Origin of the sequence: Thiobacillus sp. SCN 63-57, from assembly GCF_001725555.1 — a bacterium.
Lineage (GTDB): Bacteria > Pseudomonadota > Gammaproteobacteria > Burkholderiales > Thiobacillaceae > Thiobacillus.
Map to the genome: position 1 here is coordinate 1 of NZ_MEGP01000020.1, position 56,379 is coordinate 56,379.

A 56,379-nucleotide genomic window follows, 5' to 3' on the forward strand; every position below is an offset into this window, starting at 1 on the left:
CGAGTCCATGGTGACGGCCACCGCGCACAACATCCGCGCCCTGCTGGATGGCAAGGAACCTGCCGAGAAGGCTACTTGGAACGCAGTCTGCCTGGCCGATTTCGGCGACACCGGGATTGCGTTTGTTGCGCTGCCGCAGATTCCTCCGCGCAACGTCAACTGGTTCTCAGAAGGCAAGTGGGTGCATCTGGCCAAAATCGCGTTCGAGAAATATTTCCTGCGCAAGATCAAGAAGGGAAATGTCGGGCCCTTCTACGAAAACCTCACGTTGCGTGCGCTGGGAATATCGAAACTCAAGGAGTGAGACGAACGTCCGCACGCGATGCGCGTCAGCGTGACGCGTCGTCGGGAGGTTTCCTGTCCGTAGGCTGCAACGCGATCACGCTGGCAGGCGCATCTGGCTTTTGGCGCCCGGCGAGCAGCAGCAGGGCCTGATGGAACTCTCCCGGGAGGCGTTTCATGGTTTCCGCAGCCTGGGGCTGGTAATGCACCACCTCGAACGGCACGCGTTCGTCCAGCGATGCACGCGCCTGGGGATGGAAGTGCTGCCAGGCCAGTTCGACCCAGGCCTTGTTCTGGCCGTCGACGAAAATGAATTCCTCCGCATCCAGCACGGCCAGGTACTGCAGGCTGCGAATCGGCACGAACAGGCATTTTCCCGCCCGCGCCAGCAGCGTGTGTGCAAGGTTGTAGGTGGCGGCGGGAAGAAATGCCGGCAAGCGTGCGATTTCCTGTTCGCGATAGAAACGTTCTTCCATGGCGTTACGTTAGCAGTCCGGTACCCGGTTGGTTAAGCATTTTTTGCACACGTACCTGTGTACGGGCGAGGCATGAAGCATGTCTGTGGGAATCATGCGCCCTTGAGGCAAAATAGGGATCAGACATCCCGACCGCAATCACCATGAACGATCCCACTCCTGCCCACGGGCCGGGCCTGATTTTCGATACCCATCTGGAGCATTTCGATCACGACGTGATCGAAGCCTCGCATACGCTTCCCATCCTGGTCGATTTCTGGGCCGACTGGTGCCCGCCTTGCCGTGCGTTGACCCCCGTGCTCGAACGTGTCGTCGCGCACCATGCCGGCAAGATCCACATGGCCAAGGTCGAAGTCGACGAAGGCGACAACATGAAGCTTGCCGGACGCTACGCCTTGCGCGGTTTCCCCACCGTCCTGCTGTTCGTCAAGGGCGAGATCGTCGGGCGTTTCTCCAGTGCCCATCCCGAGCATTGGGTGCGTGAGTTCATCGCCGAGCACACCGATATTGAGTGACACACGCATCGTGCTCGACACCAATGTGGTGCTCGATCTGTTGCATTACGACGATGCGGTGGCGCGCCCCCTGCTGCATGCGCTGGAAGCGGGGCGCGTACGCTGCGTGGTGACGAGCGCCACGCTCGACGAGTGGCGGCGCGTACTGACGTATCCGGCGTTTGGGCTGGATTCGGCGCGTCAGGCAGCGCTGTATGCGCGCTATCAAGCCCTGGCCGTGTTGGAGCCGGCAACTGTCGTCGCAGACCTGCCGCGTTGTCGTGATCCAGACGACCAGAAATTCATCGAGTTGGCCACCACGGCCCGTGCGCAAGGGCTGGTCAGCAAGGATCGTGCGGTGCTCCGCTTGCGTCGCCACTGTGTGGCGCATTTTCGGATCATGCTCCCGGCGGAAGCGGTGTGCTGGTTGACGGATAGGCTTAATTGTCCTGCGGCCGGAACCGCTGTCGCGCCGCTTCGCTGACCGCCAGTACGGCTGGATGACTCAGCCGCCGTTCCACCGAAATGGCAAAAAAACGTTCGCGTATCTCCTGCGTCCGTCCTAGCTCGATTACCTCGTATTGCCGCATCACGTCCTGAACGGTGGTAATCGGTACCGGAAACACGCCGGCTCCGGCTTGGCCGAAGGCGCTCATCAGCGCGCTGTCGTCGAATTCGCCGACGACGGTGGGCTGGATATCCTTGCGTTCGAGCCAGCGCAACAACGGCACGCGCAGTGCGCTGTCTTCGCCCGGAATCAGGAACGGAACGCCATGCAGGTTGGCGGGGAAGGCCGCTTCCAGTGTGTCGGCGATCGCGCGCGCGGCCAGAAAGGCGATGCCGCATTCCCCCAGCGGATGGCTGTAGCCCTTGATGTCCATCGTGGAGGGGAGGGGGCGGTCGGCCAGCACCATGTCGAGCCGGTGGATGGACAGCTCGGCGGCGAGTTGTTCCAGCCGGTCTTCCCGGCACACCAGCTTGACTGGCTCGGCCAGTGCCAGCGCAGGGGCCAGCAACTGGTAGGCGATCGCCTTCGGCACGACGTCTGCGATGCCCACCCGGAACGGATGGGCACGAGGTGCGAGGCGGTTTTGCAGGGCGTTTTCCAGTTCGGCGCCGACCTGGAAAATGTCGTCGGCGTAGATCAGCGCGGTACGTCCGGCATCGGTCAGTTCCAGCCGTCGCCCACTGCGCCGGAACAACGCCACGCCCAGGCGTTCCTCGAAGGCGCTGATCTGTCCGGACAGCGTCTGAGGGGTCAGATGCAGCTTCTCGGCGGCGCGGTTGAGCGCGCCCGCCTTGGCAACGGTACGGAAGTAATACAAATGCTTGTAATTGAGCATGGTGTCGAAATGATTCGATAAAACGGAACAATAGCATTATAAAAATCGAATTTTATTGTTCTTCTTCCAGCTATATTCTCCACTTGTATGTCATGCAATGGCCCTCAGTCCGACCGGGCAGGGTTAAAGGAGAACATCATGAAACGTATTGTCTTGTTCCTCGCCACCAACCTGGCGATCGTGCTGGTGCTGTCGTTCACCATGCGCATCCTGGGCGTCGAGCCCTACCTTACCGAGAACGGGCTGAACCTGGGTTCGCTGTTGGTCTTTGCCGCCGTGATGGGCTTTGGCGGTTCGTTCATCTCGCTGGCGATTTCCAAGTGGATGGCAAAGAAATCGATGGGCGTGCGGGTGATCGAGACGCCGTCGAACTCGACCGAGTTCTGGCTCATGGAGACCATCCGCAAATACGCGGCGGACGCCGGGATCAAGATGCCGGAAGTCGGCATTTACGATGCGCCCGACGTCAACGCCTTCGCTACCGGCATGACCCGGAACAGCTCGCTGGTCGCCGTGTCCTCCGGCCTGCTGCGGCAGATGACGCGCGAGGAAGCGGAGGCCGTGCTGGGCCATGAAATCGCCCACGTCGCCAACGGTGACATGGTCACGCTGGCCCTGATCCAGGGCGTGGTGAACACCTTCGTGATGTTCCTGTCGCGCGTGATCGGCCATACCGTCGACCGTGTCGTGTTCAAGAACGAGGAGGGCCACGGTCCGGCGTTCTTCGTCACCATGATCGTGGCCGAACTGGTACTGGGCATCCTGGCATCGATTATCGTCATGTGGTTCTCGCGCCAGCGTGAATTCCGCGCCGACCGCGGCGGCGCCAGCCTGGCCGGGCGCGGTGCCATGATCGCGGCGCTGGAGCGCCTCAACAGCCTGCATCCGCACCCGCTGCCCGACAAGATGGCGGCCTTCGGCATCGCCGGCGGCAGCCCGCAGGGCTGGAAGCGCCTTTTCATGACGCACCCGCCGCTGGAAGAGCGCATCGCCGCCCTGCGCGCGGTGCAGTAAGCAGGCGGACCGAGGAAAAACATGGACGCTGTCCTGCATATTGGCGAACCCTGGATGTGGGTAGCCTTCGTCGGCTTTGTGTTGGCGATGCTGGCCGTCGACCTGTTCCTGGTCGGCGGCAACAAGGCGCATAAGGTCGGCTTCAGAGAGGCGGCAGCGTGGTCGGTCGTGTGGGTTTCGCTCGCGATGCTGTTCAACCTCGGCCTGTGGTGGTATCTCAAGGGCGTGCATGGCAGCGAGGTGGCCGACGCCAAGGCGATGGAGTTCCTGACTGGCTACCTGATCGAGAAATCGCTCGCGGTCGACAACATCTTCGTCTTCCTGATGATCTTCGGCTTCTTCGCCGTGCCGGCGGAGTTTCAGCGGCGCGTGCTGATCTACGGTGTGGTCGGCGCGATCGCGATGCGCGCCGTGATGATCCTGGCAGGCGCCTGGCTGGTGCAGGAGTTCCACTGGATTCTCTATGTGTTCGGTGCCTTCCTCGTCGTCACCGGCATCAAGATGCTGATGTTCGCCGAGGCCGAGCCGGACCTCGGCAAGAACCCGATGCTCAACTGGATCAAGCGGCACATGCGGCTGACGCCGGATTACCGCGGCGAGAAATTCTGGGTGCGGGAAAACGGCGTGCGGCTGTTCACCCCGCTGTTCCTGGTGCTGGTCATGATCGAGCTGTCGGACGTGATTTTCGCGGTCGATTCGATCCCGGCGATCTTCGCGATCACCACCGATCCTTTCATCGTGTTCACGTCCAATATCTTCGCTATCCTCGGATTGCGTGCGATGTATTTCATGCTGGCCGGCATGGCGGACCGCTTTCATCTGCTCAAATATGGTCTGGCCATGGTGCTGGTGTTCGTGGGAACCAAGATGCTGATCGTCGATGTCTATAAAATCCCGGTAGGCCTGTCGCTCGGCATCGTGGGCCTCATTATCGCCAGCTTCATGTTTGCCAGCCTGTGGGTGACGCGAAAACCGGCTACTCCAGGCTGAAACCGGGCGACGAACGCGCGAGAGGCTTCGCCGCCTGTTGTTGGACTCCGGCGCCGGCGCACAACTGAAGTACCCTTGCAGGGATCATGGCTGAAGGGCAATCATGCCGACTTATACCGATTCCCCCCTGGCCCGACGGATCGTGGGATTTGCGTTCCTGGTCTCGATATTCGGGCTGACCATCTGGGTGCTGTCGCCCTTTCTTGCGGCCCTGGCCTGGGCAGGGATCCTCGCGTACGTGACCTGGCCGCTCCATCAGTGGGTGTGCCGTCGAATGCCGGGACGCGACAATCTCGCCGCGCTGTTAATGACGCTGGGGGTGACGGCGACCCTGTTGCTGCCGCTGGTGTGGGTGATGTTCACGGTGGCGGCCGATGTGGTGGCGGCTTCGGCGACGCTCACGCAGTTTGCCGTTCATGGGCTTCCACCTTTGCCCGCCGGGATGCGCAACTGGCCGGGCGGAGCGTGGCTGGCCGAGCAGTACCAGCGTGTCCAGGCCGATCCGGCCTGGTTGCATGCGCAGTTCGATGCGCTGGGCCTGACGAATACGGTCGCGCTGAAATCGCTGGCGGGGGGCGTCGGGCGCAATGTGGCGAAATTCGGCCTCGCGGTGTTCGCGCTGTTCTTCCTGTATCGCCACGGCGTCAGCGTGCTGGCGCAGTTTCGCGGCGTGGCCACGCGCTGGCTGGGCGAAGCGGCGCGCGGCTACATCCAGGCGGTCGGCGTGACCGTGCGGGCCGTGGTGTTCGGTATCGTACTCACCGCGCTGGCACAGGGCACGCTTGCCGGGCTGGGTTACTGGGTGGCGGGACTTGCCGCGCCCGCTCTGTGGGGCGTGATTACCGCGCTGGTGTCGCTGATCCCCTTCGTCGGCCCGGTGGTGTGGATCGGGCTGTCCCTGACCCTCCTGGCGAATGGCGAGACCGGTGCCGCGCTGGGCCTGTTCCTGTGGGGTGCGCTGGTGGTGAGTTGGGTCGACAATCTGATCCGCCCGCTCGTCATCAGCGGGCCGACGCAGATCCCCTTCCTGCTGGTATTCCTGGGCGTGCTGGGCGGCCTGCATGCCTTCGGTCTGATCGGGCTGTTCCTGGGCCCTGTGTTGCTTGCGGTATCGGTCGGAATCTGGCGTGAATGGCTGGGACATGCACGTCCGGATTGAGGTTGAGGTATCCTTGCCAGTCACTTGACCGTAACGCCCATGAATCCCGCCAAAGACCGGTTATTCGCGCGACTGGCACTCAACGTGCTGGGTGTGTTCGAGGCCATCGGCCTCATCGTCATCACGCTTGCCACGCTGGTCGCCGGCGTGTTCGAAGTCAATGCCATGATTGCGGCCAGGACGGTGGCGCTGGGCGATCTGCTGCTGCTATTTCTGTATCTGGAAGTCCTTGCCATGGTGGGGGTGTACTTTCGGTCCGGACAGTTGCCGGTGCGCTTTCCCATCTATATCGCCATCGTGGCGTTGGCGCGTTATCTGGTGCTGGACATGAAAAGCCTCGATGCATGGCGCATGCTGGGCGTGACGGCGGCGATGCTGCTACTGGCCATTTCTGTGCTGGTGATCCGCTATGGTCATATCCGCTTCCCGTATGACGAACATCCAAAGGACAGAGATTCGCAACCATGAATACCAAAATGACCTATGCCGGTTTCTACAATGACAAGCACGGCGTCACCATGCTGGCGCGCGTCGTGCTCGATGGCTGGCTGTTCGGCTTCATCCCCGAGAGCGAGGATTGTGCCGGCTGGCAGCTCGGACAAATGCAGGCCTTGACGGAAAAAATCGAGGCCGAGTGGGATAAGTACGGCAACCTGCCGAGCCGTCTGCCGCCCGATCTGCGTGAGCGCCACACCGCCCTCTACAAGATGGCCACGGAACGCGCACGCGAAATGGGCTGGGATCCCGAGCTCGGCGAAGACGAATAAACCCCGGCGGGGATGCCCCTGCCGCCTGCCAACCTGCCTGCCGCCCCTGATGGAACTCACCCCGCCGTTGTTGCAACTTGCCACCCAGGCGCTCGATCTGGTGCTGGACTTCAATCGCCCAGCCGATGCCGTACTGTCGGCGTTTTTCCGCGAGCATAAGAAGCTTGGCTCGCACGACCGTGCATTCGTGGCCGAAGCCGTATTCGGCGTATTGCGGCGCTATCGCTATCTGTCGGTGGTGGTGCCGGCGGCCAATCCGCGCACGCTGATCATCGCCTGGCTGATCAAGGTGCGCGGCATGAGCGGAGCGACACTGGAGAAATTCGCCAAGCCCGAGCTGATCGATCACATCCGTAACGCCAAAACGGACGACCTGCCGCTGGCTGTGGCGGCGGAACTGCCCGACTGGGTGGTCGAGAAACTGCAGGCGTCGATGAACGATGCCGACATCCTTGCGCTCGGCCGGGCCCTGCAGCAGCCGGCGCCGCTCGACGTGCGGGTGAACGCGCACAAGGCGAGCCGCGACACCGTGCTGGCGCAGCTGCGCGAGGCAGGCTTCAAGGTCGAGGCGACGCCGTATTCGCCGTGGGGCATCCGCTTCAAGGACCATCCGGCGATCAACCGCCATCCGCTGTTTCTCGACGGCAGCCTCGAAGTGCAGGACGAGGGCAGCCAGCTGCTGGCCCTGCTGCTGGGGGCGCGGCGCGGCGAAATGGTGTGCGATTTCTGTGCCGGCGCCGGCGGCAAGACGCTCGCGATCGGCGCGATGATGGCATCGACCGGCCGCCTGTATGCCTTCGACGTGGCGGAAAAGCGCTTGGCCAACCTGAAGCCGCGGCTGGCGCGCTCGGGCCTGTCCAACGTGATGCCACAGCTGATTGCCTCCGAGAACGATACCCGGGTGAAGCGCCTGGCCGGCAAGCTCGATCGCGTGCTGGTCGACGCGCCGTGTTCCGGCCTCGGTACCCTGCGCCGCAACCCCGACCTGAAATTCCGCCAGTCGCCCGACAGCGTGACGGAACTGACCCGCAAACAGGCGGCCATCCTGCGCGCAGCAGCGAAGCTGCTGAAACCCGGGGGGCGGCTGGTCTATGCCACCTGCAGCCTGTTGCCGGAGGAAAACGAGGCCATTGTCGAGACGTTGCTGGCGGAAGGCGGATTTACCCTGTTGCCGGTCAACGAGCTGCTGGCGCAACACAAGATCGACCTCGATACGGGCAGCATGCTGAAATTGTCGCCTGCCTTGCACGGCACAGACGGTTTCTTCGCGGTCGTCCTGGTCAAAACCGCGGCTTGACCCATCCGGGCTTTGCAGTTATCAATGCGGCGTTTCCTCCGGCCGGTTCGATACCCTTGACATGGTAGCCACGCCCTTCCATCCCGATGTGCTCGGCACGCTGTGCGGCCTGTTCCGCGCGCGCGTCGACGCGACGCCGGATCAGGTGGCCTATCGTCAATTCGACGAGGCGAACGCGACCTGGGTGGGTTTCACCTGGTCGCAGGTGGCGGCCGAGGTGGCGCGCTGGCAGTCCGCGCTGGTGAAGGAGGGGCTGGCCCCAGGCGATCGCGTGGCGGTGATGCTGAAGAACAGCGTCGAGTGGGTGATTTTCGACCAGGCCGCGCTGGCGCTGGGTCTGGTCACGGTGCCCCTGTATCTCGACGATCGTCCGGAAAGTGCGGCCTATATCCTCAACCATTCCGGCGCCAGGCTGCTGCTGGTCGAAGGCAAGTTCCAACACAAGAAACTGGCCGAGATCGCAGGATCGGCGACGACGCTGCAACACATCGTCAGCCTCGTTCCACCTGAAAACGGACTGGTGAACTGGAGCACGCGCTTTGTCGTGGCAGCCGATTGGCTCGCAGCGGCGGCCGGCACGCCCGTGCCCGAACGCCATCTCACCTCCGATCTGCTCGCCAGCATCGTCTACACCTCGGGCACGACCGGGCGACCCAAGGGCGTGATGCTGACGCACGACAATTTGCTGTGGAATGCGTTCTATGCCTCGCAATGCACCGATTTCGACCCGCACGAGGTCTTTCTGTCGTTTCTGCCCATGTCGCACACGCTGGAGCGCACCGGCGGGTATTACCTGCCGATGCTGATCGGCGCCGAGGTCGCCTATGCACGTTCCATTGCCCAGCTGGCGCAGGATCTGCAGACCATTCGCCCGACCGTTCTGATTTCGGTGCCGCGCATCTACGAACGGATGTACGGACGCATCCAGGACAGCCTGGAAAAGAAGGGACTGCTCGCCAGACAGGTATTCAAACTTGCGGTACAGGTCGGCTGGCGGCGCTTCGAGCTCAGCCAGGGACGGGCACGATGGAGTCCGGAGCTGCTGCTGTGGCCCCGGCTCGAGAAGCGTGTGTCAAGCAACATCACGGAAAAACTGGGCGGCCGGCTGAAACTGGCGATTTCGGGCGGGGCGGCGCTCTCGCCGGAAATCGCACACATGTTCATCGGCCTGGGCGTGCCGATCATCCAAGGCTATGGACTGACCGAAACCAGCCCGGTGGTATGCGTCAACCGCCCGGAGTCCAACATCCCGTCCAGCATCGGCCCGCCGCTGCCTGGCATCGAGGTGAAGATCGGCGACGACGCCGAACTGCTTACGCGCAGCCGCTGCGTCATGCGCGGCTACTGGCAGGACGAGGCCGCCACCCGCGCCATGATCGACAGCGAGGGTTGGCTGCACAGCGGCGACCAGGCCACGGTGGATGCCTGGGGTCACTACCACATCACCGGGCGCCTCAAGGACATCATCGTGCTGAACAACGGCGAGAAGGTGCCGCCGACCGACATGGAATCTGCCATCCTGCTCGACCCGCTGTTCGAACAGGTGATGGTCGTCGGCGAAGGCAAACCCTATCTGGCCGCACTGACCGTACTCAACGAGGAACATTGGCAGGAATTTGCCGCGCATCTCAACGTCGATCCCAACCATCCCGGGGCTTTGCGCGATCCCAAGGTGATGAAGGCGCTGACCCACCGCGTGGCGCACCATCTCAAGCATTTTCCCGGCTATGCCCAGATCCGCCGACTGCATCCCGAGCTCAAGCCATGGACACTGGAGGACGGCCTCCTGACGCCCACCCTCAAGATCAAACGCAACCAGGTACTCGACCGCTACCGCGCGACGGTCGAGGCCATGTATGCTGATTTCGCACGCTGACCACATAAAACCGATTAGGGAGATACTTCATGCCTTCGTTTCCTCGTAAACAATTGATGCTCGGCCTGGCACTGGCCGGGTTCGCCGACCTGGGCCAAGCCGCCGGCTTTGCGTTGGTCGAACAGAACGCCAGCGGCCTGGGCAATGCCTATGCCGGCCAGGCCGCCAGTGCGCAGGATGCCAGCACGATATTTTTCAATCCGGCGGGAATGACGCTGCTGCCGGATGCGCAATTGGTCGTCGCGGGCCACCTGATCCAGCCCTCCGCCAAGTTCTCGGGGACGTTCAGCGCGCCAGTCGGCGGCGGGCAGGGCGGGGATGCCGGCGGGTTGGCGTTCGTGCCGAACCTGTATTTCGCGCTTCCCCTCACGTCGAGTGTCAGCCTAGGTGTAGGGATCAATGCGCCATTCGGCCTCAAGACCGATTATGACGCTGGCTGGGTCGGCCGCTTCCAGGCCCTCAAGTCCGACCTCAAGACGATCAACGTCAACCCGTCGATCGCCTGGAAACTCAATGATCGACTGTCGCTGGGGCTGGGGTTGGACGTCCAGCGTGTTGAAGCCACCTTGTCGAACAACATCTCGCCCCTCGCGCCAGGCTCCCTGATGACGGTCAAGGGGGACGACTATGGCTGGGGTTATAACCTGGGTGCGTTGTGGCAGGCTACCCAGGATACGCGTGTCGGCCTGGCGTATCGCTCCGAGGTGGATTACAAGTTGAAAGGAACGCTGTCATCAAATGTTACTTTGCCCTTACCGCCAAGCGGTGACGTGACTGCCGATGTCACCATGCCGGCTAGCGCTTCCCTGAGCGTTTTTCACAAGCTCTCGCCCAAGGTGGATCTGCTGGCCGATGTCACGTGGACTGGCTGGAGTGCATTCGATCGCCTTGCTGTTGTGTATACGTCAATTGCCTACCCGCTACCTGCAACCCAGGAAAACTGGCACGACAGCTGGCGTTACTCGATTGGCGCAACGTGGCACAGGGATGCCGCCTGGAGTTGGCGCGCGGGGGTGGCCTATGACGAAACACCGGTTCCGGACGCCTACCGTACTCCACGCATTCCTGACGAGAGCCGCACGTGGCTTGCGCTGGGTGGCCAATATCGCTTGGACAAGAAGAACATGGTCGATTTCGGATTTGCCCACCTGTTCGTCAAACAGGCAAGCATCCACAGTACGACGGCGACGGGCACGTTAAATGGGAAGTACGACAACTACGTCAACATCCTTTCGGCGCAGTTCACGCACAATTTCTGACCTTGGACCGCCCCATCCCCTTTGACAACCTTCTGACGCGCCTGATCGACGACAGTAAAAACGTCGATCTATTGTGGCAGATGGGCGTGTTGGCAGCGTGCGCCCTCGTGGCTTGGGGTGCGATGCGCCTGATCGCCCCCTTTCTTGCGAAGACCGATACCGTCTGGCACGCCGGCTTGCGCAGGGTGGGGTTTCCGCTCTTCATGCTGCTGGCGTTGCTGCTCGGGCGCGACCTGGCCCATCACTGGCTGGCCCATACGCACCTGCTGAACCTGGCTGTGCCGCTATTGCTGGCGCTGGCGGGTGTGCGGCTGGTGGTCTATGCGTTGCGTTACGCGCTCAAGCCGCGCGCATCACTCAAGCTGTGGGAACGCACGGCCGCCTGGCTGATCTGGGGGGCGTTTGCGCTGCACATCACCGGCCTGCTGCCGCGCATCCATGCAGCCATGGAGGCGCTCTCGTTCCAGTCGGGCGACCATCGCTTCTCGCTGTGGCTGCTGTTCCAGGCTGCGGCGGTCATCATAGCGGCGCTCATCATTGCCCTGACGCTGGCGCGCGTGGTCGAGAACCGCCTGATGGGCATCACGCAGATGAACCTGTCGCTACGCATGGCCTTGTCCAAAGCTGCGCGCACCGTACTGTTGATTTTGGCCGTGCTGGTGGCCTTGCCGGCAGTGGGGATCGATCTCACGGTGTTGTCGGTGTTCGGTGGGGCGCTCGGGGTGGGGATCGGCTTCGGCCTGCAAAAAGTCGCCAGCAACTACATTTCCGGATTCATCATCCTGCTCGACCGCTCGGTGCGCATCGGCGACCTGGTGACGGTCGACAACAAATATGGCCAGGTCAGCCAGATCAATACGCGCTACACGCTGCTGCGGGCACTCGACGGTACCGAAACCATCGTGCCGAACGAGACGCTGATCACCCAGACGGTTGTCAACCATTCGCTGTCCAAGCCCAACGTGAGGATCGCATTGCCGGTCCAGGTGTCCTACGATACGGACCTGGAGCAGGCCGAGGCCTTGATGCTGGAAGCGGCGAACAGTCATGTCCGGGTGGTGCATGATGAGCCGGACAGCCCGCCCAGGGTGTTTTTGAAGGAGTTTGCCGATAATGGCGTTCTTCTGGAGTTGGCTGTATGGATCCGCGACCCCAGCGAGGGACAGAACAATCTGCGTTCGGACATCAACTGGGCGATCTGGCGACGTTTCAAGGCTGCCGGCATCGAGATTCCCTTTCCGCAACGCGTCGTGCATATGGCGACCCCGTCTTCGATTGATAATAATCCTTGATTTTTATGGGGTTTATCCGTAGATTACCGGACGATATTGTCCTTTTTTGGAACTCTGAACCATGCAATTAGGCTTGTTGAATTTACCCTGGTGGGGATATGTGTTGGTCGCGCTCGGCCTGACGCACATCACCATCGCCGCTGTCACCATTTTTCTGCACCGTTCGCAGGCGCACCGCGCCGTCGATCTGCACCCCGTTATCAGCCATTTCTTCCGTTTCTGGCTGTGGATGACCACTGGCATGGTCACCAAGGAATGGGTCGCCATCCACCGCAAGCACCACGCCAAGTGCGAAACGCCCGAAGACCCGCACAGCCCGCAGACGCGTGGCATCAAGAAGGTCTTCTGGGAAGGCTCCGAGTTGTATCGCGCCGAGGCCAAAGTGACCGAAACGCTGGAAAAATACGGCCACGGCACGCCCGACGATTGGATGGAGCGTAATGTCTACAGCCGTCACTCGGCAGCGGGCATTTGGACGATGATGGCGATCAACCTCGCCCTGTTCGGTCCCCTCGGTCTGACCATCTGGGCCGTGCAGATGGCGTGGATCCCGGTCACCGCCGCCGGCATCATCAACGGCATCGGCCACTACTGGGGCTACCGCAATTTCGCCAGCGAGGATGCCAGCACCAACATCGTCCCGTGGGGCATCCTGATCGGCGGCGAGGAACTGCACAACAACCACCACGCCTACGGCACCTCGGCGCGGTTGTCGAACAAATGGTACGAGTTCGACATCGGCTGGCTCTATATCAAGCTGATGTCCTATGTGGGTCTCGCCACCATCCGCAAGGTCGCGCCGACGGTGAAATGGCAGCCCGCCAAGCCACTGTGCGACCTCGACACGCTGCAGGCCGTCATCACCCATCGCTACGACGTGATGACGCGCTTCGTGAAGAGCGTGCGCGCGGACAGCAAGGCCGAGATTGCCAAGCTGAAGGCCGGCGCGAACCTGCCGCAGAACTGGAACTTCGACAGCTTCCGCCGCTGGCTGCACAAGGAGCCGGCCGAGCTGGCCGCGTCCGACAAGGCCGAGCTCGACACGCTGCTGGGCAAGAGCGAGCGTCTGCAAACGGTCTATCGCATGCGCCAGGAACTCGCCGCCATCTGGGGACGTTCCACCGCCAGTCGGGAGCAATTGCTCGACCAATTGCAGGCTTGGTGCAAACGCGCCGAAGAAAGTGGCATCCAGTCGCTGAAGGATTTCTCGGTGCGCCTGCGCTGTTATGCCTGATGCCGAACGGGTGGCCTGCGGGCCATCCCGTCGAAGGCCAATAAAAAACCCGCCGATCGGCGGGTTGTACATCACATGCTTACGAGCCTTGGGATCGAACTTGCTGATCTCCATTTTCTCGGGCATGGTCTTCTTGTTCTTGGTGGTGGTGTAGAAGTGGCCGGTGCCCGCAGTGGACTCCAGCTTGATCTTTTCGCGTCCGCCTTTAGCCATGATTTTGCTCCTTAAACCGCTTCGCTAGATTAAATGGCTTCGCCGCGGGCACGCAGGTCGGCCAGAACGGACTCGATGCCGTTCTTGTCGATGGTGCGCAGGGCAGCATTGGACAAACGCAGACGAACCCAGCGGTTCTCGCTCTCGACCCAGAACCGGCGGTATTGCAGGTTGGGCAGAAAACGACGCTTGGTTTTATTGTTGGCGTGGGAAACGTTGTTTCCGACCATGGGCTTCTTGCCCGTAACGACACATACGCGAGCCATGACGCTGCTCCAGAATTGAGGGTTAACCGGTGGGGTTAACAATGAGGGTTAACCCGAGAACCGCGATTTATATCACAGCTTGCAAGCGCGAGGCAAGTTTGGCACACCCTCAAAGATGGCCGGATTCCATGAACGACAGGGAAGACGCGCCCGCCACGATGAAATGGTCGAGCACGCGCACGTCCACCAGAGCCAGCGCGTCCGCCAGTTTCCGGGTGAGGCTGCGGTCGGCGGGACTGGGTTCGGCCACGCCGCTGGGATGGTTGTGTGCCAGGATCAGCGCCGCGGCATTGTGTGAGAGCGCGCGCTTGATGATCTCGCGCGGATAGACGCTGGTTTGCGTCAGCGTGCCGCGAAACAGTTCTTCCACGGCGATCACCCGGTTCTGGGCGTCGAGAAATACGCAGCAGAAGACTTCATACTCCTTGCCGCGCAGGATCAGCCGCAGATAGTCGCGCACGGCGGTGGGCGAGGTCAGGGCGTCACCCGCCTGCATGTCCTCGGCCAGGGTGCGGCGTGCCATTTCCATCACCGCCTGCAGCAGCGCAAATTTGGCTTCGCCGACGCCGGGCGCTTCGCAGGCGGCTTTTCTGCCGGCGCGGCACAACCCGCCCAGACCGCCGAAGCGTTCGATCAGTTCGCGCCCGAGGTCGACCGCACTTTTGCCGACGACCCCCGTGCGCAGGAAAACCGCGACCAGTTCGGCATCGGTCAGCGCAGCGGCACCCTGCTTCAGCAGTTTCTCGCGCGGGCGCGCATCTTCCGGCCAGTCCCGAATCGCCATGATTCCTCCCCTCCCGTAGAATGTGCCATTTTCATGGAAAGCGGGCAGGGAATCGAGACCGTGACGCTGGCAGGCAAGAAAATCATTCTGGGGGTGACCGGCGGCATCGCGGCCTACAAGGCCGCCGAGTTGTGTCGCCTGCTGGTCAAGGCCGACGCCGAGGTGCAGGTGGCGATGACCGCTGCCGCGCAGAAGTTCGTCACGCCGCTCACCTTCCAAGCGCTGTCCGGCAAGCCGGTGCTGACCTCCTTGTGGGACGCCGCCAGCGGCGACGGCATGGCGCACATTCACCTGTCGCGCGACGCCGACCTGATTCTGGTGGCGCCGGCCTCGGCCGATTTCCTGGCGAAACTCGTTCACGGCCGGGCTGACGATCTCTTGACGACCTTGTGTCTGGCGCGCACCTGCAAACTGGCGGTGGCGCCGGCGATGAACCGCGAAATGTGGACGGCGGCTGCGACCCAGCGCAATCTTGCGCAATTGCGCGATGACAGCGTGCAGGTGCTGGGGCCGGCTGCAGGCGAACAGGCCTGCGGCGAAACCGGTCTTGGACGCATGCTGGAGCCGGCCGACATCGCAGTCGCGTTGCATGGCCTGTTGGGGAAGGGCGGGCTGGCAGGCAAGCGGGTCGTGATCACAGCCGGCCCCACCTTCGAAGCGATCGATCCGGTGCGCGGCCTGACCAACCTGAGTTCCGGCAAGATGGGCTACGCGGTTGCCCAGGCCTCGGCCGAGGCGGGCGCCGAGGTATGCCTGGTCTCGGGGCCGACCTGCCTTGCCATGCCGGCAGGCGTGCGTCGGGTCGATGTGCAAAGCGCAGCCGAAATGCGCGATGCCGTACTGCGCGAATTGCCGTGCGACGTATTCATCGCAGTGGCAGCGGTGGCCGATTACCGGGTGGAGGCGGCGGCATCGCAGAAGATCAAGAAAAGTGCTGCGGGGCTGACGCTGAATCTGGTTGCCAACCCCGACATCCTGGCCGAAGTGGCCGCCTTGCCCGACGCGCCTTTCTGCGTGGGCTTCGCCGCTGAGACCGAGCGGCTGGCCGAACATGCCGAGTCCAAACGCCTGAAGAAGAAGCTACCGCTGCTGGTCGGCAACCTGGCGCAGGACACGCTCGGCCAGGACAGCGCCGAGTTGGTGCTGCTCGACGATCAAGGCAGGCATCCGCTCTCGCGTGCCGACAAACTCACCCAGGCGCGCCATCTGGTCCGCCATCTCGCAACCCTGCTCAACTGACGAAATTCCGACGAAAATGAAGATGGATGTGAAGATTCTCGACGCCCGCCTGCGCGATCAGCTGCCACATTACGCCACACCGGGTGCCGCGGGGCTCGATCTGCGCGCCTGTATCGATGGTCCAATCGTACTGGCGCCAGGCGAAACCCGGCTGATTCCGACCGGCATGGCGATCCATCTGGCCGACCCGGGCTATGCCGCGCTGATCCTGCCGCGTTCCGGTTTGGGCCACAAGCATGGCATCGTGCTGGGCAACCTGGTGGGGCTGATCGACTCCGATTATCAAGGCCAGCTCATGGTGTCCGCCTGGAATCGCGGGCAGCAGGCGTTCGAACTGACACCGATGGAGCGGCTTGCCCAGCTCGTCATCGTCCCGGTCATGCAGGCCGAATTCAACGTGGTGGAAGCGTTTTCAAGCAGTGAGCGCGGCGAGGGTGGATTCGGCAGCACGGGCCGACAGTAGTGTCGGAAATTTTTACATATCGATAAAAGACGCACCCGGCAGGCGGGCCTGTCGGGTGCGTGCACATCAGGGCATGGAATTTGCTGCATCAAGACCATGTCGGCGGATTGCCTGGAGTCTGGGCGTCCGTCATTGCGGAGAACAAATACTAAGAGGTTGGAGCCGGCTGGCGCAGTCATGCCCCATACGTCGATATCACGGTTTGGCCTGATCCTAGCTGCAGCGTTGGTGCTGCTGGCCGGGCTCGTCACATCCGCGATTTTTCTGACGCGGCCACAGGCACAAACGGTGCCGGAAGAACTGGGCAAACCCGTGATGGCGGCGCAGATCGAGTTTCTTGCCGATGCCATGAAGCGCAGTGCCGCACGGATCGCGGCGCATCCGCAGACACTGGCGTGCTTTGCCAGCGCGTCGCCCGACGTGTGCCAGGCACAGGCAGCCAACCTGCAAGCGCTGAATCAAGACGCGACCGTGTTGTTCGTCACGGAAGGCCAGCGCCAGTTATTGCCCGGTTTCCTGCCGGGCGACACACGGAAGCTGTTGGCCAACGCCGGACGTGGCGGAAGCGGGGCGACCGCCACCGCTACCTTCAATCTCTCTCTCTCGCATCCGGTAACGGGGGCTGACGGCAAGCGTCTTGGCTATGTCATCGTCGAACAGAGCGTGCCGCAGCTGCAGGCGCTGTTCGATACCCTGCCGTTGCCGGACGCCGCCGCCTATGCCGAATTGCAGCAAAGTGGGAGCGGCGACTCCGCCATGGTGCTGATGCGGCGCGGCAACCAGGCGATCAAGCGGAACGTCCGTCCCACTCTCATCGCGTTGGCCGGCACGCCCTGGCAGATTGCTGTATGGCGGCCGGTGACGCCGGTGGTCGAGAGTATCGCGCCTTACCTGCTGGGCTGGCTGGTGGCCAGTCTGGTCATCGCCATCCTGGTGGCGGCCACCATTCTGGCGGTGCGCAACCGGGTTGCCGACAATCTGCGCATGCTGGTGAAATTCACCAACGACCTGCGCCAACAGCGGTTGCGTGCAGATTATCCGGTCAGCCTGGCGGAATTTCAGACGCCACTCGAGACCATGCTGAAACTGGGCAAGGTCATGCTGGGTAAACAGAAGGAAGTATCCTCGCAGGCCCGGATCGATCATTTGTCCAAGGTGAACAATCGGCGCAGCTTCGACGAAAAGCAAAAGGAGTTGTTTGGCACGCTGAAGGACGGCTGGACGCACAGTCTGCTGATTCTCGACATCGATAATTTCAAGCAGGTCAACGATACCTTCGGCCACGAGGCGGGCGATCAGCTCATCATCAAGTTCGGCAACGCGTTGAAAACCTGCCTGCGCAACAGCGATTTCATCGCCCGTTTGGGCGGCGATGAGTTCTGCGTGGTATTCCCCTACACGCCGCTCGATCGGGCGCAGGAACTGGCAGAGCGCCTGCGCGCCAAGATGCCGGAGAGCGTCGAGCTCATTCCGGGTGTGACGCAGAAGCTGTCGTGGAGCGGCGGCATGTCCGAGTTCAGCCGCGACGACCGTGAGGAAAACGAGGCGCTGGCACGCGCCGATGCCGCCTTGCTGGAAGCCAAGCGTGGTGGCCGCAATGCCACGCGGGTCAGGGCTGCCGCCTGAGGCGGCTGTTGCCGCATACGACTCCACATGGGCTTCAGCCCATAGTGGATCGGAGTCCTTCAGGGCTTTAGCGGCTGTACAGCCACGGCCCGCCCTTTATGCCCTTCAGGGTGCTCGCGGGTAGAGCGCGGCGGCCAGCAGGACGATCCCCAATATTCCCCATAGCACCAGCACCGGTGCATTGCCCCAGCGCACATACGGCGTGCTGCCGGCGTAGCCCTGGATTTCGCCGGCGAGGCTACCGGCAGTGAAGAGCGGCAGGCTGGCCAGCACCTGGCCTTTCGCGTCGATGATTGCGGTGAGGCCGGTGTTGGTCGCGCGCAGCATCATGCGTCCGGTTTCCAGCGCGCGCATCTGCGACATCTGCGCATGTTGCCAGGGCGCCAGCGAATCGCCGAACCACGCCAGGTTGCTGACGTTGACCAGCACGCTCGCTTCCGGCAGCTGGTGGATGATCTCCTCGCCGAACGCGTCCTCGTAGCAGATGTCGGCTGCCACCCGCTGGCCGCCGATGGCGAGCGGGCGCTGGTCGATGGCGCCGCGCGCGAAATCGGAGAGTGGGATGTGCAGGACCTCGATGACCCAGCCCCACACCTTCTTCAGCGGGATGTATTCGCCGAACGGCACCAGATGCACCTTGCTGTAACGCTGGCTGGGCGCGCTGCCGAAACTGACGACGCTATTGTAGTAGGCACCATCGAGCGAACCGGTCGGCAGCCCGGCCAGTACATCGCCGCCGTTGCGCTGGCCGAGGGCAACCAGGTCATCGCGATAGGCGGCCGGGAGTTCGGACTCGAACAGCGGCAGCGCTGTTTCCGGCAATACGATCAGGCGCGCGGGCGCGGCTGCGGCCATGCGCGCGTAGCTGTCCAGTGTGGCGCGGGTTTTGTCGGGTTGCCACTTCATGTCCTGCGGGATGTTGCCTTGCAGCAGCGCTACCGACGTCGGTGCGCCGTCAGGTGTGGTCCATTGAATGCCGTGCAAGGCCTGGTCGCCGAGCCCCAGCGCCACGATGGCCGTCGCCGCCCAGACGCGCGACGCCGGCGATGTGCGCGGCATCACGCCCCACGCCAGCAGGCCTGCGATCAGCGCCAGCAGAAACGAGATGCCGTACACGCCGACGAGTGGGGCATAACCGGCCAACGGGCCGTTGGGTACTTGCGAGTAACCCGCAACCAGCCAGGGAAAACCGGTGAAAATCCAGCCGCGCGTCCATTCCATCACGCTCCAGGCAAGCGGAAGCAGCAACATGGTCCTGAGCGCTGGTGTGTGACGCCACCCGGCCTGCAGTGCACCGACCGTCGCCGGAAACAGCGCGAGGAATGCGCAGAACAAGAAAGTGGCGAGTCCGGCCAGCCACATGGGCATGCCCCCGTATACCCACAGGCTGACAAATACCCAACTCACGCCGGCCAGGAAAAATCCCAGCCCCCAAACCAGGCCGGTCAGAAACCCGGCCCGCCTGGAGGGGGCGCGTGACAGCTGTGCGAACAGCACGACCAGGCTCAGTATGGGCAGGGGCCAGAGTTCAAACGGCGCGAATCCGGCGACGGCCACCGCGCCGGCTAGCAGGCTGAGAAGCAGCGGCAGGAGAGGAACGCGACGCATGGCGGAACGCTTATCCGCCATGCAGGTCACCGTGGCTAGCGGGGCGCTTCAAAGTCGATATGGCCGTCGATCACTGTGTAGCGTACCCGGCCTTGCATCGGATGATCGAGGAAAGGGGTATTGTCGCCCTGGCTGGTCAGGGTTTTGGACGTCACGACCCATTCGGCGGACTCGTCGAAGATGCAGAGGTCGGCATAACCGCCGACCGACAGGTTGCCGCCGGATACGCCGAGAATTTGTGACGGTTTCCAGGAAATCAGGTCGAGCGCGCGCATCAGCGGTACGCCCATCTCGCGCGCCCACTTCAACGTCAGCGGCAACAGCAGTTCCACGCCCGAGGCGCCTGGGGCCGATTCGCCGAAGGGCACTTGCTTCACGTCCTCGTCGACCGGGGTATGGTCGGAACACAGCGCGTCGACGGAGCCGTCGCGCAAGGCCTCGCGGATGGCGTCGCGGTCGCGCAGGCTTCTGAGCGGCGGCACCAAGTGCAGATGCGAATCGAAGCTGATGAGATCGTTTTCCGACAGGTGTACATGGGTACAGGCCACGTCGCAGGTCACGGCGAGCCCCTGTGCCTTGGCTGCGCGCACCATCGCAATGCCATCGCGCGTCGACAGGCGGGCAAGATGAATGCGTGCACCGGTCTCGCGCGCCAGTTGCAGAATGGTCGACAGCGCCACCGTCTCGGCCAGCGCCGGAATGCCCTGCAGCCCTAGCCGCGTGGCGACCGCCCCATCGTGCGCGACCCCGCCGCGTGACAGCGATACGTCCTGCGGCCGCAACCACAGGCTGAAACCGAAGGTGGCGGCGTATTCCATGGCGCGCAGCAAAACCAGGGTGTCGGTCAAAGGGGCATCGGCCTGAGTGAAGGCGCGGCAGCCGGCTTCGGTCAACTCGGCCATTTCGGTGAGCATCTGCCCTTCGAGCTTTTGCGTCATCGCACCGATCGGATACACGCGCGGTCCTGGCAGGTTCTTGGCACGGAATTTCAGCATTTCCACCAGGCCCGGCTCGTCCAGTGGCGGGTCGGTGTCGGGCGGGCAGGCGAGCGAGGTGATCCCGCCTGCGGCGGCGGCGAGCATTTCCGACTCAAGCGTGGCCTTGTACTCAAAGCCGGGCTCGCGCAGCCGCACCGACAGATCGACCAGGCCGGGGCAGACGATCAGGCCGCTGGCGTCGATCGTGCGGTTGGCGTGGAAGTCGGCCGGTCCCTGGCCGATGGCGACGATCTTGCCCGCCGCAATGAATATGTCGGCGACTTCGTCGCGTTCGCTCATCGGGTCGATCACGCGGCCGTTTTTGATATGGATCTTCATGCGTTCCCCGTCCCTGCCAGCATTGCCATCACCGCCATGCGCACCGCGATGCCGTAGGTCACCTGCGGCAGGATCACCGACTGCGGGCCGTCGGCGACTTCGGACGCGATTTCGACACCGCGATTCATCGGGCCGGGATGCATCACGATGGCATCCGGCTTGGCGAGTGCGAGTTTTTCCGGGGTCAAGCCGAAGAACTTGAAATACTCCTGCGCGCTGGGCAGCCGTGCACCTTTCATGCGTTCGTTCTGCAGGCGCAGCATGATGACCACGTCACAACCGCGCAAACCCGCTTCCATGTCGTGGAATACCTTGACGCCCATCTGTTCGACCCCGGTTGGCAGCAGAGTTTTCGGGCCGATGACACGGACTTCCGGCACGCCCAGGGTGGTCAGCGCGTGAATCTGCGACCGCGCCACGCGCGAATGCAGCACGTCGCCGACGATGGCCACGGTCAGATTGTGGAACTCGCCCTTGAAGCGACGGATGGTAAACATGTCGAGAAGGCCTTGCGTGGGATGTGCGTGGCGGCCATCACCCGCGTTCACCACCGAGATGTGCGGTGCAACGTGCTGTGCGATGAAATGTGCCGCACCCGATTGCGAGTGGCGCACGATGAACATATCGGCGTGCATGGCAGAGAGATTGTCGACAGTGTCGAGGATCGCTTCGCCCTTGGTCTGGCTGGAGGTCGCGATGTTGAGATTGACCACGTCGGCGGACAGGCGCTTGGCGGCGATTTCAAAGGTGGTGCGGGTGCGCGTCGAGGGCTCGAAGAACAGATTGAAGATCGATTTGCCGCGCAGCAGCGGGACTTTCTTCACCTCGCGCTCGCCCACGTCCATGAAGGATTCGGCGGTGTCGAGGATTTGCGTGATGATGGCGCGCGGCAGGCCGTCGAGGGTAAGCAGGTGGCGCAGCCTGCCGTCTTGGGTGAGTTGTCGGTTCATGCAAGGCTGAGGGTCAGATGGCCGTCGTCGAGGCGGGAAAGGTTGATGTTCTGGTGATCGGGCACGGTGATCGTCAGGCCGGCGAAATCGGGGCGGATTGGCAGTTCGTGGCCGCCGCGATCGACCAGGACGGCCAGCCGGATCGAGGCCGGCCGGCCGTAGTCGAACAGTTCGTTCATCGCCGCGCGCACCGTGCGTCCGGTGTGCAGCACGTCGTCGACCAGCAGGATGGCGCGGCCTTCGAGATCGAAGGGCAGGTTGGAAGGTTTGACCTGCGGGTGCAGACCGATGCGCGAAAAATCGTCGCGGTAGAACGAAATATCGAGCGTGCCGAGCGGTTGGGCGCACTGCAGCAATCCGTGCAGGCGTTCTGCCACCCATACGCCGCCGGTGTGGATGCCGACGATCAGCGTGTCGGGCGTGAGGGTGGGGGCGATGGCGTCGGCGAGCCGCGCGATCAGTGTGTTGGCGTCAGGCAGTGAGGCGTGCATCGAAAAACCCTTGCAGTATGAGTTGAGCGGCGACGGCGTCCGTCAGCGCCTTGTTTTTCTTGCCGTGGATGCCGCGTGCATGCAGCTCGGATTCGGCTGCCGTGCTGGTGTGGCGTTCGTCCACCAGAAAAACCGGGAGATTGAAGCGGGATTCTAATTTGCGCGCGAAGTTTCTGGCCACCCGTGTCATCTCGTGTTCGCTGCCGTCGGCGTGGGTGGGCAGACCCAACACCAGCAAAACCGGCTGCCATTCGGTCACGAGCTTGCCGATGGCGGTGACCCGGACATCGGTCGAATCGGCCTGAATGACGGTGAGAGGATGTGCGATCCCGATCGACAAATCGCCCGAAGCCACGCCGGTGCGCTTCAGACCCAAGTCGAAGGCCAGCACCGTGCCGTGGGTATGCTCCGGATTCAAGCGTGCCCGGCTTCTTCTGACAGGCTGGCGAAGTCGATGCCCAGCAGCTTCATCGCGGCAGGCAGGCGCTCTTCGGGGGCCAAGTCAAAGATCACCTGCGGGTCGGCGGCTACCGACAGCCACGCGTTCTGCTTGATCTCGTCTTCCAGCTGGCCGGCCGACCAGCCCGCATAGCCCAGCGACACCATGAACTTTTCCGGCCCTGCTCCCTGGCTCACCGCTTCCAGCACGTCCTTCGAGGTGGTGAGGCTGACCGCGTCGTTGACGGTGAGCGTGGAACTGAAGGTGAGCGGCGGCGTGTGCAGCACGAAGCCGCGTTCGGTCTGGACCGGGCCGCCAAAATACACGGTGTCGTGGTGCAGGCGTTCCGGCAGCGACAGACCGATCTGCTCGAACAGCGTCGACAGCTCCAGATCGATCGGTCGATTGACCACCACGCCGAGCGCGCCCTGGTCACTGTGGTCGCAGATATAGGTCAGCGTGCCGTTGAAATTGGGGTCGACCATGCCAGGCATGGCGATCAGGAAGTTGTGGGTGAGGTTGACGGTATCCATGATTGCGTTCCCATTGTAATCTGCCTCAAATCCGGCAAGCACCACTTTTTTCAACTTGCCTTTCCACTATAGCGATCATCTCGTCCCATGCCTGAATATGCCCGCGCCCTGGTGTGGTTTCGCCGCGACCTGAGGGATTTCGATCATGCTGCGCTTTATCACGCGCTCAAGTGCGCGCGGCAGGTGGTCTGCGTGTTCGTATTCGACCGCGCCATCCTGGATGCGCTTCCTGGTCCGGCCGACCGGCGAGTCGAGTTCATCCATGCCTGCGTCACCGAGTTGCAGCACGCCCTGCAGGCCCGGGGGGGCGGGCTTGTCGTGCGGCATGGCGTGGCCCGCGACGAGATCGTTCGACTGGCAGCCGAACTCGGGGTCGATGCCGTGTTCTTCAATCACGATGACGACCCGGTCGCCCTGGCGCGTGACGCGGCTGTCGAAACCGCCCTGCATGCACAGGGCAGGGCCGTCCACCACTATAAGGATGCAGTCATCTTCGAACGTGGGGACGTGCTTACAGCCAACGGCACCCCTTACAGCGTCTTTACTCCCTACAAGAATGCCTGGCTGAAAAAGCTGACGCCCTCTCATTTGCAAGCCTATCCGGTTGAAACGTATGCCGGACAGCTGTCAGCCTTGTCGACACCGGTTCCCACCTTGCGGGAAATGGGGTTCGTCGCCACCAATCTGCGCGAGCTCGGGTTCCCGACAGGTATGTCGGGCGGCACGCAGTTGTTCGGGGATTTCCTGCAGCGGATCGACCGTTATCAGGTCGCGCGCGATTTTCCCGCACGCAAGGGGCCATCGTATCTGTCGGCGCATCTGCGCTTCGGCACGGTGTCCATCCGCCAGCTTGCCGCTGCGGCCTGGCAGCAGGGTGGACAGGGGGCGCAGACCTGGCTGTCCGAGCTGATCTGGCGCGACTTCTACCACCAGATCCTCTGGCATCGTCCCGACGTCGCCGCGGGCCACACTTTCAAGCCGCAGTACGACGCGCTGCCGTGGCCGAATCCGCCTGGGCATTTCGAGGCCTGGTGCGAGGCGCGTACAGGCTATCCACTGATCGACGCGGCAATGCGCCAGCTCAATCAGACCGGCTACATGCATAACCGGCTACGCATGGTCGCGGCCTCGTTCCTGACCAAGGACCTGCTGGTCGATTGGCGGCTCGGCGAGCGCCACTTCGCCGACAGGCTGATCGATTACGATCTCGCCGCCAACAGCGGAGGCTGGCAGTGGGCGGCTTCGGTGGGCTGCGACGCCCAGCCCTGGTTCCGCATCTTCAATCCGCTGGCGCAATCCGAGAAATTCGACCCGCAAGGCATGTTCATCCGACGTTACGTGCCCGAACTTGCCCAGGTGCCGGAAAAATTCATCCATGCACCGTGGCGGCTGTCGGTCAGCGAGCAGAGGCGCCTTGGCGTGATCGTCGGGCAGACCTATCCTGCACCCATCGTTGAGCATGCGCGCCAGCGCGTACAGGCGTTGGCGCTGTTCAAGGCCATTCGGCCGGCGCGTCCAGACTAGCCGGCGTTCGGCCGGCAGATGGGCGGGTGCGTGGCCAGTCCGGCCAGATAGCAGTCGATCAGCGGTTCGGCACACACGGCGAGGTCATAGCTCTCGGGATCCAGCACCCATTCGTGCATCAGGCCGACCATGTAGGCGTGCAGGCCATGGGTCGCCAGAAAGGTGTCGGTGGTGGTCGGCAATTGGCCGCAGGCAACGGCCTGGTTGAAGAGTTGCTGCACCTGCGACAGACAGGCGGCGCGGTCGGCATCGTTTTTTGCCACCAGCGGCGCCAGTTCAGCCGTGAATTCACATTTGTGGAAGATCACGTCGAACATTGCCTGGGTGTCGGCATGCTGGGCCAATTGGGTGAGTGCCATCAGAGCAAGCTGGCGGACCATGGCCAGCGGGTCGCGCTGCGCATTCTGGCTGGCTTGGGCCAGGAGCGCTTCCACGGGCAGGGTGCCGCGCTCGCAGACGGCCTGGAACAATTCGGCCTTGTCCTTGAAGTGCCAGTAGATGGCTCCCCGTGTCACCCCGGCGCGCTCGGCGACGTCGGAGAGCCGTGTGCGCGTGACGCCGCGTTCGCGAAATACCTGGAGCGCGGCGGCAAGCAGGGCTTCACGGGTGGCAAGCGCTTCTACACGGGTTTTTTTGACCATGCGCAGAATTGTCCAACAAATGACCAGTACCCGCAATTTACATTCATGTATGTATGCTCTTATGATGCCAGGTACAAATAATTTCAGGGGGCACCATGCACCGATTTTCCGGGGTAGTGGTTGTGGGCTTGAGCGCTGCGCTCACAGCGTGCGGACAACATGAAACGGCACAACAGGGTAGCGGAGCCCCGCCTCCTGCGCAGGTGACGGTGGAAGCGGCGACGCCGCACGTGGTGCCGATCAACTTCGAATATGTCGGGCGACTGGAAGCTTCGCGGGAAGTGGAGATCCGACCGCGCGTCGCGGCAGTCATCGAGCATCGCTATTTTCAGGAAGGCGCACCGGTCAAGGCAGGTGCCCTGTTGTACAAACTCGACGCCGCCAGCTTTGCCGCGCAGGTTCGGGCGGCGAATGCCGAACTCGCCAACCGGCAGGCCTTGCTCGCGGAAGCCAAGCTGGAGCTGGACCGCAACCGCGCACTCGCGGCGCAAGGGTTCGTCAGCACGCGCGCGCTGGATGCCACACAGACTGCACTCGCAGTGGCCGAGGCGGGCGTGCGCACGGCCGAGGCGAATCTGGCCAATGCGCGTATCAGCCTCGGCTATACCGATATTCGCGCCCCGCTGACGGGCGTGATGGGCCGCGCGCTTCAGGTCGAAGGTGCGCTGGTGAGTCCCACGGGGCCCGCGCTCACCACGTTGGCGCAGATCGCCCCCATCTACGCGCGCTTCTCGATCGGCGAGGACGCGCGCCTGGCGCTGGAGAAACAGCGTGCCGAGGGAACACTGGAACAGGGCCGGCAACATGTTCGTCTGGTGCTTGCCGACGGTACGCGCATCGCAGCCACCGGTACGCTCAACTTCAGCGATTACAAGGCAAATACGCAAACCGGCGCATTCGACATGCGGGCCGAGTTTGCCAATGCCGACGGCGCCTTGAAACCCGGGCAATTCGTACGGGTAGTCGTCGAAGGCGGGCAGCTACCCGATGCGATTACCGTGCCTCAGCCCGCGGTGCAGGATGGTCCGACCGGCAAGTTCGTCTACGTGGCCACACCCGGCGAGAAGGGGATGACCGTCGCGTTGCCCCACCCAGTCGAAGTGGGCGCGTGGGTAGGCGGCGACGAGCCCAGCAAGGGGACTGGCCGCTGGGTGATCAAAAGCGGCCTGAAGTCAGGCGACAAGGTCGTGGTCGATGGCATGGCACGGATCTTCTTCCCGGGCATGCCCGTCGCGCCCTCTGAAGCCGGGGCCGAACCGAAGGCTGCGGCTGCGCCGCCCGCCGCCACGAAACCATAAGGAACGCTCATGTTCTCGCGCTTCTTCATCGACCGGCCGATCTTTTCGGTCGTGATCTCCATTCTGATCGTGCTCGCCGGACTGCTGGCGATGCGCGTGTTGCCGATCGCGCAATACCCCGAGATCGCGCCGCCGGTGGTCACGGTACGTGCGGTCTATCCGGGCGCTTCGGCGACGGTGCTGGAACAGACCGTCGCGGCGCCACTGGAAAATGCGATCAACGGCATCGAGGACATGATGTACATGAGTTCGACCTCGGCCTCGAACGGCGTCCTGGAAATCCAGGTGACGTTCGAGATCGGCTCCGACGTCGACAAGGCCGCGCTCAACGTCAACAACCGGGTCAAGCAGGCCGAGGCACGGGCCTTCCTGCAGGTGCTCGCATTCCTGTCGCCCGACGGCCGCTACGACGATCTGTACACCAGCAACTACGTCACGCTCAATGTGCTGGACCGCCTGAAGCGCATTCCCGGCACGACCAACGTGCAGATTTTCGGCGCCAAGGACTACGCCATGCGCATCTGGCTCAAGCCCGACCGCATGGCCCAGCTGGGCGTGACCGTGGCCGATCTCACGCGCGCGATCAACGAGCAGAACGCCCAGTTCGCGCCCGGCAAGATCGGCCAGCCGCCGGTCGACAACGGGCAGGCGCTGGTGTATTCGCTCACCGCCAAGGGGCGGCTCGCCGACCCCAAGGAATTCGAGAATATCGTCGTGCGTGCGAATACCGACGGCTCGATGCTGTACCTGAAAGATGTCGCGCGAGTCGAGCTCGGCTCCAAGGATTACGATTTTGCGGGGCTCTACAACGGCAAACCCGCGACGCTGGTGGGCATCTTCCTGCAGCCCGGCGCCAATGCGCTCGAAGTGGGCGACGAAGTGACCCGCACGGTCGAGGAACTGAAAAAGAAATTCCCGCCCGGCCTCGACTACGCCGTGCCCTATGACACCACGCGCTTTGTCGAAGTGTCGATCCGCGAGGTGGTGAAAACCCTGGGCGAGGCGATCCTGCTGGTCGTGCTGGTGGTGTTCCTCTTTCTGCAGAACTGGCGCGCGACGCTCATCCCCGTCCTCGCCGTGCCTGTGTCGCTGTTGGGCACCTTCGTCGGCCTGCTGTTGCTCGGCTATTCGATCAACACGCTGACGCTATTTGGCATGGTGCTCGCCATCGGCATCGTGGTCGACGATGCCATTGTGGTGCTGGAAAACATCGAGCGCATCATCCACGAGCACAAGAAGACCCCGCGCGAAGCGGCGCTGCTGGCGATGCGCGAGGTCACCGGGCCAGTGATCGCGATCGTGCTGGTATTGTGCGCGGTGTTCGTCCCCATCGCCTTTCTCGGCGGCCTGACCGGCGAGCTGTACCGGCAGTTCGCGGCAACGATCGCGATTTCGGTGGTGATTTCCGGACTTGTCGCGCTGACCTTGACTCCGGCGTTGTGCGTGGCCCTGCTCAAGGGCGAGAAGCCGCACGAACCCGGGCGCTTTTTCCGCGCGTTCAACCGGGGCTTCGCAGGCATGACCCGGCATTACCAGGGCGGGGTGAAATTCCTCATGCGACGCTCGCTCGTCGCGCTCTCGATTTACATCCTGATGATTGCCGCGGCCGTCACTCTGTGGAAGTTCACGCCCGGCAGCTTGGTGCCGGACGAAGACCAGGGCTACTACATCAGCGCGGTCTACCTGCCGGACGGCTCGGCGCTGTCGCGTACCGAAGCCGTGGTCAAACAGGTCGATGCGATCGTGCGCAAGGACCCGGCCGTCCAGCACGTGGTTGCCTTCGCCGGGCTCGACTTCCTCGGCGGCGGTTTCCGTAATAGTGCGGCGACCATCTTCGTCGCCGCGCGTCATTGGGACGAGCGCAAGAAGACCATCCAGCAGATGGTCGGCGAGATGATGGGGGCGACGTCGGGTATCCGTGAGGCACTCGTGCTGGCCTTCGCGCCCCCGCCGATCTTCGGCCTGGGCAATGCTGGCGGGTTCGAGTTCTACATCCAGAACAAGGGCGAGGGCGGTCCGCAGAAACTGTCTCAGGTGGCCGATGCCTTTCTCGCCGCCGCGCGCCAGGACAAGCGGCTCGCGCAGGTGCTGACGCTGTGGCGGCCGCACGTGCCGCAGCTGTATGTCGACGTCGACCGCGAAAAGGCGAAGATGCTGGGCGTCAAGATCGATGACGTGTTCACGACATTGTCGGCCACGCTGGGTTCGTATTACGTCAACGATTTCAACAAGTATGGCCGCACCTGGCAGGTGTTGATGGCAGCCGAGCCCGGCGCGCGGAAGACGCCGCAGGACGTGTCGGCGCTGTTCGTGCCCAACGCGTCCGGCGAGATGGTGCCGATGTCGGCCCTGGCCAAAATCAGCTTCTCGTCCGGCCCGGAAACGCTCGACCGTTACAACAATTCTCAGGCGGTCAAGATCATGGGCAGCGCGGTGCCCGGGGTCAGTTCGGGCCAATCGCTCGCCATCATCGACGAAATAGCGAAAAAAGTGCTGCCGCCCGACTTCAGCTACGAATGGACCGGCGCCTCGTTCCAGGAGAAGCGTTCGAGCGGGACGTCGGGCATTGCGCTGGGTTTGGCGGTACTGATGGTGTTTCTCATCCTTGCGGCGCAGTATGAAAAATGGACGCTGCCGTTTGCCGTGCTGATGGCACTGCCCTTCGGCACCTTCGGCGCGCTGGCAGCGGTGTGGCTGCGCGGGCTGTCCAACGACGTGTATTTCCAGATCGGTCTGGTGACCTTGCTGGGGCTTGCGGCGAAGAACGCGATCCTGATCGTCGAGTTCGCCGTGCTGAAGAAACAGGAAGGCTATTCCAGTGTTTCGGCTGCGCTCGAAGCCGCTCGCCTGCGTTTCCGTCCCATCCTGATGACTTCGCTCGCCTTTATTCTCGGCGTGCTGCCGCTGGCGATTTCGACTGGCGCGGGCGCCGGTGCACGTCATGCAGTCGGCACCGGCGTCGTTGGCGGCATGCTGGCTGCCACGTTCCTCGCGGTGTTCTTCATTCCGCTCTTTTTCCACTGGGTGTCCGACAGGCGGCTGCAAGCCAAGACGGAAGAGATCGATGCGCATCCGCATGCCACGCGCTACGACAATGTCCATCTGCCGTCCCACCATCCGTCGCCGGCTTCGAAACCGCCGGAAGCACCGTAAAGCCGCAGGCCCACCGCGATCGCTCGCCGTGGGCCGACAGGCAATGCCCATAAGACAATCGACACGCGTTCTGCTGGCCGGCATTGGGCATGCCGACATTGACCGCAGCCGGCAAAACCGAAATACTTACGTCGGTAGTATGGTTAATTGTGCAACCCTCCAGTCAAGAGAGGATCGCCTGCTTTAATGTCAGGACAAGACACACACCGCCTCGCCGGCATACTGCTGCTGTCCGCAAGCATCCCCTTGCTGCTGTGGCAGGCATTTCCAGCCAATCAACTGACGCTCTCGGCCCCGGCTTTCCTGGCGGTCCATTCGATGATGGAAATCTTCGCCGTCATCGTGGCCGCGCTGGTTTTCTTTACCGGCCACGGCGTACAGGAAACCTTGCGCTCGATCCGTTCCGTGGCATTGGGCTGCGCGTTCCTGGCGGTGGCGTTGTTCGACACCTTGCATTTCCTGTCCTATATCGGCATGCCGGACCTGGTCAGTCCGAATTCCCCCCACAAAGCCATCCTGTTCTGGTTGTGCGGCCGCCTGGCGGCCGGGATCGGGCTGCTGGCGTATGTGCTGCTTCCGGAGACGCCCGCCACGCGTGTCCCGGCCAGCCGCTACGGCTGGATGGGTGTTCTGCTGGTGCTGGGGAGTTTGTCGTACGGGCTGCTGGCTTCGCCCCACGCCATTCCTGCGATGTATGTCATGGGCGAGGGATTGACCCCGCTCAAAGTGGCGCTCGAATGGGGGGTGTTCGGCCTTTACCTTGCGATTGCCGTCCTGTTGTACCTGCGTCGTGCGCGCATCACCCACTGCGATTTCGAGAGCCTGATGCTGGCCCTGCTGCTGCTGGCGGCGGCCGAACTGTTCTTCGTCGTGTATGTGCAGGTGAGCAGCACGGCCAACCTGCTGGGGCATACCTACAAGGTGTTTGCCTATTATTTCCTGTATCGCGCGATCTATGCCGAAGCGGTGAGCCGCCCGTTCCGCCAGATGCGCCATATGCTCACGCATGACGATCTGACCGGATTGCCGAACCGGACCGCATTCGGCGAACGGCTCAACCAGTCCGTCCTCACCTGCAATGAGGCGGCACCCTGTACGGTGATGCTGCTGGATCTCGACTATTTCCAGAACGTGAATGACACGCTGGGCCACGAATACGGCGACCTGTTGCTGGTGGCGGTTGCCGGGCGCATCCGGACGAGCCTGCCACCTTCCGCCTTCCTGGCCCGTTTCAGCGGCGACGAATTCGTGATCCTGCTGGAAAACACCTCCGCCGAACAGGCCAAGCAGGTGGGACAGACCCTGCTGGACGCCATGGGGCGGGAATTCGATATCGGCAATGACCGCCTGGGAATCGGGGTCAGCATTGGTATCGTCAGTTATCCGGCCGACGGCGAATCGGCCAGCATCTTGATGCGCTATGCCGATCTGGCCCTGCATCGCGCCAAATCGGCCGGTCGCAATTGCTTCCGGGTGTTCAGCCACGATCTGTCCGAAGAAATGCAGCGCCGTGTGCTGCTTGAAGCGCGCCTCAAGCAGGCCTTGGAGCACAAGGAACTGACGTTGTACTACCAACCCAAGCTGGAAATCCGGACAGGTCGCCTGATCGGGTGGGAAGCGCTGTTGCGCTGGCAGTCGGCGGAACTGGGCATGGTCAGCCCCGAAGAGTTCATTCCGGTTGCCGAGCACACTGGCCTCATTCTGCCGATTGGCGACTGGGTGATGCGCGAGGCCTGTCGTCAAATGCGCGCCTGGCAGGACGCGGGCTTGCTGGCCGGCACCATGGCGGTCAACCTCTCGACCCGCCAGTTTCGCCAAAAGGACCTGGCGGAGGAAGTCAGCGCGGCCCTGCGCGACACCGGGCTGGCGGCGAGCGACCTGGAACTGGAGATCACCGAATCGTCGATCATGGACAATCTGGCGACCGCGGCGACCGTTCTGACCGAACTGGAGCGGCTGGGTCTGCGTATCGCCGTGGACGATTTCGGTACCGGCTATTCCTCGCTCAGCTACCTGAAGAGCTTTCCCATCCATTGCCTGAAGATCGACCGTTCGTTCATACGTGACATTCCTGGCGACGAAAACGACACCGCCATCGTGCGCACCATTATTGCGCTGGCCGGTAGCCTCGGGTTGACCGTGGTCGCGGAAGGCGTCGAGACCGACGCGCAACTGGCTTATCTGCGAACCAATCATTGCGATCAGGCTCAGGGATATCTGTTCAGCCGGCCCCTGCCGCCGGATGAGTGCATCCGGTTGATGCGTGCCGGCCTGCGTCGGGTGGCGGCATAGGGGGAGCGCAGCGCGAAAAAAAGCCGGGCACAGCCCGGCTTTTTTAATCCTGCATTGAGACGGGACTCAAGCAGCTTTTTCGTGGTGGTAGCCCGTCACGGTGTCGACTTCGGTCTTGGAACCCAGAATGACCGGCACGCGCTGGTGCAGCCCTTCTGGTGCCAGGTCGAGGATGCGCTGGTAACCGGTGGTGGCGGCGCCGCCGGCCTGCTCGACGATGAAGGCCATCGGATTGGCCTCGTACAGCAGGCGCAGCTTGCCGGCCTTGGCGGGATCCTTGGTGTCCTTGGGGTACATGAAGATGCCGCCGCGGGTGAGGATGCGGTGCACTTCGGCGACCATCGAGGCCACCCAGCGCATGTTGAAATCCTTGCCGCGCGGGCCGGTCTTGCCGGCGAGGCACTCGTCGACATAGCGCTGCACCGGCTTTTCCCAGAAACGCATGTTGGACGCGTTGATCGCGAATTCCTTGGTTTCGGCCGGGATTTTCATGGCGGGGTGGGTCAGCACGAACTCGCCGACGTCGCGGTCCAGCGTGAAGCCGTTGGTGCCGTGGCCGAAGGTCAGCACCAGCATGGTCGACGAGCCGTAGATCGCGTAGCCGGCGCAGACCTGCTGGGTGCCGGGCTGCAGGAAGTCCTCGGCCTTGGCGGCGCGGCCGGCGACCGGCGCTTTCAGGATCGAGAAGATGGTGCCGACCGAGATGTTGACGTCGACGTTCGACGAGCCGTCGAGCGGGTCGAACACCAGCAGGTACTTGCCGAGCGGGTACTGGCTGGGGATGGCGTACACGTCGTCCATTTCCTCGGACGCCATGCCGGCCAGGTGGCCTGCCCACTCGTTGGAGCGGATCATGATGTCGTTGGTGATGACGTCGAGTTTCTTCTGCGTCTCGCCCTGCACGTTCTCCGAGTCCAGCGCGCCCATCACGCCCAGCAGCGCGCCCTTGTTCACGGCGTTGGAAATGGCCTTGCAGGCGGTGACGACGTCGTTCAGCAGCGAGGTGAAATCGCCGGTGGCGCCGGCGGTGCGGCGCTGCTCTTCAATGATGAACTGGGTAAGGGTGGTGCCGGTGTGCATGACAGTCTCCAGAAGCGGAATTAAATGAAAATATTAGAACAATCAAACATTTTATCACGTGATAAAGATATCAAATATCCCCGGCCGGCTGGCGAGGCGCACCTGGACGGCATGAAAAAACCCGCCTGGAGGCGGGTTGTTGTCGCGTGCGGCCTGGGGTTCAGGCTTGGCGCCTGCTCACGCGAAAGCCGACCAGCCCCAGACCGGCCAGCATCGTCATCCAGGTGGCGGCATCCGGTACCGGCTGGGCCACGGGATTGATCGTCAGGGATTGCAGCTTGGCAAAGTCGTTGTTCTGGCCGATCCGGGCGGCCACCGCAATCCAGTCGTAGCTTCCGGTGAAACCGGCGAGGCTGACGGTTTTGACGGTGTTCACATTGCTGGTGTTGTCATACAAGGTCGCCGTGCCAATCAGGCTGGCCTTCAGCCCGGCCGGACTGAAAGCGCCGGCGCCGGCCCAGATGCTGAGGTCGGAATCGCCGCCGAACTGGATCATGGACAGGGACTGCAGATTGACCGTGCCGGAGAAACTGAACAGGATCAGATCATCGGCGCCCTTGTTGCCCAGCGCGTCGGCAAAGTTCTTGGCCGTGCAATTGGCCTTTTCCTGGCTGCTGCATACGCCCAGGCCGAAGCCCGGCGTGAGCGTCAGGGCAGCCTGTTCGAACTGGTTGGCGCGTGCCGTGCTCGACCAGGCGCTGGCCGAGATCGTCAGGCCATCCACCGTGGTGGTGTAGGTGTTCCCATAGCTTTGGGCGAGTCCGGCGCCCGAGGTGAAGGAAACGTCTACGGCGTGCGCCTGGGCGGAAACCAGGGCAATACCCAGGATGGCGGCAAATCGATTGAATAGCGTCATGTCTGCTCCTGTCATTCGGCGCGGACAGGGGATGGGCCCTGCCGCCGGCTTTGCCTGAATACAGCAACATGCATGCCTCGGGAGGCGGATATCTTTAAGGTACTGATTAATAAGTTATTTTTGTGGATGGGCAAGACGGTCTCGGCGTGGTGCCCGGCCCTGCGCATGGTGGCAATGACGGAATTCAGTCAGTCCCGACGAGCTGATCGGAGCGCGTGAAGGTCCAGGTGCGGGTGATCGACAGGATGTCGACCTTTTTCCGCATCTCGTCGGGAAAGGGCGCGTAGGGGGCGGCGAGCTCGACGATCTTGGTGGCGGCGGTGTCGAGGATCTTGGAACCGGACGAACGATCGATGTCGACTTTCTCGATGCGGCCGTTGGCATAGATCGATACGGTCAGCCTCAGACTGCCGTAAATGCCCTGGCGGCGCGCAGCCTCGGGATAGTTGACGTTGCCGATGCGCTCGACCTTGGTGACCCAGTCCTCGACGTAGCGTGCGAAGTCGTATTCGCGCGTGTTGGCCCCGACGAAGGCGCGCTTGGGACGTTTCTGGTATTCATCCCATTGCTGCGAGATGCGCGCCTGCAGTTGCGCCATTTCGCGTGCCTGTTCGTTGAGTTGGCTGGCGTCGACAGTGGGCTGGACGGGAGCGGGGGTTTCCACCGGCGGCGGGGTGTGCAGTTGAGCGTCGGGCTTCAGTTGGCTCAACAGGGTTTTGGCCTGCTGTTCGAGGGAGGCCACCTTTGCCTGCAAGGCGGCTTCCTCGGTCCCGGTCTGGGTTCTGGCGCTGGCGGGAAGCGGGCTTTTCAGCCGGCGGTCTTCATCCGTGTTGCCGCCGCCTGCCAGGTTCGCCTGTGCCAGTGCGTCGGGATTGAGCGGGGAGTCCACGCTTTTGGCGTTGACCAGCACCACCTCCATCGGCAGATTGGGATCCTCGAACAAGTGCGGATTGACATGCACGAACTGGGTCGAGAGCACCATGCCATGCACCGCCGCCGACGCCAGCAGGGCCAGCGCCATGCGCGTGCCCTGTTTGGAGGGCGCGGCGAGAGCGGGAGACGGGGCAGGAGCAGAAGACACCATGGACTCGATATGATCGGACAAGCTGGATTCTACGGAACGACGGCGACGCTGTCAGGCGGCAGGGCGACCGTCTCCAGATACTCGGCATGAAAACCGATGTCCAGCAAATCGATGCTGGAAATGGCCAGCCGCACTTTCGATCCCGGCGCGATGCCCATCACCGAGGGCGCACGCGTCACCATCGGCAAGTTGTCGAAGCGAACCAGGTCTTCGCGGATCACGCTGGCGGTAACTTCATGGACGTTTTCCTGGATCAGCCAGCGTAGCATCCAGTAGCGTTCGAGCCGCCGCTGGAATTCATTGTAGGCGTCGTAAGCCAGCTCGAAGTCGCGTACGGTCGAGAACAATTGCTCGCTCCGCGGGGGGTACACCGGATCGGCTCCTTGCACGATGCTGATCAGCTGTCGCTGGTTGACCAGGTCGACGTAGCGCCGCAGCGGCGAGGACGACCACGCATACTGGTCGACGCCGAGGCCCACGTGGGGGTCGGGGGACGTTGTCATGCGTGTCTTGCCGTTGGCCTGGGCGCGATAGATGCCGGGCACGCGCTTTTCGGCCAGCCAGCCCCCCCAGTGCGCGTTGGCGAAGATCATCAGCTCGGAGACCACCTTGTCGATCGGGCTGCCGCGCTTGCGCGGCACGATGCTGATGTGCTCGCCGTCGAGCTTGAAGTTGTAGTCGACGCGATCCACATTGTCGGCTTTGCCCCGCCCCGCTTCGAGTACGGCAGCAAAGTCGCGCAGCCATTCGAGTTCGCGGCGATAAGGATAGTCGGGGACGTCGGGATTGCGCAGGGTCTCGTCATTGAACTGCACCTCCAGCGTTTCGTGGCGCAGGTTGTCGGCGATGTGCACCATTTCCAGCCGGGTCTCGGTGCCGAGCACGCGTAGATCTGGCGCCACGTTGACATACAGCGACAGCGCCGGACAATCGTGAGTCTCGCCCAGCGTGTAGTGATGGATCAGTGCCTCGGGCAGCATGGTGATCTTGTTGCCGGGGTAGTACACGGTGGAGAGCCGCTCGCGCGCGACCTTGTCGAATTCCGAGCCGGGTGCGATGCCGAGTGCCGGCGCCGCGATGTGGATGCCGACGCGGACGCTGCCATCGCTGCGCCATTCGACTGACAACGCATCGTCGATCTCGGTGGTCGCTTCGTCGTCCATCGAGAACGCGCGTACCGTGCTCTTCGGCAGTTCGGGCGGATCGATGGGTTCAGTGACGTCGGCAAAGCCGGTGCCGCGCGGGAAATATTCCAGAAGGAAAGTCGCGAGATGGAAGTCGAGCGTCGACGGGATCGCACCGCAGCGTTCGATGAGCCGCAATTGGGACAGCCCGGTAGCCGTTGCCGCGTCTTCCAGCGCCTTGTATTCCAGTGTGTTCTTGTCCGGCGCGATGAGAATGCGCGGGATCAGCGACGTATATTCGGGTGGCAGGCGGAAGGCCGCGAGTTCGGCGGCCAGGTGCGCCTGCCGTTCCGCCGCGAGGCGTTTCTTCTCCAGGCCGGCCTTGGCCGCTGCCAGCGTTTCGGCCGGCGCCGGGCGGTAGCGTCCCTTGCCCTTTTTATGAAAATAGATCGGCGAGGTGTGCAGCTTCAGCAGCAGCGCCACCGACTCCGCCGGCCGCGGCGCGTGGCCGTAGTATTCCTGCGCCAGCTGCTCGAAACCGAATTCCTCGGTGCCTGCCGCTTCCCACAGGAAATCGGCGTCGAGTTCGGACGTCAGCGTCTCGGCTTCGGCCATCACCTCGGCCGGCGCCGGCGCCGCGAAGCGCAGCAGGATATTGGCCGTCTTGATCTTGCTGCGCTTGCCCGAGGCCGCCTCCACCTGTGCTGTGGCGTCGGTTTCGGACAGGATGGAGCCGGCCTTGAAATGGCCGTCCTCTTCAAAGATGAGATGCATGGAAAATCAGAAATCCAGAATGGTTTGGAAGTGGTGCTCGAACCCGGCAAAGCCGTGGTCGCCGCCGTCTTCGACGATTTGCGTGGCGCCGGCGTAGTAGGCGACCGCGTCGCGGTAGTCGAGCACCTCGTCGCCGGTCTGCACCAGCAACAGGTAGCGTTCGGGCTGCGAGATGGTGGGGACGTCGAGTGCCGCGAGTTCGGCCAGGTGCGCCTCGGTTAGTTCCCATTTCTCGCCGCTGTGCCAGTTGGTCTGCGGACCGAGTGCGGCGCGCAGCAGCGTGTGCGCATGCACGGCGGGATTCACCAGCACCGCTTTCCAGCCGTGCCGCTCGGCCAGGTGGGTGGCATAGAAGCCGCCCAGTGAACTGCCGACCAAGGTGACGGATTCAGGGTGGCGTCGCGCCAGTTCGGCCTCGACCTGGGCAATGGCCGCACGCGGGCTGTTGGCGAGCGCCGGATAGTAATCCGCCTGCCGCCCGATACGCGCCATGTGCTCGCCCAGCTGCCGGGCCTTGCCGGATGCGGGAGAGGAGTTGAAGCCGTGGAGGTAGACGAGCATTCCCGGATTTTACCGGGGCGGCGGGGATTCCAGAAATCGGGGGCGGGGTGCCGTCATCGCGAGTCGCTTAGCAGCGAAACAATCCAGTCGCTCGCACTGAGTGGACGCTTGCAAAAAGCACTGGCCCTTGCCCGTTCGCCCTGAGCCTGTCGAAGGGCTGTCAATAGTAGTGAGGGATTTCGCAGGACACCTGACCGTTGGCCGGGGGTAGCTCGGCAGCTAGTTACTTTCTTTGTCTCGCCAAAGAAAGTAACCAAAGAAAGGTGACCCCGGCATCCCCGAATTCCCGAAGATCAAGCGCGTCGGGTGGGCGGCAAAGAACTCGCCCCGCCTTGCTGTTTTTAATTGGTTTTTTTGTGGGCGGGGCATACGACTCCACACGCGCTTCAGCGCGTAGTGGATCGGAGTCCTTTAGGGCTCAAACACCTTCGCCGCTGATCCGTCCGGCAGACTCGATTTCCGGCGGGGCTATAAGGGGAGGAAAGTCAAAACCATGCCGGTGCGGACTGGGTGGTTTGTGCATCACGCATCAGTCGTCGAAGCAGTAGAAATCCGCCTTGGTCACGCCGCAGTCGGGGCAGCTCCACTCGTCGGGGATGGCTTCGTAGCGGGTGCCCGGTGCCAGGCCGTGGTCGGGGTCGCCGAGCGCCTCGTCATAGACATAGTCGCAGACGGCGCAGGTCCATTTGCGGAAGGCGGGGGCGGATTCGGGGGCGGAGGCCGCAGCGGAGAGATTCATCATGGCAATTTCCACGGATCGAGCGTGGCCAGCAGTTGATTGAAGATGGCGTCGAGCTCGCCGCCCAGCACATCGAGCTGCGGGTTGACATAGGGTTTGAAGACGTCGATAGCCGGGCGGTATGCGACCCAGGTGCGGCCGCCGGCCTCGTACAGGTGGATGCGCAGCGGGATATCGATGCCCGCCGCCTTTTCCGCCGCCCAGACCTTGGCGGCATAGTCGGGGCGAAACACCTCGAGGATCTGGTCGGCCGGCACCTCGATCCCCTTTTTTGCGCAATTGGCCTGGCCGTTGGCGTGGGCGACCAGACCCATCGGATAGGCGGCGATGGCGGCGATCAGTTTCCCTGCGGCTTCGTCCACGGATAGCGATACGGCAAAACGGATCATGCGACCTCTCTTTCATCCTGCGCCAGTGCGCAGGCGTGGCTGTCGAACTCATGCAGTTCCTTGCGCAGGTGCTTGATCGCCGGGGTGACGATGGCGATGAAGTAGGCCTCGCGCAATCTGCGCTGTGCCGCATTATTCGACAAATAGCCCTTGGCGCCCAGATGCAGCATCGCCGCGTTGGCGGCCTTCAGGCTCAATTCGCTGCCGGCCAGCCGCAGTTGCAGCGTTTCCTTCACGTGCGGCAGGCTGCCGTCGCGGTCGATGCGGTCGGCCAGGTCGTAGGTCGCGGCACGCGCGGCGTCGAGCTCGGCTTGCAGGGCGTCGGCCTGGACGTCGAGGAAGCGGTTGACGTGGCCGAACTGCTTGTCGGCCCGTTGCATCATGCCCACGCAGGCATCGACGAGGCCGAGGCCCATGCCCATCTGCAACAGGATGAAGGCCGATTTGGTGCGGTCGCGGAAAGCGTCGAATTCGTGCGGGTGGCAGACCACCTGCGCGTCGGGCAGGAACACGTCGCGGAACTGGCAGGCGAAGGTGTTGGTGCCTTCCATGCCGATGAAGTGCGCGTTCTGCGCCAGCGTGAGGCCGGGTGTGCTGCCGTGCAGCAAGCCGATCACCAGCCCTGGCGCGTCGGGCAGCGAGGCGCCCATGTGGAAATGATGCTCGGGCCCGATATTCGACACCCAGGGCAGCACGCCGTTGACACGGTAGCCGCCCTCGACGCGCTGCGCCTTGAGACGGGTTTCCTCGATACCCACGCAGGACTTCATGGTGTTCGACTGTGCGGTGCCGCCCAGCACCTCGCCACGTGCCATCTTCGGCAGCATGTCGGCTGCGAGCGCGGGATTGGTGCCGTTCAGCACGTACCACTGCAGCGCGTACTGCGCCCACAGCAGGAAGCCGGTGGACACGCAGTGCTTGGATGCTTCCTCGATGATCTGGATCGCGTGTTTCAGGCCGCGCCCGCTGCCGCCGTGCGACGCCGGCGTGAGGCCGCCCAGTCCGCCCAGCGTGCCGAGCTTGCGCAGAAAGGTGTCGGGATATAGGCCCTTCAGGTCGATGTCGACCACCTTGGGCGCGAGTTCTTCGACGATGAGGTCGGACAAGCCCGGCAGGATTTCGCAGGCTTCAACCGGGAGAGAGGGGGCGAGGGCGACGGCGGGCATGGTGCGCTCCTGATTCGATAAAGGGACGGCTCAGGCCAGCTCGACGCTGACGTTCACCGGATTGCGCAGCGTGTTGGCCACCGGCGACCAAGCGTTGGAATGCGCGACCAGATCCTTCAGTTCGGCCTCGCTGGCATCGCCTTCCAGGTGCACTTTGACGCGCACGTCGGTGAAGCCCAGCTTTTTCATCGGGTCGAGGTCGCCCACGCCCCACACGGCGGTCACGTTGATGTCGCCTTCGAGTTCGAGCTCGATCTTCGACAGCGTGATGCCGCGTGCCACGGCGTTGGCATGCAGGCCGACCGACAGGCAGGAACCCAGCGTGGCCAGCACGGCTTCGGACGGATTCGGCGCGGTGTCGTCGCCCAGCAGGTGCGGCGGCTCGTCGATCACGTGGGCCGGCAGGTTGCGCACATAGGTGAGATTGCGGAACTTGCTTTCGCATACGGTCTTCGCTTTCAGCGTGATGACCGATTGCGGGTTGGCCTTGCCTTTGGTTGACAGTGCGGCGAGGCCTTCGCTGGAAATGGGCTCGAGGATGGTTTGGGTTTTCAGGGCAACGACTTCAGACATGGCATGACTCCTTGGTTGAGAGGATCGGGGAACCGACATGCCCTGTATTGCGATTCCTGTGCCAGCTCTGAAAAACGTGGCAAGCCATTGTTTGTTATTCATATTTGCCTTCCCGTCCGGCTGTCGCTAATGGCCTGCGCTAACAAATTGTCAACCATTGTCAGCTTGCCTCGGCCGCTTCGAGCCGCTGCAGACGGTAGTTCAGCTGGCGCAGGGTCAGCCCCAGCATCTGGGCCGCGCGCGATTTGTTGCCATGGGCGTGCGCCAGCGCCTGCGCGATCTGCTGACGGTCGTGCGACTGCGCAGGGAGATAGGGGCGTACGGTGGCAAGCGCAGGCGGGCTCGCCTGGACGCTGCCGAACGATCTGCCGGCCTCCGGCGTGGCTTCGCTGTGGATCACGCGCTCGACCTCCTGTGCCGGAATCGTCGCGCCCTCGGCCAGCAGCACCAGGCGTTCCAGCACGTTGCGCAATTGCCGGATATTGCCCGGCCAGTGGTAGCCCGCCAGCGTCTCCATCGCCTCCGGCGTCAGGCCGACGTTGCGCTGATAGCTCTGACTGATGAGGTTGAGCTGGTGGCGCACCAGCGGGCGGATGTCTTCGGGACGTTCGCGCAGTGCGGGCAGGCGGATCGGAATGATGTTGAGGCGGTAATACAGGTCGAGACGGAAGCGGCCCGCGCTCACCTGCTGCTGCAGGTCGAGGTTGGTGGCGGCGACGATGCGTACGTCGATCGGCGTTTCGCGGCGGCCGCCGACGCGCTGCAGCGATTTCTCCTGCAGCACGCGCAAGAGCTTCACCTGCATCGCCAGCGGCAGGTCGCCGATCTCGTCGAGAAACAGCGTGCCGCCGTTCGCCTGCTCGAAGTATCCGGCGCGCGCCGCGACCGCGCCGGTGAATGCGCCTTTCTCGTAGCCGAACAATTCCGACTCGAACAGGTTTTCCGGGATCGCGCCGCAGTTCACCTTGACGAAAGGCTGGTCGCGCCGCGGGCTCGACAGATGCAGCGCGCGGGCGAACAACTCCTTGCCGGTGCCCGATTCGCCCAGCAGCAGCACCGTCACGTCGGTGGACGACACTTGTTCGATCTGGCGCAAGGCATGACGCAGGGCGGGCGATTCGCCGACGATGCCGAGCGTGGCCGGCTGCGGCGTGCCGCGCTCGAGCGCCCATTTGAGTTCGCGGTTCTCGTGTTCCAGGCGGGCGGTCTGTTCCGCCACGCGATCGTTCAGTTTGAGGATCTGCGTGATCAGCGTGGCGATGATTTCGAGGATGCGCAGGTCGTCGGCCAATGCTCGCGCGCGTCCGCGGATGCGGTGCACCCCCAGCAGACCCAGGACCTCGCCATCGCTGCGCAGCGGCAGGGCAATGAAGCTGACCGTTTCGTTCGGCAGGTGTGAACGGTCCACCGCGCGTGCGAGGTAATGCGGATCGTTGTCGATGTCCTGCACGATCACCGGCTCGCCGCTTTGCAGGGCGCGCCCGGTGACGCCGACCCCCGGGTGATAGATGCCGCGTTCGATTTCCGTGGCCGTCAGGCCGTAGGCATAACGGATCGCATAGTCGCCGTCGGACTGCCGCAACACCACGCGCCCGCGATTGAGCCCAAGAAACTCCGAGACCAGATGCAGCATTTCGCGGATCACCGGTCCGGGCTCCAGGCTTTTTCCGACCAGGCGTGCCGATTCGCGAATAACCAGCATTTCCTCGTTCTGTAGATGTTCGGCTGGCAATGCAGGGGATGTCATGGCGATTCCTCAAAACATTTTGTCAACACTGTGTAATCAAGAATCGGACCAACGTTGAGGGCGGCTTCGGATATTCCTTGAAAAGCGATGGATAAACAGCTGCTTAGTGTCGATCGTGTGGGCTGGCACGCTTCCTGATAAGACCTTTGGTGTCGACACGATGCATCGCTCAGCCGGGTTCCTCCAGGCCCGCCAAATCAGGCGTTGGAGCGGTCGGCGTGCTGCAAACCGGAATCGGTGGCCATGCACCAGACCGGAGCGCGGTGCGGCGACGCTGGTGCATGCGGACGTGTTGTGACGCCAAGTTTTTTCAACCGATGGGAGCGCTTAATGTCCGGTTTTGATAATCCGTTTGACCCCGATACCCCACTGCACCGTGCAGGATGCAGTTGCGGCCGCCACCACAGTCAGGCTGATCATGATGCCGCCATGCAAAACGAGGATGCGCGCGTGTCGCGCGTGGTCGAATCGGCGGTGATGCGCGGCCTGTTCCCCGACGACCAGATGCGCCGCAATTTCCTGCGCGCGGTCGGCGCCGGCACGGCGATGGCGGCGATCTCGACCTTGTTCCCGATGGGTGCCGCCAAGGCGCTGGCGGCGGAAAAAGGCAAGCTGGAAAAAACCGATCTCAAGATCGGCTTCGTCCCCATCACCTGCGCCACGCCCATCATCATGGCGGGGCCCATGGGTTTCTACGAGCGCGAAGGCTTGAACGTCAGCCTGCAGAAAACCGCCGGCTGGGCCGTCGTGCGCGACAAGGTGCAGAACAAGGAATACGACGCATCGCACCTGCTGTCCCCGATGCCGCTGGCGATGTCGCTGGGGCTGGGATCGGCCAAACAGGCGGTCGACGTGGCGACGATCCAGAACATCAACGGCCAGGCCATCACGCTGCATCTCAAGCACAAGGACAAGCTCAATCCCAAGGACTGGAAGGGGATGAAGTTCGGCCTGCCGTTCGACTACTCGATCCACAACCTGCTGTTGCGCTACTTCCTCGCCGAGCATGGCCTCGACCCGGACAAAGACGTCGAACTGCGCATGATGCCGCCACCCGACATGGTGGCCAACCTGCGCGCCGGCAACATCGACGGCTTCCTCGGCCCCGAGCCGTTCAACCAGCGTGCGGTATACGAAGGCTTCGCCTTCATCCACACCCTGTCGCGCGACCTGTGGGATGGCCATCCCTGCTGTGCCTTCGGCGTGAAGGAGGGTTTCTACAAGGAGTATCCCAACACCTACGCTGCGCTGTTCCGGGCGATTGCGAGCGCGACCGACTACGCGCACAAGCCGGAAAATCGCAAGGCCATCATCGAGGCCATCGCCCCGGCCAACTACCTCAACCAGCCCATCCCGGTGCTGGAGCAGGTCATGACCGGGCGATTCGCCGACGGCCTCGGCAGCGTGAAGAATGTGCCGGACCGCGTCGACTTCGATCCTTTCCCCTGGCAGTCGATGGCGGTGTGGATCCTTACGCAGCTGAAGCGCTGGAACTACATCAAGGGCGAGGTCAACTACAAGGCCGTTGCCGAAGACGTGTTCCGCGCTACCGATGCGAGGAAGCGCATGGCCGAGATCGGGCTGAAGGCGCCGGCGTCGAGCTACACGAAGCACACCATCATGGGCAAGGTGTTCGATCCCGCGAAGCCTGCCGAATACCTCAACTCCTTCGCCATCAAACGCGCATGAAGACCCGATTCTCACTCAGTCAGAAGGCCGGCTTGTTGTCGCTCGGGCTGTTCGCGGCAATCCTGCTGGTCTGGCAGCTGCTGACGCTGCCGGAAACCCATGTGGCCGCGGCCAACGTCGATCCTGAATACGCCGCGCTGATGGGGGGCGGGGGGGCCAAGGCCGCCTCGGGGTTCCCCACCCCGGCGGCGATGGCGCAGACCGTGTGGGACAAGCTGTCCCACCCGTTCTACGACAACGGTCCCAACGACAAGGGCATCGGTATCCAGCTCGGCTATTCGCTGGCGCGCGTGCTCGGCGGTTTTTTCCTCGCCGCCGTGGTGGCGATCCCGCTCGGCTTCGCCATCGGCAACTCGCGCGTGGTCTACCAGGCGATCAATCCCTACGTGCAGCTGTTAAAGCCGATCTCGCCGTTGGCGTGGATGCCGCTCGCGCTCTACACGATCAAGGACGCCTCGGCCTCGTCGATCTTCGTCATCTTCATCTGCTCGCTGTGGCCGATGCTGATCAATACCGCGCACGGCGTCGCCAACGTGAAGAAGGACTGGCTCGACGTCTCGCGCACGCTGGAAGTGAATCCGCTGCGAAAGGCCTTCCGCGTGATCCTGCCGGCCGCCGCGCCGACCATCCTCGCCGGCATGCGCATCTCCATGGGGATCGCCTGGCTGGTCATCGTCGCCGCCGAAATGCTGGTCGGCGGCACCGGGATCGGCTACTTCGTGTGGAACGAGTGGAACAACCTGTCGCTCACCAACGTGCTGTTCGCCATCCTCATGATCGGTGTCGTCGGCATGGCGCTCGACAGCCTCTTCGGCGTGCTCGGCAAGCGCGTCGCGTATCAGGAATGAACCGGGGAATGCAAGCATGACAAGTCCATCCATCCATCCCTTCCTGCAGGTCGAGAACCTGGCGCGCATCTATCCCAGCCCGAGCGGGGGCGAGCCGGTCACCGTCTTCGACCACGTCAACTTCCGCATCCACAAGGGCGAGTTCGTCTGCGTCACCGGCCATTCCGGCTGCGGCAAGTCGACCATCCTCAACATCCTCGCCGGCCTTGACAGCGCCAGCCTGGGCAACGTGTTCATGGACGGTCGCGAAGTATCCGGTCCCAGCCTCGATCGCGGCGTCATCTTCCAGAGCCATGCGCTGATGCCCTGGCTCACCGTGCTGGAGAACGTCGCCTTCGCCGTGAAGTCGCGCTGGCCCGCCCGCAACAAGCAGCAGGTGCGCGAGCATGCCATGCGCTACATCGAACTGGTCGGCCTGAAAGGGGCCGAACACAAGCTGCCGTCGCAGCTGTCCGGCGGCATGAAGCAGCGCGTCGGCATCGCGCGCGCGTTTTCCATTGAGCCGAAAATGCTGTTGATGGACGAGCCCTTCGGCGCACTCGATGCGCTGACGCGCGGCGTCATCCAGGACGAACTGCTGAAGATCTGCGCCGAAACGCAGCAGACCGTGTTCATGATCACGCACGACGTCGACGAGGCCATCCTGCTGTCCGACAAGATCATGTTGATGTCGAACGGACCGCACGCGCGCATCGCCGAGATCGTCAACAACACCCTGCCGCGTCCGCGTGACCGCAGCGCCATCCACAAGCAGCCGCACTACTATCCGATCCGCAACCATCTGGTCGATTTCCTGGTGAGCCGCTCGAAGCTGTTCGGCAGCCTGCGCGATGCGCCCGATGCCCCCAGTTCACCCACCGTGTTCGACCCGGCCGACCTCGTCGAGTCCGACGTCGAGCCGGTCGTCGTCCACACGCCGCCCGTCGGCAAGCCCCACATCCACCTCGTCAACGCCTAAGGACCATCATGACCCGCACCGAAGTCACCGATCTCATTCTCGCTGCCAAGCACAAGAAAGGCCTCAAATGGGCCGACATCGCCAAGAAAGTCGGCCAGAGCAAGGAATGGACAACCGCCGCCCTCCTGGGCCAGATGACGCTCGACAAGAAGCAGGCCGCCACCGTCGGCAAGCTGCTCGGCCTCCCGGCCGACGCGGTCGACCAGTTGCAGATGGTGCCGTACAAGGGCAGCCTGCCTTCCGCCGTGCCGACCGATCCGCTGATCTACCGCTTCTATGAGCTGATCATGGTCTACGGCATCACGATCAAGTCGCTGATCCACGAAGAGTTCGGCGACGGCATCATGAGCGCGATCGATTTCTCGATGGATATTTCGCGCGTGCCGGATCCCAAGGGGGATCGGGTGAAGATCGTGCTGAACGGGAAGTTCCTGCCGTACAAGATGTACTGATTCCCTAGTTGCGCCGCAGCCAGGCCTCGAATTCATCCGGTGGCAGCGGTTTCCCGGCGTAGAGATAGCCTTGCGCGTAATCGCACCCTGCCGCGACCAGTAGGGCGCGCTGCCCGGCGGTTTCCACGCCCTCCGCGATGACCTTCAGCCCCAGTTCGTGCGCCATGACGATGATCGCCCTCGAGAGGGCCATGTCGTTCGGGTCCGTTTCGATGTCGCGCACGAACGACCGGTCGATCTTCAGGTAGTCGATGGGAAACTGCTTGAGATAGGACAGCGTGGAATAGCCCGTCCCGAAATCGTCGATGGCGATCTGGATGCCGGCGTCGCGAAATGCCAGCAGCTGCTCGGTGACGTCGGCATGCGCATTGAGCAGCAGGTTTTCCGTGATCTCGATCGTAAGATTCGTGCCCGGCAATCCGATGTCCTGCAGATGTCGTAGCCATGCCTGGGTACGCGGGCGTCCTTCCGCCCGGAACTGCACGGGCGACATGTTGATGCTGACCTGGAAATCGTCGCCGAATTCATCGCGCCATGCCTGCACGCGCCGCGCCGACTCCATGAGGACCCATTCGCCGATTTCGTTGATGAGTCCGGTTTCTTCGGCGAGCGGAATGAAGTCCATCGGGTTGACCAGCCCGCGCGTGGGATGTCGCCATCGCAGCAGCGCTTCGGCCTTGCAGGTGCGTCCAGTGGACAGCTCGACGATCGGCTGGAAATGGGCGACGAATTGCCGGGCGGCAATCGCTTCGCGCAGGTCGCGGGACAGTTTCAGACGCGTCTGGGCGGCTTCCTGCAGCGACGCGGTGAAATAGAAAAAGCGATTGCGCCCATGTTTTTTGGCGGCATACATGGCCTGGTCGGCATGCTTCAACAGCGTGTCGATATCGTTGGCATCGCCCGGATATACGGTGATGCCGATACTGGCCGTGATGTAAGCCAGTTCGTCGCCGAGACGAAAAGGCTCGGCCAGGCGTCCGATGATTTTCTGGGCGATGGTCTCGATGTGGGTACGATCCGACAGGTCGGCCAGGATGACCGTGAATTCATCGCCGCCCAGACGCGCGACCGTATCGGCATCGCGCAGGCAAGCGCGGATGCGTCGGGCCGCCTCCTGCAGCAGGATGTCGCCCACGTCATGCCCCAGCGTGTCGTTGACCTCCTTGAACTCGTCGAGATCGACCAGCAGGAGTGCCAGGAAGAAGTCGGCACGCTGGGACTTGATGATTTCCTGGCCCAGGCGGTCGAGGAACAGTCGCCGGTTGGGTAGTTGCGTCAGCGGATCGAAGTTGGCCTGGCGCTGAATGGTTTCCTCCGCCTGCCTGCGCTCGCTGACATCAAGGTAGGTTCCGATCAGGCGCGTGGGAGCATGGGCCGAATCACGGGTGACTACCATGCCATGCGCCTGGATCCATTTCCAGCTGCCGTCCTTGCAGCGTTTGCGATGTTCATGGACGAAGGTGTCGCGGCGGCCGTCAAGCAGCGGTTGTCGTGCGGCCATCAGGCCGGGCAGGTCGTCCGGGTGAACGCGCTGCAGCCAGTCGTCCATGCAGGAGCCGATCTCATGGTCGGCAAATCCCAGCATGGCCTTGCTGCGGCTTGAAAGCAGAATCCGGTTGGCTGGAATGTCCAGATCCCATACACCGGCCCCCGTGCTGTCCAGCGCGAAGCGCCAGCGTTCCTCCACATCGCGCAACCTGGCGTTGATCTCCGCGGTTTCCCGTCTGGAGAGGACGAGCTTGCGCACGAGCGGCGTCACCAGTCCGTACAGCAGGAGAATGCCCGTCACGACCAGGAGGGCCAGCAGCGGAACGATGATCCAGAGTTGTCGTCGGACGGGACCGAACAGTTCAGCCTGGTCGATCTTCAGCACCATGCCGGGCCCCAGGCGGCCCAATGGGGTGTAGGCGGCGACCACGTCCTCGTGGCGGTAATCCTGCGTGAATACAATGCCGGTTTCCCCTTTCAGCGCATGGCTCATGGGCAGCGGCTGCCCGGCTATCGTGCGAGCCATGCGTGCAAACACGTGTTGCGACCGGGTGAGCGGGAAGCATTGCATGTCCTTTTCCAACGGGGCGCACAGGGCGAGCTCCACGGTTTTTCCCAGCACGCCCGCTTCGGCGATGGCATTCGTCAGCCGTGGCAGGGTGGATTCGGTCCGTGCCGTGCCCATGAGGTGGCCCCCTTCGTCCATGACCTCATGGTCGACCCGCAGGATCAGTTGTCCATCCCACAGCAGATGTGATGTGGCTTGCGTGTTGAGGGGCACGTTGAGCGCCGGGCTTTTCGCCGGATGACCTGCATACACGATTGCCTGGCCATGGCTGTCATGAAAGGAGACACTGGCGAATCCAATCGGCAGAAAGGAATCCGCAATCTGCTGCAAGGCTTGTCGGCTGGCCTCATTGTCCGGCTTCGCCTTCAGCTGCTGCAGGTTGTGGATCACGAAAGGGCGGGTGGAAACAGCCAGCGCATTGGTCACGCCTGAGCTGATCTCGCTTTCGAACAGTCGGCGGTCGTTCTGGAGGGCGGTGGCCAGGCTTTTGACGAGGACGGACTCCGCTTGTCGCTGCATCAGGGCATACACGGCGATGCCGGCGGCGAGCGTCAGGACAATCAGGATGAGGCCACCGATGAGGCCGATGCGGTGACTTTCGAATTGCCGATCCAAATACATTCCCCCCGATCTCGCGCTGGGCATGCCGGGGCGTGCACGCGCAAGGTATTGATATCGTGGATGCTGCCAGTTCGACAACTTACCACGCATTTCGGGAGAAGGTTGAAAGGGCGGTCGGCCACTGTAGTGGCCGACCGCAATGACGGGCAGCGCGTCAGCGCGCCATCGCCACCGCGTTCACCGCCACACGGGCACTGGCGCGCTGGCTCAGCAGACTGTTGAATATCAGCGCCAGGATGACAAACGCAGCGCCTGCCAGTTCGGCAAGCCCGAAACGATGGCCGAGGATGACGCCGATGACGAACGCGGATACCGGCACGAAGTTGATGAACAGCACGCCGTTGAGCGCGCCCAGCTGCCGGATGCCGGCATTCCAGCTCAATACGGCGATCACCGCGCCGATCACCACCATGTAGGCCAGTGCCCACAGTCCGTCCTGCACGGCCGCCATGGTGGGCGGATGAATGTGGCCCAGCCGCGTCATCGCGGCAGTCGCGGCAAAGATGCTCAGCGCACCCAGCAGACAGGTCAGCGTGGTATAGCGCAGCGGCGACCAGTGTGTGAAGCGTGCGGCCCCCAGCGTGTAGAACACCCAGCACAGTGCGCCGAGCAACAGCAGCAGGTCACCGCCGACCTGACCCGAGGCAGACAGCGTGGAGAGATGGCCGTTGCTCACCACCAGCACCACGCCGGTCAAGGCGATGGCGATGGCGACCAGCGTGTGCCCGGCCGGGCGGACGCCGCGCATGCCCCAGTTCACCAGGGCGGTCATCAGGGGCATCAGTGCCATGATGACCGCAGCGTGCTCGGGCCGGCTGTGCGCCAGACCGGTGAACGCGAGCAGGTTGAAGCCGGCAAAGCCCAGGCTGCCATATAGCCAGAGCAGCATGCCGCGACCCTCGAGCCGGAAGGCGCCCCGCCCTTCACGGTAGGCCAGCAAGCCGGCGAAGAGAAAGGCGGCGCCCCCATAGCGGATGGCGGTCATATGGAACGCGTCGATCTGCGGCAGCAGGGGCTTGGCGACCTGGAACATGCCGCCCCAGGAGACGGCGGCGAGCAGCAGCAGGCCCATGGCCTGGAAAAGCGAAGCGCGGGACATCGTGATCTCCTTGCAACAGTGCGATGTGCATAGCGTAGCCATTCGAGGCCTGTTAAAAATCCCTCCGGAAGGCATATGATTGTTTCCCCTGGGTTAACAATAGTGTCCGCCATGCTCGACCTGGAAGCTGCCCGCATCTTCACCCTCGTGGTCCAGAACCAGTCCTTTTCGGAAACCGCGCGCAAGCTGGGCGTATCGGCGCCGGTCATCAGCAAGCAGGTGGCGCGCCTGGAAAAATCGCTGGATGCGCGGCTGCTGCAGCGCACCACGCGTCGCCTCGGCCTGACCGAGGCCGGTACCGCGTTCTATGCGCATTGCGTACGCATGCTCGAAGAGGCCGACGCCGCCGAACGCGCAGTGAGCCGCCTGCATGAAGCGCCGCGCGGCCACCTGCGCGTCAGCGCGACCGTCGGCTTCGGCAGCTTGCGCATCGCCCCGCTGCTGCCGGGCTTCCTGTCGCGCTATCCCGAAGTGAGCGTGGAACTGGTGTGCGACGACCGCGTGGTGGATCTGGTCGATGGCGGCTACGACCTCGCCCTGCGCCTCACCGCCCAACCCGGCGAACTGCTGGTGGCGCGGTCCTTGGCTGCGGTGCGCCAGGTGCTTTGCGCCGCACCCGCCTATCTCCAACGCCGTGGCACGCCGCAACGGCCGGAAGAACTCGCGGACCACAACTGCCTGCGCTACCTGCGCAGCGACGAGACGGGCGATACCCGCTGGGCGTTCGTGAGCGAGGGGCACCCCCTCAACGTGCCGGTGAGCGGTAACTTTTTCACCAACAACATTGATGCCCTGCGGCGGGCGGCTCTGGCCGGTCTGGGGGTCATCCTGGGTTCGAGCTACCGGCTGGAGCCGGATATTCGGGCGGGGCGGCTGGTGGAGATTCTGGCTGATTTCCTGCCTGGGCAGGATGCGCGGATTTATGCGGTGTATCCGTCGAATCGGCATTTGAGTCCGAAGGTGCGGGTGTTTATTGATTATCTGGTGGAGGCGTTGGTGGAGACTTAGGGGGCTGCCCTGGGCATCCGTTCGCGTTGGCCTGTACTGGTTGCGGCGCACACTACTTTAGCCGCCGTTCGCCCTGAGCCTGTCGAAGGGCTTGGTCGTTGTAGTGAGGTGTTCGCAGGACTGAGGATCGTTGGCCGGGGGTAGCCCGGCGGCTAGTCACTTTTCTTGTCTCGCCAAGAAAAGTGACCAAAAGAAGGCGACCCCGACAGCCCCGAATTCCCGGAAATCGAGCCTGCCGGACGGGCGGCGAAGAACTCGCCCCGCCTTCGATGTTTTTAATTGGTTTTTTGTGGGCAGGGCTCAAACACCTTCGCCGCTGATCCGCCCGGCAGACTCGATTTCCGGCGGGGCTGTAAGGGGAGGAAAGTCAAAACCAGGGCGGTGATGACTGGGCGGTTTGCGTGCTAGTGATGCGACGCAAGTCCGGTGCGCCCTTACGTCGGCTGCTCTTGCTCCTCGATGAACTGTTTGAGGCGTCTGTATCTTGGCGTCAGCTTGCCTTTGCCTCCTGTGTAGTCCAGATATGTTCCGGTGAACATTTCATAACAGCCTGTCCGAGATATTCGATTCATGAAATCCCTAATTTCTTCTTGAGGAATATTTAGATCAGTTGTCAGGCGTGCCGAAAAATCATCCCAAAATGTATTGGTCCATTGAAGGTCGTTCTGATCTGGATTCCATGGTTGACTTGAGTATGAGTCAAGGATTGTCAGCGCCTGCAATTCTCGATAATTGAGCTCGTCCAGTATCTCCAAAAAGATTTCATACTCATCTACGTCCCGCGGTCCATTGGGGGAAACCGATGATTTCAGCAGTCTGGCAAACATTCTGATCTTTTCTCGGTGTCGTGAGTTGAGTGCATAACGGGCTGTGGCAAAGTAACAGTGCAAGAAATCTTCTGATTCCAATTCGGCAGGATCAATTTGCGTGGTGCCTTTGGCAAGCTCATCAAAGAAAGCCCTAGAACGTTGCTCCCGAATTGTTGTAAGTGTTCGGGCAAGTACGACGTCGATTGCACCGCCTATCCCAAAGGGGATAAGTTGAATTAGCCCACGGATAACCCGGTTACCCTCGTAGCGAGCAAGAAGGGTTTGGGTGGTTGGGGTGTTCATGCAGTTTGGTTCGTGGGACGAAATGACACAAATAATAATCAGAAACGTGGGGCTATCACTTGCCTGGTTTTGACTTTCTTCCCCTTACAGCCCTGCCGAAGATCAAGTGTGGCGGGTGGATCAGCGGCAAAGGTGTTTGAGCCCCGCTCACAAAAATTAAATCAACCCGACAAAAGCGGGGCGAGTTCTTTGCCGCCCATCCGGCGCGCTTGATCTTCGGGGTTTCGGGGCTGTCGGGGTCGCTTTCTTTTGGTTCCTTTTCTTGGCGAGACAAGAAAAGGAACCAGCTGCCGGGCTACCCCCGGCCAACGGTCAGCAGTCCTGCGAACACCTTCACCACAACGACCAGCCCTTCGACAGCACCCGCAAGGAGCACGCCGGTGGGTCCCCGCAGCTGCGCGGCGATCCTTCCGCAGGCTCAGGGCGAACGGCAACTGCCCCTTGCTTACGCATATCCCCCATACCGATGCATAGGCGTCAACACAATATCCTCGTGATAGTGATGATGCAGCGCGTCCAGCAGTTTCGCGTGTATCCCCCCGAACCCCCCGTTGCTCATCATCAGCACATGATCGCCCGGCCGCGCGTCGGCCACCAGTTGCGCAACCAGCTTGTCGAGGTTGTCGAACACGCGCGCCTTGTCGCCCAGCGGCGCCAAAGCCTCGGCGGGGTCCCAGCCGAGGTTGGCGCCGTAGCAGTAGACCTGGTCGGCCTCGGTGAGGCTGCCGGGCAGCTGGGCTTTCATGACGCCGAGCTTCATGGTGTTGGAACGCGGCTCCAGCACGGCGAGGATGCGGCTCTTGCCGATCTTCGCCCGCAGGCCTTCGACGGTGGTGGCGATGGCGGTGGGATGGTGGGCGAAGTCGTCGTAGACGGTGATGCCGTGGACGGCACCGCGGATTTCCATGCGGCGCTTGACGTTCTCGAAACGGGACAGGGCATCGATCGCAGTGGCGGCGGGCACGCCGGCGTGGCGCGCGGCGGCAATCGCCGCGAGTGCGTTCATGCGGTTGTGCTCGCCGATCAGTTCCCACTTCACGCGGCCTTGCAGCGTGCCGTTGAAGAAGACGTCGAAGCTGCCCTGGATGTCGGCTTCGCCTGTGGTCCAGCCGTCTGCGCCGTTGGTTGACGTGGCGCCGAAGCGCTCGACCGGAGTCCAGCAGCCGCGTGTGAGCACGCGTTCGAGGTTGGCGTCGGCGCCGTTGGCGACGATGAGGCCGTTGCCCGGGACGGTGCGCACGAGGTGGTGGAACTGGGTCTCGATGGCGGCGAGGTCGGGGAAGATGTCGGCGTGGTCGTATTCGAGGTTGTTGAGGATGACGGTGCGCGGCCGGTAGTGGACGAACTTGGAGCGCTTGTCGAAGAAGGCGGTGTCGTATTCGTCGGCTTCGATGACGAAGAAGGGCGTGTCGGTCAGCCGCGCGGAGACTTCGAAATTCTGCGGAACGCCACCGATCAGGAAGCCGGGACGCATGCGGGCGTCGTCGAGGATCCAGGCCAGCATGGCGGAGGTGGTGGTCTTGCCGTGGGTGCCGGCGACGGCGAGCACCCATTTGTCGCGCAGGACGTTGTCGGCCAGCCACTGCGGGCCGGAGGTGTAGGGCAGGCCGCGTTCGAGGAGAGTTTCCATCAGCGGGTTGCCGCGGGTGACGACGTTGCCGACGACGAAGATGTCGGCCTTGATGTCGGCCTGGCTGGCGTCAAAGCCTTCGATGAGGTCGATGCCGAGCGCGCGCAGCTGGTCGGACATCGGCGGGTAGACGTTGGCGTCGCAGCCGGTGACGGTGTGACCAGCTGCGCGGGCGATGGCGGCGATGCCGCCCATGAAGGTGCCGCAGATGCCGAGGATGTGGATGTGCATTTTCTTGGTGAGGCGTTAGGGGTTAGGGGTTAGGTGGGGGAGGCAAGGGGGTGGCCGCGGTTCCGGCTCCTTACCCCTCACGCCTCACTCGGACATGATTATCCCATGGCGGCGGCGCGTGCCTGCTGGATCAGGTGGGTCAGCAGGGCGCGCAGTTTGGCGGGGCGCAGCGGCTTGTGCAGCAGGGGAAAGCCGGCGCGGCTGATGCGCAGGATGGTGTCGGGCGCGGTGTCGCCAGTGACCAGGATGGCCGGAATGTCGTGGCCGAATTTCTGCCGCAGGCGGGGGACGACCTCGATGCCGTCGATGTCGTCGGGCAGGCGGTAATCCGACACGATGACGTCGGGCACGCGGTCGAGGCTGGTGAGCCAGTGTTCGGCCTCGTCGGCGCTGTGGGCAGTGACCAGGTCGATCTGCCAGTTGTCGAACAGTTCGGCCATGCCGCGCAGGATGGCGCTTTCGTCGTCCACCAGCAGCACCAGCGCATCGGTGGGGATGGAACCGGGCGAATGCGCGGTGGTGGGCGGCTGAATCAGGCGCGTTTCGCCGCTGGGCACGTCGATGCTGAATATCGAGCCGTGACCCGGGTGGGAGAGCAGGTCCACCCGGTGTCCCAGCAGCCGGCCGAGGCGGGACACGATGGCGAGTCCGAGTCCGAGGCCCTTGCTGCGGTCGCGTGCCGGGTTGTGCAGCTGGACGAATTCCTGGAATACGCTCTCCTGCTGGTCGAACGGGATGCCGCGTCCGGTGTCGATCACGCTGATGCGCACCAGCTCGCCGCGCTGCCGGCAGGCCACCAGAATGCCGCCGTCGTCGGTGTAGCGGATGGCGTTGGCGATCAGGTTGACGAGAATGCGCTCGATCAGCAGCGGGTCGCTGTACAGGGTGACGTCGCACGGGCGGAAACGCAGGCGCAGCTGCTTTTCCGCCGCCAGCGCACCGAATTGCTGTTCGAGTTCGACGAACATCTTCTGCAGCGGAAAATGCACCGGGTGTGTTTCGATGGTGCCGGCGTCGAGCCGCGAAATGTCGAGCAGCGCGTTGAACAACAGTTCCATGGCTGCGGTGGAGGCTTCGATGTTGTCGATCAGGGTTTGCGCCTCGGGCTGCTGGTTGCGTGCCTTCAGCGCAGCGACAAACAGCGACAGGGCATGCAGCGGTTGCCGCAGGTCGTGGCTGGCTGCGGCGAAGAAGCGTGACTTGGCCTGGTTGGCGCGTTCGGCCATGTCTTTTTTGGCGGCGAGGTCGGCGGTGGCTTCGCGGATGCGCTGCTCCAGTTCGCCACGGTGCGTCTGCAAGGCCTCCGCCATGTCGTTCACGCCGGCGGCCAGGGCGCCAACCTCGCCTTCGGGCGGTAAGTGGGTGCGCACCGAGAGATCGTCGCAGGCGAGTAGTCCCACCACGCGGCCGACATGCTGCAGCTGGCCGGCCAGCCGGTTGGACAGCCGCCAGGCCAGTGCGCCGGTCAGCGCCAGGGCCAGCAGCATCAGGAGGACGGCATGGATCAGGGTGTCGCGCTTGAACGTGGCGATCTGGTCGAGTTGGACGCCGACTTCCACTTCGCCCAGCAGGTCGCTGGCAATGGCCGGGTCGGCCGGAAACAGGGCGTTGTCCTGGACCACGGTGTCGGGCAGGAGAATGCGGGCGCGCTGTCGATAGCGGTCGGCGAGCTGGTTGGCATCCAGGACGTCGCCGGCGCTGGCCAGCGTATGGCCATGGAGGTCGGTGATGCGGGCAAACGCCAGTTGGTTGTTGCGGGCTTCGGTCTCGAGCAGGTGGCGGGCCAGGACCGTGTCGCCGCTGACCAGTGCGTAGGGCAAGGCATCAGCGAGGTGTCGGGCCGAACTTGTGGCCCGTGCGTGGAGAGCCTTTTCGGCCGTGGCCAGTGCCTGCGAGGTGAAGTAGGCCACCATGCCGAATTCGGCGAGCAGCGCAGGCAGCAGGGCGATCATCAGCATCCGGCTGCGGATGCTGGAAGGCGACAGGCGGCGGAGCCAGGCGCGCGGAGCGGTCACGAATTATGGGTCAAGCGCTGGATGGCGAGCACGGCCTCGGTTCGATTGGTCACGTCGAGGGCGCGAAAAATTGCCGCGATGTGGACTTTCACCGTGCTTTCCGACATCGCCAGCATGCCGGCGATGGCCTTGTTGGCACAGCCCTGTGCCAGCAGGCGCGCCACTTCGAGCTGGCGCGCGGTCAGCCCGCTATGCTGCAGGGCCTCGAAATCGGCCGGCACCACCGTATGCAGTCCGCCGTTCCCGTC

The 56,379-nt window shown here is 63.0% G+C and carries 51 protein-coding genes and 2 pseudogenes (1 of these 53 only partly in view); 25 read left to right on the forward strand and 28 right to left on the reverse strand.

Annotated elements, in window-relative coordinates; all coding sequences use genetic code 11:
* Window positions 1–304 (forward strand): annotated as a pseudogene (locus ABT23_RS08665) (NAD(P)/FAD-dependent oxidoreductase); the annotation flags it as partial.
* 25 nt (window positions 305–329) lie between these two features.
* Here the strand turns inward: ABT23_RS08665 and ABT23_RS08670 are convergent.
* A complete protein-coding gene (locus ABT23_RS08670) occupies window positions 330–758 on the reverse strand; it encodes a hypothetical protein (protein ID WP_296633746.1) in 429 nt (142 codons plus the stop codon).
* A gap of 143 nt (window positions 759–901) precedes the next feature.
* Here ABT23_RS08670 and ABT23_RS08675 point away from each other — a divergent pair, with 143 nt between their 5' ends.
* Together ABT23_RS08675 and ABT23_RS08680 are read left to right on the forward strand one after the other, a co-directional pair.
* Complete coding sequence (locus ABT23_RS08675; protein ID WP_296633749.1) at window positions 902–1,273, forward strand: thioredoxin domain-containing protein; 372 nt, start codon at window positions 902–904, stop codon at window positions 1,271–1,273.
* Window positions 1,266–1,736, forward strand: a complete 471-nt coding sequence (locus ABT23_RS08680; RefSeq protein ID WP_296633751.1) for a putative toxin-antitoxin system toxin component, PIN family — start codon at window positions 1,266–1,268, stop codon at window positions 1,734–1,736. The genes ABT23_RS08675 and ABT23_RS08680 overlap by 8 nt, the downstream gene beginning before the upstream one ends.
* On the opposite strand, the gene nhaR is transcribed toward ABT23_RS08680, so the two are convergent.
* The gene (gene nhaR, locus ABT23_RS08685) at window positions 1,693–2,595 is read right to left on the reverse strand and encodes a transcriptional activator NhaR (RefSeq protein ID WP_296633754.1); all 903 of its coding nucleotides are present in this window, start codon (window positions 2,593–2,595) and stop codon (window positions 1,693–1,695) included. The two genes, ABT23_RS08680 and nhaR, sit on opposite strands and share 44 nt — an antisense overlap.
* Window positions 2,596–2,733: 138 nt before the next feature.
* Here nhaR and htpX point away from each other — a divergent pair, with 138 nt between their 5' ends.
* The 10 genes from htpX (at window position 2,734) to ABT23_RS08735 (ending at window position 13,483) form a co-directional block, all read left to right on the forward strand.
* Complete coding sequence (htpX, locus tag ABT23_RS08690) at window positions 2,734–3,609, forward strand: protease HtpX (protein ID WP_296633757.1); 876 nt, start codon at window positions 2,734–2,736, stop codon at window positions 3,607–3,609.
* Window positions 3,610–3,630: 21 nt separating this feature from the next.
* A complete protein-coding gene (locus ABT23_RS08695) occupies window positions 3,631–4,599 on the forward strand; it encodes a TerC family protein (RefSeq protein WP_296633760.1) in 969 nt (322 codons plus the stop codon).
* A gap of 103 nt (window positions 4,600–4,702) precedes the next feature.
* A complete protein-coding gene (locus ABT23_RS08700; protein WP_296633763.1) occupies window positions 4,703–5,758 on the forward strand; it encodes an AI-2E family transporter in 1,056 nt (351 codons plus the stop codon).
* Between the two features lie 39 nt (window positions 5,759–5,797).
* Window positions 5,798–6,226 (forward strand): phosphate-starvation-inducible PsiE family protein, encoded by a 429-nt coding sequence (locus ABT23_RS08705; protein WP_296633767.1) that lies wholly within the window; start codon window positions 5,798–5,800, stop codon window positions 6,224–6,226.
* Window positions 6,223–6,525 (forward strand): hypothetical protein, encoded by a 303-nt coding sequence (locus ABT23_RS08710; protein WP_296633771.1) that lies wholly within the window; start codon window positions 6,223–6,225, stop codon window positions 6,523–6,525. Before ABT23_RS08705 ends, ABT23_RS08710 begins: the two co-directional genes overlap by 4 nt.
* Window positions 6,526–6,574: 49 nt before the next feature.
* Complete coding sequence (locus tag ABT23_RS08715) at window positions 6,575–7,822, forward strand: RsmB/NOP family class I SAM-dependent RNA methyltransferase (RefSeq protein ID WP_296633772.1); 1,248 nt, start codon at window positions 6,575–6,577, stop codon at window positions 7,820–7,822.
* A 61-nt stretch (window positions 7,823–7,883) separates the two neighbouring features.
* Entirely contained in the window at window positions 7,884–9,698 is a 1,815-nt protein-coding gene (locus tag ABT23_RS08720; protein ID WP_296633774.1) for a long-chain fatty acid--CoA ligase, read from the forward strand.
* A 56-nt stretch (window positions 9,699–9,754) separates the two neighbouring features.
* Entirely contained in the window at window positions 9,755–10,957 is a 1,203-nt protein-coding gene (locus ABT23_RS08725) for an outer membrane protein transport protein (protein WP_296634201.1), read from the forward strand.
* Window positions 10,958–10,959: 2 nt separating this feature from the next.
* Window positions 10,960–12,249 carry a mechanosensitive ion channel domain-containing protein gene (locus tag ABT23_RS08730; protein ID WP_296633776.1) on the forward strand — a complete coding sequence of 430 codons (1,290 nt, stop codon included), beginning with the start codon at window positions 10,960–10,962 and terminating at the stop codon, window positions 12,247–12,249.
* A 61-nt stretch (window positions 12,250–12,310) separates the two neighbouring features.
* Window positions 12,311–13,483: a fatty acid desaturase gene (locus ABT23_RS08735; RefSeq protein WP_296633780.1), complete on the forward strand. Its 1,173-nt coding sequence runs from the start codon at window positions 12,311–12,313 to the stop codon at window positions 13,481–13,483.
* 66 nt (window positions 13,484–13,549) lie between these two features.
* On the opposite strand, the pseudogene rpmG reads toward ABT23_RS08735, so the two are convergent.
* From rpmG to radC, 3 genes and pseudogenes are all read right to left on the reverse strand, one after another.
* Window positions 13,550–13,696: pseudogene (rpmG, locus tag ABT23_RS08740) on the reverse strand (50S ribosomal protein L33); the annotation flags it as partial.
* 29 nt (window positions 13,697–13,725) lie between these two features.
* Entirely contained in the window at window positions 13,726–13,962 is a 237-nt protein-coding gene (gene rpmB, locus ABT23_RS08745) for a 50S ribosomal protein L28 (protein WP_296633784.1), read from the reverse strand.
* A gap of 109 nt (window positions 13,963–14,071) precedes the next feature.
* The gene (radC, locus tag ABT23_RS08750) at window positions 14,072–14,746 is read right to left on the reverse strand and encodes a DNA repair protein RadC (RefSeq protein ID WP_296633786.1); all 675 of its coding nucleotides are present in this window, start codon (window positions 14,744–14,746) and stop codon (window positions 14,072–14,074) included.
* Window positions 14,747–14,779: 33 nt separating this feature from the next.
* On the opposite strand from radC, the gene coaBC reads away from it, so the two are divergent.
* The 3 genes from coaBC to ABT23_RS08765 all read left to right on the forward strand — a co-directional run bounded on the left by coaBC (window position 14,780) and on the right by ABT23_RS08765 (window position 18,074).
* A complete protein-coding gene (coaBC, locus tag ABT23_RS08755; protein WP_296633788.1) occupies window positions 14,780–15,985 on the forward strand; it encodes a bifunctional phosphopantothenoylcysteine decarboxylase/phosphopantothenate--cysteine ligase CoaBC in 1,206 nt (401 codons plus the stop codon).
* Between the two features lie 22 nt (window positions 15,986–16,007).
* Window positions 16,008–16,448, forward strand: a complete 441-nt coding sequence (gene dut / locus ABT23_RS08760; RefSeq protein WP_296633791.1) for a dUTP diphosphatase — start codon at window positions 16,008–16,010, stop codon at window positions 16,446–16,448.
* Window positions 16,449–16,625: 177 nt separating this feature from the next.
* A complete protein-coding gene (locus tag ABT23_RS08765; protein WP_296633792.1) occupies window positions 16,626–18,074 on the forward strand; it encodes a GGDEF domain-containing protein in 1,449 nt (482 codons plus the stop codon).
* A gap of 105 nt (window positions 18,075–18,179) precedes the next feature.
* Here ABT23_RS08765 and lnt read toward each other — a convergent pair whose 3' ends face one another.
* Genes lnt through ABT23_RS08795 form a run of 6 tightly spaced genes read right to left on the reverse strand, consistent with a single transcriptional unit; the run spans window position 18,180 to window position 23,411 of the window.
* A complete protein-coding gene (gene lnt / locus ABT23_RS08770) occupies window positions 18,180–19,682 on the reverse strand; it encodes an apolipoprotein N-acyltransferase (protein WP_296633796.1) in 1,503 nt (500 codons plus the stop codon).
* 35 nt (window positions 19,683–19,717) lie between these two features.
* Window positions 19,718–20,998: a dihydroorotase gene (locus ABT23_RS08775; protein ID WP_296633799.1), complete on the reverse strand. Its 1,281-nt coding sequence runs from the start codon at window positions 20,996–20,998 to the stop codon at window positions 19,718–19,720.
* Window positions 20,995–21,948, reverse strand: a complete 954-nt coding sequence (locus tag ABT23_RS08780) for an aspartate carbamoyltransferase catalytic subunit (protein WP_296633801.1) — start codon at window positions 21,946–21,948, stop codon at window positions 20,995–20,997. The genes ABT23_RS08775 and ABT23_RS08780 overlap by 4 nt, the downstream gene beginning before the upstream one ends.
* Window positions 21,945–22,439, reverse strand: coding sequence for a bifunctional pyr operon transcriptional regulator/uracil phosphoribosyltransferase PyrR (gene pyrR / locus ABT23_RS08785; protein WP_296633804.1), 495 nt, complete (start codon window positions 22,437–22,439; stop codon window positions 21,945–21,947). The genes ABT23_RS08780 and pyrR overlap by 4 nt, the downstream gene beginning before the upstream one ends.
* Complete coding sequence (gene ruvX, locus ABT23_RS08790) at window positions 22,420–22,857, reverse strand: Holliday junction resolvase RuvX (RefSeq protein WP_296633806.1); 438 nt, start codon at window positions 22,855–22,857, stop codon at window positions 22,420–22,422. Before ruvX ends, pyrR begins: the two co-directional genes overlap by 20 nt.
* The gene (locus ABT23_RS08795; RefSeq protein WP_296633810.1) at window positions 22,854–23,411 is read right to left on the reverse strand and encodes a YqgE/AlgH family protein; all 558 of its coding nucleotides are present in this window, start codon (window positions 23,409–23,411) and stop codon (window positions 22,854–22,856) included. The genes ruvX and ABT23_RS08795 overlap by 4 nt, the downstream gene beginning before the upstream one ends.
* A gap of 87 nt (window positions 23,412–23,498) precedes the next feature.
* Here ABT23_RS08795 and ABT23_RS08800 point away from each other — a divergent pair, with 87 nt between their 5' ends.
* Window positions 23,499–24,935: a deoxyribodipyrimidine photo-lyase gene (locus tag ABT23_RS08800; RefSeq protein ID WP_296633813.1), complete on the forward strand. Its 1,437-nt coding sequence runs from the start codon at window positions 23,499–23,501 to the stop codon at window positions 24,933–24,935.
* On the opposite strand, the gene ABT23_RS08805 is transcribed toward ABT23_RS08800, so the two are convergent.
* The gene (locus ABT23_RS08805) at window positions 24,932–25,576 is read right to left on the reverse strand and encodes a TetR family transcriptional regulator (RefSeq protein ID WP_296633815.1); all 645 of its coding nucleotides are present in this window, start codon (window positions 25,574–25,576) and stop codon (window positions 24,932–24,934) included. The genes ABT23_RS08800 and ABT23_RS08805 overlap by 4 nt on opposite strands.
* A 95-nt stretch (window positions 25,577–25,671) precedes the next feature.
* On the opposite strand from ABT23_RS08805, the gene ABT23_RS08810 reads away from it, so the two are divergent.
* The 3 genes from ABT23_RS08810 to ABT23_RS08820 all read left to right on the forward strand — a co-directional run bounded on the left by ABT23_RS08810 (window position 25,672) and on the right by ABT23_RS08820 (window position 32,319).
* Window positions 25,672–26,874: an efflux RND transporter periplasmic adaptor subunit gene (locus ABT23_RS08810; protein ID WP_296633818.1), complete on the forward strand. Its 1,203-nt coding sequence runs from the start codon at window positions 25,672–25,674 to the stop codon at window positions 26,872–26,874.
* Window positions 26,875–26,883: 9 nt separating this feature from the next.
* Window positions 26,884–30,027: a multidrug efflux RND transporter permease subunit gene (locus ABT23_RS08815; protein WP_296633819.1), complete on the forward strand. Its 3,144-nt coding sequence runs from the start codon at window positions 26,884–26,886 to the stop codon at window positions 30,025–30,027.
* 186 nt (window positions 30,028–30,213) lie between these two features.
* On the forward strand, window positions 30,214–32,319 hold the full coding sequence (locus tag ABT23_RS08820) for an EAL domain-containing protein (protein ID WP_296633822.1): 2,106 nt from the start codon (window positions 30,214–30,216) through the stop codon (window positions 32,317–32,319).
* A gap of 66 nt (window positions 32,320–32,385) precedes the next feature.
* On the opposite strand, the gene ABT23_RS08825 is transcribed toward ABT23_RS08820, so the two are convergent.
* From ABT23_RS08825 to ABT23_RS08870, 10 genes are all read right to left on the reverse strand, one after another.
* The gene (locus ABT23_RS08825) at window positions 32,386–33,399 is read right to left on the reverse strand and encodes a class 1 fructose-bisphosphatase (protein WP_296633824.1); all 1,014 of its coding nucleotides are present in this window, start codon (window positions 33,397–33,399) and stop codon (window positions 32,386–32,388) included.
* Window positions 33,400–33,559: 160 nt separating this feature from the next.
* Window positions 33,560–34,255: a PEP-CTERM sorting domain-containing protein gene (locus ABT23_RS08830; RefSeq protein ID WP_296633827.1), complete on the reverse strand. Its 696-nt coding sequence runs from the start codon at window positions 34,253–34,255 to the stop codon at window positions 33,560–33,562.
* A 184-nt stretch (window positions 34,256–34,439) separates the two neighbouring features.
* A complete protein-coding gene (locus ABT23_RS08835) occupies window positions 34,440–35,360 on the reverse strand; it encodes a TonB family protein (RefSeq protein ID WP_296633829.1) in 921 nt (306 codons plus the stop codon).
* An 8-nt stretch (window positions 35,361–35,368) separates the two neighbouring features.
* The gene (locus ABT23_RS08840) at window positions 35,369–37,237 is read right to left on the reverse strand and encodes an RNB domain-containing ribonuclease (protein ID WP_296633831.1); all 1,869 of its coding nucleotides are present in this window, start codon (window positions 37,235–37,237) and stop codon (window positions 35,369–35,371) included.
* Between the two features lie 6 nt (window positions 37,238–37,243).
* A complete protein-coding gene (locus tag ABT23_RS08845; RefSeq protein WP_296633832.1) occupies window positions 37,244–37,798 on the reverse strand; it encodes a YqiA/YcfP family alpha/beta fold hydrolase in 555 nt (184 codons plus the stop codon).
* 529 nt (window positions 37,799–38,327) lie between these two features.
* Window positions 38,328–38,537, reverse strand: a complete 210-nt coding sequence (locus ABT23_RS08850) for a rubredoxin (protein WP_296634203.1) — start codon at window positions 38,535–38,537, stop codon at window positions 38,328–38,330.
* On the reverse strand, window positions 38,537–38,926 hold the full coding sequence (locus ABT23_RS08855) for a DUF302 domain-containing protein (RefSeq protein WP_296633835.1): 390 nt from the start codon (window positions 38,924–38,926) through the stop codon (window positions 38,537–38,539). The genes ABT23_RS08850 and ABT23_RS08855 overlap by 1 nt, the downstream gene beginning before the upstream one ends.
* Complete coding sequence (locus tag ABT23_RS08860; RefSeq protein WP_296633836.1) at window positions 38,923–40,092, reverse strand: acyl-CoA dehydrogenase family protein; 1,170 nt, start codon at window positions 40,090–40,092, stop codon at window positions 38,923–38,925. Before ABT23_RS08860 ends, ABT23_RS08855 begins: the two co-directional genes overlap by 4 nt.
* 30 nt (window positions 40,093–40,122) lie before the next feature.
* Window positions 40,123–40,665 carry an OsmC family protein gene (locus tag ABT23_RS08865; RefSeq protein WP_296633840.1) on the reverse strand — a complete coding sequence of 181 codons (543 nt, stop codon included), beginning with the start codon at window positions 40,663–40,665 and terminating at the stop codon, window positions 40,123–40,125.
* 160 nt (window positions 40,666–40,825) lie between these two features.
* A complete protein-coding gene (locus ABT23_RS08870) occupies window positions 40,826–42,412 on the reverse strand; it encodes a sigma 54-interacting transcriptional regulator (RefSeq protein ID WP_296633842.1) in 1,587 nt (528 codons plus the stop codon).
* 429 nt (window positions 42,413–42,841) lie between these two features.
* Here ABT23_RS08870 and ABT23_RS08875 point away from each other — a divergent pair, with 429 nt between their 5' ends.
* Genes ABT23_RS08875 through cynS form a run of 4 tightly spaced genes read left to right on the forward strand, consistent with a single transcriptional unit; the run spans window position 42,842 to window position 46,359 of the window.
* On the forward strand, window positions 42,842–44,101 hold the full coding sequence (locus ABT23_RS08875) for a CmpA/NrtA family ABC transporter substrate-binding protein (protein WP_296633845.1): 1,260 nt from the start codon (window positions 42,842–42,844) through the stop codon (window positions 44,099–44,101).
* Window positions 44,098–44,949, forward strand: a complete 852-nt coding sequence (gene ntrB / locus ABT23_RS08880; protein ID WP_296633848.1) for a nitrate ABC transporter permease — start codon at window positions 44,098–44,100, stop codon at window positions 44,947–44,949. The genes ABT23_RS08875 and ntrB overlap by 4 nt, the downstream gene beginning before the upstream one ends.
* 16 nt (window positions 44,950–44,965) lie before the next feature.
* Window positions 44,966–45,907 carry an ABC transporter ATP-binding protein gene (locus ABT23_RS08885; RefSeq protein WP_296633850.1) on the forward strand — a complete coding sequence of 314 codons (942 nt, stop codon included), beginning with the start codon at window positions 44,966–44,968 and terminating at the stop codon, window positions 45,905–45,907.
* A gap of 8 nt (window positions 45,908–45,915) precedes the next feature.
* The gene (gene cynS / locus ABT23_RS08890; protein WP_296633852.1) at window positions 45,916–46,359 is read left to right on the forward strand and encodes a cyanase; all 444 of its coding nucleotides are present in this window, start codon (window positions 45,916–45,918) and stop codon (window positions 46,357–46,359) included.
* A gap of 4 nt (window positions 46,360–46,363) precedes the next feature.
* On the opposite strand, the gene ABT23_RS08895 is transcribed toward cynS, so the two are convergent.
* Together ABT23_RS08895 and ABT23_RS08900 are read right to left on the reverse strand one after the other, a co-directional pair.
* The gene (locus tag ABT23_RS08895) at window positions 46,364–49,030 is read right to left on the reverse strand and encodes a GGDEF domain-containing phosphodiesterase (protein WP_296633854.1); all 2,667 of its coding nucleotides are present in this window, start codon (window positions 49,028–49,030) and stop codon (window positions 46,364–46,366) included.
* Window positions 49,031–49,190: 160 nt separating this feature from the next.
* Window positions 49,191–50,135, reverse strand: coding sequence for a DMT family transporter (locus tag ABT23_RS08900; protein WP_296633855.1), 945 nt, complete (start codon window positions 50,133–50,135; stop codon window positions 49,191–49,193).
* A 111-nt stretch (window positions 50,136–50,246) separates the two neighbouring features.
* Here ABT23_RS08900 and ABT23_RS08905 point away from each other — a divergent pair, with 111 nt between their 5' ends.
* Window positions 50,247–51,143 (forward strand): LysR family transcriptional regulator, encoded by an 897-nt coding sequence (locus ABT23_RS08905; RefSeq protein ID WP_296634206.1) that lies wholly within the window; start codon window positions 50,247–50,249, stop codon window positions 51,141–51,143.
* A gap of 434 nt (window positions 51,144–51,577) precedes the next feature.
* Here the strand turns inward: ABT23_RS08905 and ABT23_RS08910 are convergent, their stop codons facing one another.
* From ABT23_RS08910 to ABT23_RS08925, 4 genes are all read right to left on the reverse strand, one after another.
* Complete coding sequence (locus ABT23_RS08910; protein WP_296633858.1) at window positions 51,578–52,255, reverse strand: hypothetical protein; 678 nt, start codon at window positions 52,253–52,255, stop codon at window positions 51,578–51,580.
* A gap of 445 nt (window positions 52,256–52,700) precedes the next feature.
* Window positions 52,701–54,116 (reverse strand): UDP-N-acetylmuramate:L-alanyl-gamma-D-glutamyl-meso-diaminopimelate ligase, encoded by a 1,416-nt coding sequence (gene mpl, locus ABT23_RS08915; protein WP_296633866.1) that lies wholly within the window; start codon window positions 54,114–54,116, stop codon window positions 52,701–52,703.
* Between the two features lie 98 nt (window positions 54,117–54,214).
* The gene (locus ABT23_RS08920; protein WP_296633868.1) at window positions 54,215–56,131 is read right to left on the reverse strand and encodes an ATP-binding protein; all 1,917 of its coding nucleotides are present in this window, start codon (window positions 56,129–56,131) and stop codon (window positions 54,215–54,217) included.
* A protein-coding gene (locus tag ABT23_RS08925) for a response regulator transcription factor (protein WP_296633871.1) crosses the window boundary here: on the reverse strand, window positions 56,128–56,379 show its end. It continues 390 nt past the right edge of the window; only the last 252 of its 642 coding nucleotides appear in the window; the start codon falls outside the window, past its right edge — the gene reads right to left on this strand; it ends in the stop codon at window positions 56,128–56,130. Before ABT23_RS08925 ends, ABT23_RS08920 begins: the two co-directional genes overlap by 4 nt.

What these genes read in the sequence shown, in the direction of transcription:
- ABT23_RS08830 (WP_296633827.1), bottom strand. Translation starts at nt 34,255, where the DNA reads ATGACGCTATTCAATCGATTTGCCGCCATCCTGGGTATTGCCCTGGTT.
- rpmB (WP_296633784.1), bottom strand. Translation starts at nt 13,962, where the DNA reads ATGGCTCGCGTATGTGTCGTTACGGGCAAGAAGCCCATGGTCGGAAAC.
- cynS (WP_296633852.1), top strand. Translation starts at nt 45,916, where the DNA reads ATGACCCGCACCGAAGTCACCGATCTCATTCTCGCTGCCAAGCACAAG.
- ABT23_RS08825 (WP_296633824.1), bottom strand. Translation starts at nt 33,399, where the DNA reads ATGCACACCGGCACCACCCTTACCCAGTTCATCATTGAAGAGCAGCGC.
- ABT23_RS08910 (WP_296633858.1), bottom strand. Translation starts at nt 52,255, where the DNA reads ATGAACACCCCAACCACCCAAACCCTTCTTGCTCGCTACGAGGGTAAC.
- ABT23_RS08860 (WP_296633836.1), bottom strand. Translation starts at nt 40,092, where the DNA reads ATGCCCGCCGTCGCCCTCGCCCCCTCTCTCCCGGTTGAAGCCTGCGAA.
- ABT23_RS08855 (WP_296633835.1), bottom strand. Translation starts at nt 38,926, where the DNA reads ATGATCCGTTTTGCCGTATCGCTATCCGTGGACGAAGCCGCAGGGAAA.
- ABT23_RS08675 (WP_296633749.1), top strand. Translation starts at nt 902, where the DNA reads ATGAACGATCCCACTCCTGCCCACGGGCCGGGCCTGATTTTCGATACC.
- ABT23_RS08705 (WP_296633767.1), top strand. Translation starts at nt 5,798, where the DNA reads ATGAATCCCGCCAAAGACCGGTTATTCGCGCGACTGGCACTCAACGTG.
- ABT23_RS08670 (WP_296633746.1), bottom strand. Translation starts at nt 758, where the DNA reads ATGGAAGAACGTTTCTATCGCGAACAGGAAATCGCACGCTTGCCGGCA.
- dut (WP_296633791.1), top strand. Translation starts at nt 16,008, where the DNA reads ATGGATGTGAAGATTCTCGACGCCCGCCTGCGCGATCAGCTGCCACAT.
- ABT23_RS08810 (WP_296633818.1), top strand. Translation starts at nt 25,672, where the DNA reads ATGCACCGATTTTCCGGGGTAGTGGTTGTGGGCTTGAGCGCTGCGCTC.
- ABT23_RS08700 (WP_296633763.1), top strand. Translation starts at nt 4,703, where the DNA reads ATGCCGACTTATACCGATTCCCCCCTGGCCCGACGGATCGTGGGATTT.
- ABT23_RS08805 (WP_296633815.1), bottom strand. Translation starts at nt 25,576, where the DNA reads ATGGTCAAAAAAACCCGTGTAGAAGCGCTTGCCACCCGTGAAGCCCTG.
- ABT23_RS08710 (WP_296633771.1), top strand. Translation starts at nt 6,223, where the DNA reads ATGAATACCAAAATGACCTATGCCGGTTTCTACAATGACAAGCACGGC.
- radC (WP_296633786.1), bottom strand. Translation starts at nt 14,746, where the DNA reads ATGGCGATTCGGGACTGGCCGGAAGATGCGCGCCCGCGCGAGAAACTG.
- ABT23_RS08820 (WP_296633822.1), top strand. Translation starts at nt 30,214, where the DNA reads ATGTCAGGACAAGACACACACCGCCTCGCCGGCATACTGCTGCTGTCC.
- coaBC (WP_296633788.1), top strand. Translation starts at nt 14,780, where the DNA reads ATGGAAAGCGGGCAGGGAATCGAGACCGTGACGCTGGCAGGCAAGAAA.
- pyrR (WP_296633804.1), bottom strand. Translation starts at nt 22,439, where the DNA reads ATGCACGCCTCACTGCCTGACGCCAACACACTGATCGCGCGGCTCGCC.
- ABT23_RS08795 (WP_296633810.1), bottom strand. Translation starts at nt 23,411, where the DNA reads ATGGATACCGTCAACCTCACCCACAACTTCCTGATCGCCATGCCTGGC.
- ABT23_RS08870 (WP_296633842.1), bottom strand. Translation starts at nt 42,412, where the DNA reads ATGACATCCCCTGCATTGCCAGCCGAACATCTACAGAACGAGGAAATG.
- ABT23_RS08735 (WP_296633780.1), top strand. Translation starts at nt 12,311, where the DNA reads ATGCAATTAGGCTTGTTGAATTTACCCTGGTGGGGATATGTGTTGGTC.
- ABT23_RS08715 (WP_296633772.1), top strand. Translation starts at nt 6,575, where the DNA reads ATGGAACTCACCCCGCCGTTGTTGCAACTTGCCACCCAGGCGCTCGAT.
- ABT23_RS08865 (WP_296633840.1), bottom strand. Translation starts at nt 40,665, where the DNA reads ATGTCTGAAGTCGTTGCCCTGAAAACCCAAACCATCCTCGAGCCCATT.
- ABT23_RS08815 (WP_296633819.1), top strand. Translation starts at nt 26,884, where the DNA reads ATGTTCTCGCGCTTCTTCATCGACCGGCCGATCTTTTCGGTCGTGATC.
- ABT23_RS08695 (WP_296633760.1), top strand. Translation starts at nt 3,631, where the DNA reads ATGGACGCTGTCCTGCATATTGGCGAACCCTGGATGTGGGTAGCCTTC.
- ABT23_RS08800 (WP_296633813.1), top strand. Translation starts at nt 23,499, where the DNA reads ATGCCTGAATATGCCCGCGCCCTGGTGTGGTTTCGCCGCGACCTGAGG.
- ABT23_RS08720 (WP_296633774.1), top strand. Translation starts at nt 7,884, where the DNA reads ATGGTAGCCACGCCCTTCCATCCCGATGTGCTCGGCACGCTGTGCGGC.
- ABT23_RS08725 (WP_296634201.1), top strand. Translation starts at nt 9,755, where the DNA reads ATGCTCGGCCTGGCACTGGCCGGGTTCGCCGACCTGGGCCAAGCCGCC.
- ABT23_RS08840 (WP_296633831.1), bottom strand. Translation starts at nt 37,237, where the DNA reads ATGCATCTCATCTTTGAAGAGGACGGCCATTTCAAGGCCGGCTCCATC.
- nhaR (WP_296633754.1), bottom strand. Translation starts at nt 2,595, where the DNA reads ATGCTCAATTACAAGCATTTGTATTACTTCCGTACCGTTGCCAAGGCG.
- lnt (WP_296633796.1), bottom strand. Translation starts at nt 19,682, where the DNA reads ATGCGTCGCGTTCCTCTCCTGCCGCTGCTTCTCAGCCTGCTAGCCGGC.
- ABT23_RS08765 (WP_296633792.1), top strand. Translation starts at nt 16,626, where the DNA reads ATGCCCCATACGTCGATATCACGGTTTGGCCTGATCCTAGCTGCAGCG.
- ABT23_RS08885 (WP_296633850.1), top strand. Translation starts at nt 44,966, where the DNA reads ATGACAAGTCCATCCATCCATCCCTTCCTGCAGGTCGAGAACCTGGCG.
- ABT23_RS08845 (WP_296633832.1), bottom strand. Translation starts at nt 37,798, where the DNA reads ATGCTCGTCTACCTCCACGGCTTCAACTCCTCTCCCGCATCCGGCAAG.
- ABT23_RS08905 (WP_296634206.1), top strand. Translation starts at nt 50,247, where the DNA reads ATGCTCGACCTGGAAGCTGCCCGCATCTTCACCCTCGTGGTCCAGAAC.
- ABT23_RS08775 (WP_296633799.1), bottom strand. Translation starts at nt 20,998, where the DNA reads ATGAAGATCCATATCAAAAACGGCCGCGTGATCGACCCGATGAGCGAA.
- ABT23_RS08875 (WP_296633845.1), top strand. Translation starts at nt 42,842, where the DNA reads ATGCAAAACGAGGATGCGCGCGTGTCGCGCGTGGTCGAATCGGCGGTG.
- htpX (WP_296633757.1), top strand. Translation starts at nt 2,734, where the DNA reads ATGAAACGTATTGTCTTGTTCCTCGCCACCAACCTGGCGATCGTGCTG.
- ABT23_RS08780 (WP_296633801.1), bottom strand. Translation starts at nt 21,948, where the DNA reads ATGAACCGACAACTCACCCAAGACGGCAGGCTGCGCCACCTGCTTACC.
- ABT23_RS08900 (WP_296633855.1), bottom strand. Translation starts at nt 50,135, where the DNA reads ATGTCCCGCGCTTCGCTTTTCCAGGCCATGGGCCTGCTGCTGCTCGCC.
- ABT23_RS08850 (WP_296634203.1), bottom strand. Translation starts at nt 38,537, where the DNA reads ATGAATCTCTCCGCTGCGGCCTCCGCCCCCGAATCCGCCCCCGCCTTC.
- mpl (WP_296633866.1), bottom strand. Translation starts at nt 54,116, where the DNA reads ATGCACATCCACATCCTCGGCATCTGCGGCACCTTCATGGGCGGCATC.
- ntrB (WP_296633848.1), top strand. Translation starts at nt 44,098, where the DNA reads ATGAAGACCCGATTCTCACTCAGTCAGAAGGCCGGCTTGTTGTCGCTC.